Genomic DNA, 57,671 nt, shown 5'->3' on the forward strand with positions numbered 1-57,671 from the left:
GGGATTATGACATGGATATTTTCTTGAATGATCAAGAAGCCAAATGGAACCTTAAGGGCAATGTGAATCCAAATAGACAGACTCTTAGTGCTACCGTTTCTTCAGAAAATAAAGATGCGGAAGTTCCTTTTATTGGACGTAAATATGGTATGCATGTTTCTTTTGATGCTTTAACCTTCCACTTGGATAAAGTATCACGCAAAGGAAAGGATTTCTTACAAGTAGAAGGGGGATGGGAAGCGAAGAATCTTCAGGTATTTCACCGTCGCTTATCTTTAGAGCCGGTATTGTTGCCAGAAGGAATGGCAACAGGAGGTATACTGGTGTCGGAAAATACAGTGGAATTAATTCCTGGTACCCAAGTGAAAGTGAAAGACTTTGTCTTTGAGCCGCATGCTAAATTTAGCCGTAAGCCTAAAAAAGTGTTGAATCTAGCGGTACATACCGGCAAATTTGAAGCACAAAAGTTCTTTGATGCTATTCCAGTAGGACTCTTTGAAACCCTAGATGGAATTCAGGTAGATGGACAAATCCAATACGATATGGATTTTGAAGTAGATTTAGATGATCCCGATAACTTAAAGTTCAGTTCCAAAATCGATGATGCGGACTTAAAAGTGACTAAATGGGGGAAAGCTAATGTTGCAGCATTAAATGCACCATTTGTCTACGAAGCATATGAGGATAGTGTCAAAATGCGTGATATCAACCTAGATCCAAGTAATCCGAATTTCGCTACATTAAATCAAATTGCACCCATTCTAAAGAAGACTGTCCTCAATACCGAAGATCCGTTCTTTTATAAACATAATGGCTTTGAATTGGAAGCTTTTCAATTGTCCTTAGTAACCAATATCAAAGAGAAGAAATTTAAGCGTGGTGCGAGTACCATTTCCATGCAGCTCGTCAAGAATCTTTACCTCAATCGCAACAAGACCATGATGCGTAAATTTGAGGAGATCTTACTTGTTTGGTTGATGGAACAGTCAAAACAAATTAGCAAAGATCGACTTTTTGAAATCTACCTCAATGTCATTGAATGGGGTAAAAACGTATATGGAATTACGGAGGCGAGCAAATACTATTTTGCCAAGAGTCCTTCCCAATTAACCATAGGGGAGAGTCTTTATCTATCCAGCATTATCCCAAGACCAAAAACAGGATTGTCTTCCTTTGATTATACCGGTCATCTAAAACCTTGGTTAATGAAGCATTTCAATACCTATGGTTACATCATGACGAAGATGAACCAATTGCATGATGAGCAAGTTCCTGCAAACTACGGGTTCTATCAAGTAGAATTAGTGCCAAGTCTTCGACCTCCACGTCCAGCGGGGATGGTTGATACCACCTTGAACCATGATGATATCAAGGATATGGCGGACGAGTACGATAAGGAGGAAGAAATCCGAAGAACCCTAATGGAACGTCTATTTGGTAAAGAACCTGAAAAGAAAGAGAATCAGTAATATGAAGAATATCCGAATTGATGATTTGCATTTTGAATTGATGCTTGACTACGAGCAAATCCAAAAAAGGATTCGCCTTATAGGAATTGACATCAACCTACGATATGAAGATAAGCACCCTGTTTTTATTGGTGTTTTGAATGGCTGCTTCATGTTTATGGCCGATCTGATGAAACAGATTCATATCCCTTGTGAGATGTCTTTTGTCAAGTTGGCTTCCTATGCAGGCACTAGCCAGGATAAAGTTCATGAACTGATAGGTGTAGGGATGCCCCTAGAGGGACGCCATGTGGTTATTGTAGAAGATATTGTAGACACCGGAAATTCCTTGGTTCATACTATTGAAGCATTGGAGCAATTAGGTGTAGCCAGCATTTCTGTTGCCACCTTGCTTCTTAAACCAGAATGCCTGCTCTATAGCTTTGATAACATCATGTATGTAGGTTTTGAAATAGAGAAGGAGTTCGTAGTAGGCTACGGATTGGACTACAATGGCCAATGCCGTAACCTCCAAGATATCTATCGCAATATTGATCCACCCGATACTATCGGAATGAGCAGTCTTTAACATGGTCATTGACCATCCCTACAGCCTGCATATAAGCATAGCAAGTCGTAGAGCCAAAGAATTTAAAACCACGTTTCTTTAGATCTTTAGAAATGGCATCTGAAACATCAGTTTGAGTTGGAGCCTCTTTGTAATTCACAATCTCATTGCTGATGATGGAGCCTTCCGGTAAGAAGCCATATAAGTAATTATAAAAACTGCCAAATTCCTTTTGGATATCCATAAAAAGTTTAGCGTTATTGATGCTGCTTTCTATCTTTCCACGATTCCGTATGACACCTGGATCCTGTAAGATGCGTTCTACATCATCAGCGGTGAACTTTGCAATTTTTTGGTAATCAAAATCAGCAAAAGCCTTTCTATAGCCTTCTCTTTTTCGGAGAATTGTAATCCAACTTAAACCTGCCTGAGCCGATTCTAAGATTAAAAATTCAAAGAGTGTAGCATCGTCTTTTACCTGCTTTCCCCATTCTTCGTCGTGGTATTTCTGGTATAATTCGTCCGTTCCGCACCAAGCGCATCTAATAATTTTATCCTTCGCCATTTTTTCGATTTCTAAAGCAATTATTTTGTTCTAACTTTACCGATTCATGAAATATACGATTGCGCTAAGTGTTCTATTGTCTATCATTTGTTGGTTCAGCCAGGCTATGGCGCAGACCACAGTTCCTGCCATTCCAATAGATAGTGCGCAAGTCGTTGATAGTACAGCTATTCGCGATTCCTTAGCACAAGTAGCCCTATTCAATTCCCTTGATCCAGATCTTAAATATAGCGAAATCATTCTTTCTCCAAATAGAAATACCAATCCGGCTAAAGGAATAATCGATAAGGTATGGAAAGCAGGGAAGCATAACTTATTGTTTGGCCTTGAACAGAATCTTGACCTCAATAAAGAAATAACTGTATATCAAGGAGGAATAAAACATCATCGACCGATATGGGTGGTGTTTGTCGTCGCCTTCTTATTTCTAGTCTTAGGAGTTTTAAGAATCATCTTCCCAGTTGAACTTAAGATTATTGTAGATGCCTACTATAAGGAGCGATTGTTACAGCAGGTCAGTAAAGAAGATAATTTAGCGACTTCTTGGCCATATATTTTTCTTTATATAGTTTTTAGTTTTTCTTTGGGACTTTTTGTCTGCGTATTGGTTTCCAGCTTTACCGATCGGAATTATTTAACCTTTGAAAACTTCCTGAAGAACTCTGGTTTTGTAGCCTTACTGTTTATAGCGAAAATATTACTTATACGCTTTGTATCCTTTATATTCCTGTTAGAAAAGATTGTCCGCGAATACATTGCTGTGCTCTATTTAGTGTATTTCAATAGCATGTTTTTCTTGATGCCATTCCTTTTGGCCGTAATTTTTGTTCCTGTAGCTTATTTCCCAGCAATCGCTGTTACCTACATGGTATTGGTGTTTTTGTTGTTCGGATATCGCTTTATTAGGACAGCTTTTCACCTGTTTGGGAATTTCCAGTTTTCTATTTTTTATTTAATTCTATATCTTTGCAGTCTGGAACTAGCACCTATTTTAATATTAGTCAGGGCGCTAAGTAATTAAGACAGTATTTATGCAGATTGATGTAGAAAGAGCAAAAAAAGTAAAGAGCATACTTGTTACTTTACCAAAACCGGAATACGATAAATCTCCCTACTTCACGCTAGCCGAGAAATATAACCTAAAACTCGACTTCAGAGGTTTCATTCATGTCGAAGGCGTTTCCGCAAAGGATGTAAGAAAAGAACGTATTAACTTTGCAGACCATTCGGCCGTGATCTTCACGAGCAAGAATGCTGTGGATCATTTCTTCCGTGTATGTGAAGAGATGCGCTACGAAGTCTCTGCGGAAATGAAATATTTCTGTATTTCAGAGACCATCGCGCTCTACCTGCAGAAATACATCCAATACCGTAAGCGTAAAATCTTCTTTGGTAAACAAACCGCAAAAGATCTTGAAGATGTGTTGAAAAAACATAATAAGGAGAAATTCTTATTCCCGTGTTCGGATGTTGCTAATGAAGAAACCCAAGCTTGGTTAAAAGAGAATGGTTATGACTTTACCCCAGCGGTACTTTTCCGTACTGTAATTTCGGATATTAAGGATTTGAAAGATGTATTTTATGATATCATCGTTTTCTTTAGCCCGACTAGTGTACAGTCATTGTATGAAAACTTCCCTGATTTCGTTCAAAACAACACACGTATTGCCGCTTTTGGATCGAGTACACAACAGGCCTTATTAGAGCATGATCTAATTTTAGATATCCCAGCTCCGACTCCTGTAGCACCTTCAATGACCATGGCAATTGAGCAATACATCAAAATGGTTAACAAATAAGATATCACAAATTATTGTAATACAATACAAAGCAGCGTTGGATGAATAACCAAGGCTGCTTTTTCATTTGCTGTCATAAAATTGACAGAAGTCATTTTTTAAGAATATATTTCTCGTTAATTTGCTGATATTTCGATATTAAATTCACCCACAAAAGGCTTGGGTACATTTATTGTAGAAATATTTTTTATAAGTTTGCATTTATTCAAAAAACGGTAATCTAGTGAAATTAAAACCTGTAAATAGCATCTCTGGCATTGCTCCAAAGGACTTCATTAAGGACTACTTAAATAAAAGTCAACCTGTGATCATCAAGGATTTTATCAGTAAGGATAGCCCTTGTTGGTCTAAGTGGAGCTATGAGTATTTCAAGGAAATAGCGGGGAATGAGCAAGTCGACATCTATGGTCGTGAGGAGGAGTCACAGAACCATGCTGCAAGTCCACCAGTGGGACGAATGAGTTTTGGGGATTACTTAGATATGATCAGAAAGGAACCTACCGAATTACGCCTTTTCTTATTCAATCTGATGAAGATTAGACCAGAATTAAAGAAGGATGTCATCTTTAATGATGTGACAGGTGGAAAAGTCCTTCAATGGCTACCCTATATGTTTTTTGGTGGTGAAGGATCTGCAACACGTAATCACTTTGATATTGATATGTCCCATGTGTTTATTTCCCAATTCCAAGGGAGTAAGCGCATTTGGTTATTCCCGAATAATCAATCCGACTTAATGTATAAGTTGCCTTATAACTTTCATAGCATTGCCAATTTAAAGAAAAGCTCTGTTAATGAATACCCAGGATTAGAATTCTTAGATGGCTACGAAGCAGTAATCCATCCAGGAGAAACCTTATACATGCCAGCAGGATGGTGGCACTACATTCAATACGAAACCGAAGGATATTCCATCTCTGTCCGTGCATTAGCAAATAGTATCTCCGAAAAACTTAAAGGAGCAAGAAACCTATTCGTAACACGCCACTTCGACGATACGATGCGTAAAATCTTTAAGGATAAATGGTTCGATTATAAAATCAATACCGCCAAGAAAAGAGCCAATAAGGCAATGAGGAAATACAAAAAGTAGATATTAGATAACAGATAGAAGACACCAGATTTTGAACAATGACCTAGTCAGGAATTCAAAATCTGGTGTCTTTTGTCTATAGTCTAACAGTCTCTCAAGGAGTTTCAAACCCATACTTATGATACACTGCTTTGGCTTCATCGCTTTTCATAAAGTCTACAAAATCCTTGGCTTCTTGTGCTCGTGGGGCGTTTTTCATCTCCCCGATGATGTAGGTTGCTTTGATGTTGGTCTCTGCAGGAATGACCACCTCCTCCACAGGATGTTTTAGTAATTTCTGGTAAACAACCTCCGAAGTCCAGACAGGTGCTGCGTCTGCTTGACGATATAAGATACGCATGGGGCTTTCACGATGGTGAATCTTGGTTAAGTAAGTACTACCATCATTAACCTTTGTTTCCATGATGGTTTGTTCCAATTCCTTGCCGCCAATCTTATTGTAAACCGATACTATCTGTCTACCGATGCCTTCCCAAGCAGGATTAGGCATCGCCACTTTAACATCTTTTTTTGCTAAGTCTGCAATCTGTTTGATACCTTTTGGATTCCCCTTAGGGACCATAATCGATAACTTATTGTAGGCATATACCTCTGTTCGGGAAAAGTGTTTTGCCATTTCTTCCATTCTGCCTTTTCCAGCAGCATAGACATCCGGTTTATGATCGATACGTAGGTTTCCAATCGTAATGGAACCACCTTCAATCTGCTTTGCGAGAATGCCCGGTGGAAGGGTTTCCACAAATATGCGCTGATATTGCGGATGTTTTTTCTTGAATGCTGCTAAAAGATCATCCATACACATAAACTGGTTGCCGGCAAAGAATACTACCAATTGTGGGTCTACAATGTCACCAAAAAGATCAGGTACATTATCAATTCCCGGAACCGTAAAGTTGACAGCAGCCTCCGGTGGAGTGTTCCATGGTGGATCAAATTTATGATCCTGTGCATTTGCTTGATTCATTACTAAAACAACAAAGCCTATTAAAATTCGTTTGATATATCTTGATTTTCTGTTCATTCTATTTATTTTATGGTTTAACGATTACCCAGCCTTCTGCTGCACGAATTACTAATTCGCCATTTCCACTAGGTACATAGCCTATGAAATCATACAATTGATCTTTTACCAAATTGCGCTCCTGTAGGGAATTATTGCATTGTGCAACGATTACACCCTGATCAATTAGTTTTTTTAAGTCCTTCTCATAAGGAGAGTCTTTCAGCATGACCTCCGTTCCTCCAGAAAAAGTAATTAATTCCAGCTGTAACTTCCCTTTTAACCTGGGGTCATTCAACACATTGTTGATGTTTCGAAAAGCTTTCTTTACGACATCTGGCTGATTGGAATCCAATTGATAAATGGCTTTGTATTGCTTTAAATGCGTAGTAGCACCTGCGAATTCTGCATTTTTCTGAAGATTGTTTTTTACAGGTTTAGTTTGTTGTGCATGCGCACTTAGGCAGAGCATGAATATGCTCAGCATTAAAATGATGTTTTTCATAGTATTAAAAATTAAAAGGACCGTATTTATGTTGTTCCTGTGGAATATTGTCTGCGTATGGTGGGTAAGCAGAGTCTTTTGGTTTTTTGCTTAAGTCTGGATAATCGAGTTCTTTGTTGGCTTTGCTAGGTCTTTGAAAAGAGTTGATATAGGCAGCTACGTCAAAAGCTTCTTCATCGGAGAGGATGGGATTGTCCAATGAAGCCCCTAAAGGCATATTTCCTTTAATAAATTTAGCCGCGGTCAGCATTCTCGCCATCCCTGCACCATCATTGAAAGAATCATCACCCCATAATGGTGGGTAGACATAACCGTCTTGAAGGTTTCCTGCTGTTTTTAATAATCCTTGTCCATCTGCCTGATGGCAGCTGATGCATTGTGCTTTGAATACTTGCTCTCCATGCGTTAAGTCTGCTTTACGCTCAGGTACAGTTAATTTCACAAATCCCTGTCCTTCAATTCTTGGACCTACAGGAACATCCTTACTCAGGTGTTTCATATAGCTCAAGATGGCTATCATTTCCTTAGAATCAAGCGGTAATTTCTTACCATTCATACTACGTTCAAAGCAACCGTTGATTCGCTCTTCCAGACTGGCAACACGACCTTCTCGTCCAGAATAGATCGGGAATAGGGCTGTTAAGCCAATGTAAGGTGCAGCATAGGCCTTTGTCCCTCCATCAAGGTGACAGCTTCCGCATGCTAAATGGTTGCCTGCATAAACTTCCCCAAGCTTATTTCCAGGTCCCAAGTATTTATAAGTCTCTCGAATCAGTTTTTCCCCATAGCTGACCATCTCTCCTTCAGCGCCATCTGGAATAGCAGCCATCTTAAATTGAGAAATATCCATTAAGCCTTGAGTTTGTCCTGTGGAATCTTTCTGGCCTTCCAGGTGGCCAGCAAAGATATGCGTGTTGACTCCCAAAACCTGTGCTAATATCAATATCAATAGGATGACAAAGACAAAAGCGACTATTCGGGTTTGGAAAGCAATCTGCTTGACTTCTTTGTAGACGTTTTGGTTGTTTTGGTTGATGTTTTCCATGTCGCAAACTTAGATTTCCTGCATAACATGCTAAAACGGTAATTAGTTATGCCCTATAACATGAAGTTATCGTAATTTATAATTTCTTGATTTATAAAGCGAATGAATTGTTTTGGTAAGCCAGACAATTCACCATGTAAGTGAACTAAATGCAAGTCCCGTTCAATTTCAAATCCTTCTACATCCACCTTTCGTAACAAACCACTTGCAATTTCTTGCTCAACAGCATGCTTAGAAAGAATCCCGATGCTGTTCGAATATTGAATATATTGTTTTATGGATTCCGAGCTTGACATTTGAACCCGATTGATTAATTCATTGGCATGTATCCCAAATTCCTTGAATCGTTGAAACACGATGTCATTCGTGCCTGATCCATGCTCCCGGAAAATAAATTCTTGTTTTCTTAGGGTATCTATGCATAGGGGAGAGGATTGAAATAAGGGATTGTCTTTTCGAGCCACCCAGATCAACTGATCATCCAGAATCTTCACATATTTTAAGGAAGGATCTTCAGCCATCCCTTCTACGAAACCTAAGGCTATTTTTTTCTCATAAAGCCATCGGTCCACCTGCGCAGTATTGCCAGTAAATAATTTTATCTGCACCATGGGGTGCTCCAATGAAAAGGCAGCGATCCATTTGGGTAATAAATATTGGGCAATGGTCGTACTGGCCCCTATGACCAGATTTCCCCGAACTTGGTTTTTTAACAAGCCTAGTTTATAATCCGCCAGTTCATACTCTTGGATAATCACCTGTACCGAATCCATCAAAGTCCGGCCTGCATCTGTCAATACCAATCGACTCCCATTTCGTAAAAACAAGGCCTGGCCGATAATATTTTCCAACTCTTGTATATGTTTGGATACTGCCGGTTGGCTAATATTAAGCTCTCTTGAAGCTTTTGTAAAGCTTAAGTCGCGAGCCGCTTGATAAAAAACCTTAATTCTGAAATTTACTTCTAACATGAAATGCTCTTTATTCGTCTTCACTTATCGTTTCCGGGACACTGTATTTGTAAAATAGGGTGTAGGGATCTGATGGGTAAACATGTGCATCTGGATTATGTTTGAATGGAATATTCCGATTAAAGAGTTCTTCCAAGGACTCCCGAAGGAAATCAAGAAAATCGTTTTTCATCTCTTCCAAGAAATAATCTGTAAAGACCATACTGCCGCTGTTGTTCCGGAATAGCGTGCCATCCTCTCGCATGCGCCTAGCGACGTATAGGTGCGGCTCTAAGCCCTTTATTCCCGTGACCTGTCCAAATACATAGGCGTAGAATAAAGTTTGCAGGAGCGCCTTATTTTCGGTCTCCTTGGTAAAGACGTTCTCCGGCTTGCTGAACAAGACCTTATCACTGCCCGTCTTGTAATCTACGATACGTATTTTCACCTGTCCATCTTGGTCAACGACCTCATCTACGCGGTCAATAATTCCATAAAGTTTGATCTGCCTTGGCTCCCCATCGATCATAATTTCAAAATCGAGATTATAATCCTTTTCATTCTCCAATTCTACGATTCTGAAGGATTGATAATTCGCAATGTCGTATTCCAGATACATCTGAATGTAGGCAGAAGATATCTTGTGCATGATCCGTTGAAGACTATTCAAGTCCGAATAGGATTTAAAATCCTGTTGATATTGTAAGCCAATTTCTTGAAGTACTAAGCTTTCCACCAATGCAATTTTTTCTTCCAAAACTGCCGTAGGGGTGAAGTCTGCTAAGCCTTTGTAAGGCAAAAGCAGGAGCTCCATGCATCGGTGAATGATGGATCCTAAATTGTTCATTTCAAATTCCTGTGAAATGGAAGGCGGTTCCTTAATCTCTGCAACATATTTCAGGAAGAATTGCAATGGCGATTGCAGATAAGTGGTAAATGCGGAAGCTGATAATAGCTTTTTATTGACGATATAACTGTTGTATAATTTGTCCCAAATCTCGCCTTCTTTTGCAATGATAAGTTCCTTAGGTTGTACTGGAAACAGCAAAGTCTGTTGTTGTACTCTTTTGATGAAGTTAAAGTTGGTCTCAAAAACCAGCTGCTTAATAAAACGACTTTCCTCTCCTGTGCTGCTTTCATCCACAATTCCATTATAAAATAAGTGCATAAAATTGCTGTATTGGAAATGTCGATAAAACAGATAGGCTGATAAGGCGTCTTGATTTTCTAATATAGGAAGACCATATGCTTTGCGAAGGTTATTGGGTAAAAAGGTTGCCGAACTAGAGGTTTTCGGTAGAATTCCCTCATTGGCACCCAACACATAGATATAATCGAAATTTAAACAACGACTTTCTAAAAGTCCCATGATTTGAAGCCCTTTTAAGGGATCCCCCTCGATAGCAGAATTTATCGGTGCAATAGCTTTTTTAACCAATCCTATTTGAAAAGAAATGGAGAAGGTCCCCAGCTTATCAAATCCCAAATACAATTGGTTCAGCACTTTTCGGGTCTCGATTAATAAATCGGATTCAATCAATCGGATTCTCCCTTGCGTAGCCATGGACTCCAATAAGGAGCGAATCATGCGGTTAATACCGGGAATAACGTCATTTTTTAGTGCAATAGGCTTAAAGAAATCGGGTAAGGCAGATTGTGCTACATCGATTTCTGCAACCGGGATTTCAAATAATTGTTTTTCTGATGCTTCTTTTTGTATTCTCTGCTTGGTTTTACCATCCACTTTGGTCATTGGATGAGAAAGAAATGTCTCCAATAATTGATAGGGGATTTTCTCCTTTTTCTGCTGAGAAATCATCATTTGCACCTCGCACCACAAGTCAATCAATCCGTAAATGGGCGATTGAATTAATGGGTAACCTGTCGTGATGTTGACCTCTAAATCTGGTAAACTTTGCAATAAAGGCACCAATAAGCTTTCATCGGCTAGTAAAATAGCGGCTGTCTTTCCATTAGGGATTCCTTGTGGAAAGTCTTGAAGCAAAACATCGTGCAAAGTCTTGGTTTCGCTGTTTTTGCCGAGACATTGGTAGAGCTGTACATCCGTAGTTCTATTGGCTAATACATGTGGTATCTCACCCAAGGCGTTTTCTAGTCCGGTTTGCTGTAAGTTACGCCGGATAAACAATCCTGCCTCTTGAATTTTATCGTCGACATAATGTCCGTCCGCATCAAAGTAGAATAAAGCCAAGCCTTGCTCTTGCCAAGTCTTAAACAATAACGCCTCAGCTCGGTTTAATGCATTGAAACCAACAAAAAGAATCTTCTTGAAAGGCTTAAGGAAATCGCTTTTTTCTGCTTTATCTTCGGCTAGCTCGCGGTATAAGCCTGGGTAATTTATCTGACCTTCTGCCGCTAGCTTCTCTTTTAGGGCATGATATAATTTTGGCAATCGCTTCCAAAGTTTTAGAAAGCGCTGCTGTACTGCTGTATGTCCCTTGGTACTAAAGGATTGCCAGAACAAACGGATAAAATCTTGTTGTTCTGCTGTGAAATGCTGAAAGGCAAGATCGATTTCCGTGGTATCAAACAGTTCCATGTAGATCTGCTCCACCGGTACCAAATCATAATCTATCTGTCCAAAATCTGATAAGATTATCTCCGCAATCGGATAAAACTCTTCCAAAGTTTCGGGTTCATGACCTTCCTCTGCCAACAAGGCATTGTGCAATTCATATAAATAAAAGAATTGGCTCAGGGGAGAGGCCTGTGTTTTTGTACTCGAAAGACTTAAGAATTCCTGAATGGTATAAAATTGAGGAGACCAAATGGCTTGACCATAAACATCTACCAGATGTTTTTTCAAATACGTTATTGGTCGTTTATTATTAAAAACGATGGCCACATCGCTGATGTCCTGGCCAAATTTCGCCTGTATATCTTCTGCTACTAATCGTAAAAAAGCTTTGTCCATGTTTCCTTACCCCCTTAATTTACTTCAACTAATTCCTTGGTCTTTGCATAATACAAATACCCTTTTATTTGCTTATAACCTACATGTTTCAAGGCATCCATGTAAGTGCCCACTTGGTATTTATGCTCGATATAATCACCTTTGGTGAATTTAAAGTCGAGCACAATGGTTTCTCCATCTTTACTGAAAACCTTATCCGGGCGCAAGGTCTTTCCTTCAGAGGTGATGATACTCGCCTCATTCCAGACTTTATAATCACTAGTTAACCAGTTGTGGATCTGTGGATGATGCCAGATCTCATGAATTTCTTGCATCAATTCTCCTCGTTCCTCAGGTACGAGAATTCCCTCTTCAATATATTGATCTACTAACTGAGCAATGTCAGTTTCCTTTTCAGCGGTAGAAATAATCTCATGCGCCAATACCCCGTACCGAGCAGCTTCTTCCATCATCAAAATATTGTTGATGCTCCGATTGGTAGAACGCTCCAATGCACGCTCCAACTCTGCTGACATCGGATAGTTCGACAAAGCAAACTTTAAACCTTCATTTTCAGAGGTTTCGTACCTTTCAGTGACAATTACCTCTTGAATATCTAGCTGACAATCTGTTAGTGGAAAGACTGCTTTCTCATCATCTAAAACTTGATAAACCAAATCGCTGATGTATTCATTCTTGATTTCAAAACTCGGTGCTGCTTCTGGATCTTTCGAATTGCTATTCTTGAATTGTGGCGCTGTAATATAAAGATGCTCTTTTGCCCGTGTAGTCGCTACGTAGAAAGTGTTTAAAGCGTCCATGTAATTGAATAACATCTCTTCAAAATATTGTTGAAAGAAGATGGACTTTCCTAAGCCACTGGTGTATTTGATTGGTATTTTACCTAATGACGCAAATGGCGTATCCTGTACATCAATCCAAAAATCACCATTGGTCATACCATCCAGATTCCAAGAGCAGAATGGAATCATCACCACATCATAGGCTAAGCCTTTGGACTTATGTATGGTTGTCACCTCGATGGCATCAATTTTTCCATTGGAAGGTAATACTGCTTTATCGCCGTCCTCTTCCCAGAACTCCAAGAACTGAATAAGTCCTCGTTCACCCTTACTGGAGAATTGGGTAACCATGTCTTTAAATGCCAACAAGTAGGGAAGGTGCGTTGATGTCGTGCCCAACTGATAGGTTTCAATTAACTTTTCCGTTAAATGGACCAAAGGCATTTTTTGTAATGAATTCCATTGTTCAATGAGCTGAATTGGCAATACCTCCGCTAATTGGTCTATGCGATTCTGCTTAAATTTAAGCCAAACATCGGCTGTGAAATCTGAATTTCCTTGTAGAATCTGGTAGAGGTAACTCATGTTTGCCAAGTGAATGACATGTTTATCCGATTGATAAACCAAAGCACGGAAGGTCTCGATTAATAAACTGATGGCATTGTTCGAAACCAAAGTCAAGGCATCTCCTGAAACGACTTCAAAGTCCATTCCCTGTTCATTCTTGTAGCGCATCAATTCTTGAATCATTAGTTTTGCCTGCGCATTGCTTCTCACCAAAATTCCGATTTGATTTGCCTTATATCTTCCGGTGCCTATCCATTCTCCAATTTTATCACAAAGGTTCTTCACAGACTCTTCGATGACTTGATTCTTTCTGAAGCGTCCATCTCGAACAGGAAGGAAGCTAATTTCAATAGATCCTTGAGGCTTTCCTTCTCCAATAAGATGTGGAGGGATGTTTTGTATGCTGTCTTGGTAGGCTTTCACCAACATCTGATCATTACCGGTATTATGCCACCATTCCGCCATCTCACCAGATAGGCTTTCAAGTACTTTGCTGTTTAGGGCCTCTTGTAATAGGGCTGGAATATGCTCGAACAAGTAGTTGTTCAGCTTGATGATATTTGGCAAGCTGCGATAATTCGTTTGCAAATTACCATGATGAATAAATTCATTTAACGCATCACCTTGCAAATGAAAACTATCACCCACTTGTTGTTCTACCTGTTGCAGTAAAATACGCCAATCGCCATTTCTCCAACGGTAGATGCTCTGTTTCACATCCCCAACAATTAAGTGTTCATGTTGCTTACCTTGCGTATTTGCCAATGCATTTAACAACAATGGGCTGTAGTTTTTCCATTGTATCCTGGAGGTATCCTGAAACTCGTCAAACAGGAAATAATTATAACGATTGCCGATTTTCTCCCAAATGAAGGTAGGGTCACTATTTTCATCGAGTCCGATTTTATTCAATAAAACCTGCGCATCAGAAATCAACTGTGATGAATTCTCCTTACGCCACAAACTCAATAAATCGCTCATTTCCTTTAATAGGCGCAGAAAATACAGGTTATTCTGCACAGCCTGATAAGCTATAAAAGCCGGGAAAATACGCTTGAGCTCCATGATAGCCTCCAATGCGGGTAATACCGCATCCAAGAATTCTGGTCGGTAATCCTTCTGCTGGTCCACAAATATCTTTTCTGGCTCAGCTAAGAGAACCTCAAATTTAGCGAATACTTTCTCGTCCAAATCCGTTATGGAAGTCTTAAAAATATTGGAATTGACCTTACTAGCCGCAATGAATTTATTGCGAGATTTCCCTGATAAATCCGCCTCTTGGATACCTAAGCCTCGGAAAGCTTGTTGAAAATTCTCAATACCTTCACTTAAAGCCTGTAAAAAAGTACTGGTCTTTTCGGCAACTTCTTGGTTTAATAGATTAAAAATCCGGTCACTATCTGCAGATAGCACATAGCCATCAAACTCCTGAAAATTCTCGCTGAATATCAATCCAGCTAAGCTCATGAGCTGATTTCTATAGTTCCAGTTTTCGTTATTGCCAATTTTTTGTTCTGCATAATTGATGATCCATTCCAACAATTCGGGTTTCTCATCCAATAAGTTGTTAAGCATAATGGTGAGATCTCTTTTCACCTTATTGCTGTTCATCTCTATGGCATAACCAGCATCCAGATTTAGCTCATACGTAAAGCTTCGAATAACCTTTTGCGAAAAGCCATCAATGGTGCTCACCGAAAAATGCGCATAATCATGAAGGATTCTACGATAAATCCTTCTGGCTTTTTCTTGCAAACTGATACCATCCAATTGTGGATATTCTTCCAAAAGGAGTTTTCGGTAATCGTCAATCTTTCGGGAATGATCCCCTAAAGCCAAGCCTTGAAGGACCGATAATATCCGTTCCTTCATCTCAGCAGTTGCCTTATTGGTAAAGGTGACCGCGAGGATTTCTCGGTAGTTGCTTTCTTTAGCTAATAATAGGCTTAGGTAATGAACAGTCAAACTAAAAGTCTTTCCTGATCCCGCTGAAGCTTTGACGATTTTTAAAGGTGCTTTATGTGGCATGGATTCACTGCAGATTTATTAGCGATGAATATCGTCAATATCCGCCTAATCATGAAAAAAAATAATATTTTATGTGTTATTAACTTAAACCAACGCTCTCTTCAATTTAAAAACCACTTTCCAACATTTTCCTTTGTTATTCCCAGGTATTTGCTAGTAGTTTTCCTTGTGACTCAAATGGAATTTCATTGGATCTAATATGGATCTTGTTCGGATCTCGTTCGCTTCTAACCGAACGAGATCCGAAGGAGTTCCGAACAAGTTCCGAAGGAGATCCGAAAGAGTGACGAATAAAACCCTTGGGAGAGACGGTTAGACATCAGACAAAAGACGGTTAGAAAACAGACAAAGGACAACAGATTATAGAAAGGAAAATGTAGAAAGTAAAAAGGTAAAAGTGAAAATGGAAAATGGTCAAAGGTGAAAGGGAATTTGCCATTTCCAACTCAGAGCGAAGCGAAGAGTCTCTGTTCCCTCCCCACAAGATCGCGTCATTCTGAGGCTAGCCGAAGAAACTATCCGTCAGAAAATCAGAAATGCTTTAAAGGACCTGTGGAAAGAATATTTTACTGCGGGCGATGCATGCATCGCCCCTACAAACAATCGTGATTTTATTACTCATAGCCGCAATAACCGTAGGGTCGAAGCATGCTTCGACCGCATCTATAAAACCTCATAATGATAAATTATAATGCTTAAAAACAACCAATTGAATCGGCAGTTGTCTTTGAAGATATAGTTTGAAGTTTGCTCAGCTAGCTTCGCAATGACAAAATTTATAGGTTAGAAAGTGAGACTCTTCGCTCTGCTCTGAGTTGTAAATGCAATACTGTAACTGAATATATTTTGATTTCTTAGTCTAATATCTGTTGTCTGACATCTGTTGTCTCAGCACCTCGATCTCCTACTATTTTAATTATCAGATATTTTATCTATCTTTGCGTCCCCTCTTGCATGTAGCACGGGGGATATGTTGAATACATAAAATAACAAAAAAACATGGCAACTAAAATCAGATTGCAGAGACACGGTAAAAAAGGAAAACCTTTTTACCATGTAGTAGTAGCAGATGCACGTGCTCCACGTGATGGTAAGTTCATCGAGCGTATTGGTTCTTACAACCCAAACACTAATCCAGCGACTATCGTATTAGATTTCGAAAAAGCATTAGACTGGATGAACAAAGGTGCACAACCTACTGACACCGCTCGTACTATCCTTTCAGACAAAGGTGTTTTATACAAAAAACACTTGCAAGGTGGTGTGAAAAAAGGTGCTTTCGATGACGCTAAAGCAGAAGAACTTTTCAACAACTGGGTAGAAAGTAAAGATGCGCAAATCGAAGGTAAAAAATCTGGCTTAGCAAAAACTAAAGAAGAAGCTAAAAAAGCTGCTTTAGCTGCTGAGGCAAAGAAAAAAGAAGAGAAAGCTGCTGCTATCGCTGCTAAAAACACTCCTGCTGCTGAAGAAGCTACAGAAGAAGCTAGCGAAGAAACTGCTGAAAACACTGAAGAAACAGAAGGTTAATCCTTTTCAAAAAGTATTCGAAAGAGCCGGTCTATTACAGATCGGCTTTTTTTGTGCCTTATATATTTACACAAAAAAAGAGGTTGCCAATTTTGGCAACCTCTATATAAATAATCTAAAGAATATTATTTAGTTGGGTTCTGAGTCAGCGTTCCTGGATAAGAGTTGATCGCATCTTGTGGGATGTAATAAACAACTCGGTAATCTGTAGGAGCAACCACTTCAGCTTGTGATTGTGGACCTGGATATTTACGTGTTAATGGATCTCCATTACGGAATACATCATAACTACGCTCTGCTTGATAAGCTAATTCCAATTGTCTTTCCTTATCAATATAGGTTTTAGCGTTTGCCGCAGTCATACTTGCATAAGCTCCATTCACAATAGAACGAGTTCTGATTTTGTTCAAATCAACTAGGGATTCCGCATATCGACCTAACTTAGCCAAAGCCTCCGCTCTATTCAAGTAAACTTCACCTAAACGGCTAATCAATGGTGAGTGAAGTTGTGACTCTTCACCTTCTTTAGAACATTTGATGATGTAGAATTGTGGATAAACACGGTTTAATGTAATGAAATAATCCAATACACCATTATATGTTTTACCGTCCTTATAGTTGATCGAATAGGTGCCCTGCGAAGCATTAATAGCAGTCAAGGTATAATTTGCTGAACCTTCTTTCGCTTGGATAATTCCTCCGCTGCGGATTACGGTATCTTGCGCGTAGTTTAACTCACCAGATTTCGGATCTTGTTTGATAAAACGGAATACCTCTGTATAAGCACCAGTTTTTGCATCCTTACGATAGGTTGGTGCAATGAACGCAGCACGTGCATCAACAATCTTGTAGTTGTCTGGTCTCCAGTCATTTCTTCCTGTTTCGTTTAATAGATCAATGTATTTAGCACTTGCATACATTTCTCCCCAGCCCATACCTCCGATATTGGAGTACATACCACCTATTCCGTAGTAATGGTCATAACCAGAGAATTCTGAAGCTACTCTTTTAATAGCAAAAATAGTTTCTTTATTATCTTCTGGCTTGAAGGTGTTGTATCGCATAAATTGATCTCTTGTTAACAACGTGTAACGGTTTGAGTTGATCACTTTGTCTGCGTATTCAACGGATAATCTCGCATATTCAGCATTAGGAGATTCATAAGTGCCACTCATATATAAGTATACACGAGATAATAAGGCTTGAGCAGCTTCTTTAGTACCATAGATTGAAGTTTTTCCTAAAGTCAATAATGATTCTGCTTTCTTTAAATCGGCGATCACCTGCGCATAAGTATCTTTCACTGTTGCACGATCCGGAAGGTTCAAATCTCCGAATACATCATCTGGAGTACCATTTACAATCGGAACACCTAAATTGGTTTCAGGTGATTGGTAATAAGGTCTTCCATAAGCACGCACCAAGTAGAAATACATCATTCCACGGATGAAATAGGCTTCACCTAGTTGATTGTCAGTTGTTGCATCTTTGCTTTCAGGAACCAATTTAATAATATTGGATGCTTGAGCAATAGCTTTGTAACTGGAGTTCCAGAAAGTAGATAAACGACCATTATTTGGTGTTCTTGAATAGGAGATGAATTCGTAAAAAGCATCGGTTGATGAACCACGAATCATCATATTATCTCCGGCATATTCACCTGCACGGTGCATAGGGTCAGACCAAGCCTTTAATTGGGCATAGGCACCAACTAACATGGCATCAGGATTCTGAGATATCTTATCTGAATCCATCGACCCGTATGGTAATCTTTCTATATCACAAGAGCCTAAGAACGCTGAGGCTGCTAATAAAATAAGTAACTTTTTCATAATAATAATTCCTTAGGGATTAAAATGTAACATTAAGGCCAAACATAAACTTGCGAGTTGCCGGATATACGGATGGTCCAGCTGTATTAAGAACAGCACCAGAATCATTAACAGACATCTCTGGATCAACTCCTGAATATTTGGTTAGTGTAAATAAATTCTCTCCTGTTAAAAAGAAACGAACGCTATTTAAATTATACTTAGATAAATCTAATTTATAACCCAAAGATAAAGAGCGCATTCTGAAAAAGTCGTTTTCTTCTAAATAACGTGAAGAAGCTTTGTTACCATTATCCTTGTTGTTGTATTTAGCCACTGGGTGAGTTGCGATATCACCTGGTTTTTCCCAACGTGACCAACCATCTTGTAACTTCATTTGGTTACGGTCAGTGTATGTTCCGTCTGAATCGTATTCTTGTCTGAAGTAATTGTAAGATAAACCACCGATCGAGTAGCCAAAGGTTGCTGATAAATCGAATTGCTTGTACGCTAAATTAGTGCTAATACCACCAAATAAATCTGCTGCTGCTTTCTTCAAGGCTACTTGAGTAGCATCTGCATAGTTAGATGTTACTGTTTTACCAGTCTCATTACCGTTTGCATCTTTTTCAACATGGTACCATTGTGGTTTACCGTCTTCAGGATTAACACCAGCCCATTCTGCCATGTAGTAAGTGTCTACTGGTAATCCTGGGAATAGGATACGTTGTGCAGAACCTGCAATTCCTGCTCCATCACCAATGTAAACTGGACGGATCGACATGTTGCCATTCGCATCTTTTGTAGGATATAGTTTGGTTAACTTGTTTTTGTTATGTCCTAAGTTGATATCAATAGACCATAATAAATCGTCAGTACGAAGGATGTCACCACCGATATTTAATTCAATACCACGGTTGTTCATCTCTCCTACGTTCTTCCATAAAGAGGTTACACCAATTAAGCCTGTAACAGGAACAGCATAAAGGATGTTGTCGGTATCTTTGTTATAGTAGTCAAAAGATGCACGAATACGGTTGTTAAATAAACCAAAATCTAAACCTACACCAGTAGTGTATGTGTTTTCCCAAGATAAATCTGGATTACCAATTACGGAAATTAATGCCCCTGGATTTTCGTTATATCCAGAAGTTGAAGAAACTGAATAAACGCTGTATTGAGGGTAAAGTGATGAAGGTTTATTACCTACCGAACCATAAGCAGCACGTAATTTCAATAAGTTGATTTGATCAAAATTGAACCATGACTCATTGTGGATATTCCAACCTCCAGAAACGGAGAAGAAGTTACCATATTTACCGTTTGTACCAAAGTTGGATGCGCCATCACGACGGAATGATCCCTCAAGAGTATAACGGTTATCGTATTCATAAGTTGCTTTGGATAGTATGGATTGTGTTGCCCATTCGCTGATACCACCTTTAGTACGCTCAGGTTTTGCTACAACATCCAATACTTCAAATCCTGGGATAAATCCTGTTCCATACACATCAAGTGTTTTTAGACGGTAATCGTTGAATTCATAAGCCAAAATTCCACTTAAGCTATGTTTCTCCCAATTCTTGTTGAAACGTAAGATTTGGTTGGTGTATCTTCTGTAGTCTTCTGAACGGTATTCTGCCAAACGACCTTTCACACTTTCTCCAGCACTTGAACTTGGATCATAATAGTACGCTGAAGAATATAAATTCGCACGGTAGTTATTTACTGAGGAGAAAGTTAACCAATCCGTGATTTTAATATCAAAATCAATACCACCCATCAACTCATAGTTGTGGTTGTTTCCGTGATTGAATTGTAAGTCATATAAATAGTTAGTTCCTGCACTATTTACCCAACCTGAATAACGGTGAGGCACAGGTTTTCCATTTTCATCGTATGGGTTATCCCAAGGGAAGTTGGTGTACATCGCTGTAATGGAATATTGTTGGTCATCAGCACCTCTGCGCGCACCAGCCAATGTAGGTCTAATCGTTAACCAATCAAATGGTCTGATGGTATTGTTCAAACGTACATTGTAACGCTTGTAGTCATAACCTTTAACGGCACCCACTTCATTGTAGTAACCAAGGGAAAGCAAAGATTGTAAATTGTCATTACCACCTTGAATAGTTACGTTGTGATTTTGTGTTAAGCCACTTTTGGTTGCTACTTTCCACCAATCAAAATTGGAATTTTTCAATTCCTCATTCCATCTTGGGAAGTTAATTACATTGGCATTTTGGAAAGATGAGTAATAATCGTATAACTCAGCGCCATTCATCATCTCTAAATTTCCGTTGGTTAAGGTATTTACCCCTAATTTACCAGAATAGCTGATGGTCGCTTTTTGAGCTCTAGGAGTTTTTGTAGTAACAACGATTACTCCATTTGCACCTTGCGAACCATAGATAGAAGTTGAAGCCGCATCTTTTAATACGGTTAACCCTACGATATCATCAGGGTTCAAGTCACCTGGGCTTGATCCTACGATAACACCATCGATAACCCATAGTGGACTGGTAGTACCACTTAAGGTCGCTTGACCGCGAATAACCACGCCACCACGTGATCCTGGACGGCCATTTCCTGGTGCTACATAAACCCCCGCAGCTTTACCGTTTAACATGTTCTCAACAGTAGGAGTCGTAATGTCACGAAGCTTCTCGCCTTTTACAGCCTGCATAGCTCCAGTTAAACTTTCTTTCTTCTGTTGGATACCATATCCGACGATCACTACTTCATCAATCTCATCTGTTTTTTCAGATAGTGTGACTGACATACTAGTTCCGCTTACAACACGTTGTAATTCGGTATACCCTAGTGCTTGGAATACCAAAGTTTGACCAGGCTTAGCGTCGATGCTGAACTTTCCAGTTTCATCAGTCGATGTTGCTACGCTAGGATCTTCCTTTACTCGAATGGTAACTCCCGATAAAGGACCATTAGGTCCACTAACTGTCCCTGTTACTTGTTGTTGGTTCGCAACATGAACTAGGGAAGCAGTCCTTCCGATTTCATTAGCCTGAGTGAGAGTAGGGCTAAGAAATGCTAAAAGTAATGCAGAACCGATTGGGTAAATGGCTCTCGCAAACATAGGCGTGTAATTGCTTTTGTACCTCATAACATATAGTAATTGTTAAATTTTTGACTCATAAGAATCATAAATAGATTTATGAAGACCAATATTAATAGAATGTTAATTATTGGAAATAAACTAAATGAACTCAATCGATTGTTCTATTTAACGCAATCGTTTGCTCTTAATTGAATTGTATCATGTGATTTTTTTAGAGAAGCAAGGGTTAAACTTTGAAAACATATTTATGAGGCTATTTATAGAATTATTACCTTTGTAACGAAATACAAGAAAATGAATAAAGATCAGAGTTTCTATATAGGATATGTCAGTAAAACCCGAGGATTAAAGGGTGAAGTTCAGTTATTCTTTGAATTTGAAGATTATACGGAATTAGATTTGGATGTCATTTTCCTAGAGATTGATAAAAAACTGGTACCGTATTTCGTGGAGAATGTAAAACTTCACAATAATAGTACAGCCTATGCATGGTTTGAAGATATAGATCATATAGATAAGGCACAACATTTAGTTCATAAGAAAATGTATTTGCCTATTGAGAAAATGCCGGAACGTGATCCTGATGATTTCAGATATAGTGATTTAATAGGTTATTTGGTGATTGATGAGCACGAAGGAGAATTGGGTGAAATCACACAAGTGCAGGAGATGCCGCAACAATTTATTGCTACCATCAACATGGAAGACAAAGAAGTGATGTTCCCCTTGAATGAAGATTTTATTGTAGGTATCGATCCGGAAGAAAAAGTAGTAGTATTACAATTGCCTGAGGGATTAGTGGATATGTATTTGGAACAATAACCAATAATATTATAAGAATTCAAGCCATTGGATTTAGTTCAATGGCTTTTTTTATGGGTTTTATGGGATAAATTTCAGGATGTATTTCGTCTAATTTTAGAAATTCATTTTGAGATTAACGGATGAATAACGATATTAGCCCTCGCTTATAGAGAAAGGCAGAGGGAATAGACCCGCTGAAGCCTTAGCAACCTGACCCTTGTCAAGGTGCTACATTCTACCCCAAATAAGGGAAAGATAAGCTGAGACCAGTTTTCACTGCGTTTTCTCTAAGCCCTAATTGTATTATATGAAGATTGTAGATCATATCAAGAATGCCAATGGGAAGACCTTGTATTCTTTTGAGTTGTTACCACCAGCAAAGGGTCAGGGGATTCAAAGCATATTTAAAACCATGGATGAATTGATGGAGTTCAAGCCACCATTTATCGATGTTACTTATCACCGCGAAGACTACCTATATAAACAACATACCAATGGCTTGCTAGAACGTGTTTCTTATAGAAAGCGTCCTGGTACAGTGGCTATCTGTGCCGCTATCATGAGTAAATATAAAGTTGATGCTGTACCGCATTTAATCTGTGGTGGTTTTACCAAAGAAGAAACAGAAAATGCCTTGATCGATCTTAATTTCCTAGGTATTGATAATGTTTTGGTATTACGTGGCGATGCACGTAAGGGTGATTCTGACTTTATTCCTACGGAAGGTGGGCATGCTTATGCGATCGATCTATTGGAACAAGTGGCCGATATGAACAAAGGGCAGTACTTACATGAAGATATTGGCAGTTCGGAGAAAACTGACTTCTGTATCGGTGTTGCAGGATATCCAGAGAAACATTTCGAAGCACCAAACTTTAACACGGACTTTAAATGGTTAAAGAAGAAAGTAGCCATGGGTGCTGAATTCATCGTTACGCAGATGTTCTTCAACGTAGAGAAATACAAAGAATTTGTCACCAAATGTAGAGAACACGATATCCATGTCCCTATCATTCCGGGATTAAAGCCTTTAACGACAAAAAATCAATTAATCACCTTGCCGAGGATCTTCCACTTGGATATTCCTGAGGATTTAAGTGATGCGGTTGAAGCTTGTAAAAACAATGCTGAGGTACGTCAAGTAGGTGAAGAGTGGCTAGTACAACAGTGTAAGGAGTTGATAAACTTTGGAGCTCCAGTATTGCACTTCTACACCATGAGTAATCCAGGACCTACTAAAAAAATCGTAGAAAAACTCGTATAACGAACTAACCAACCCTTATATATTACCCTAAAGACGGAATTACTTCCGTCTTTTTCTATTTTCGGCCTACCTAATCATAAAGCTGTTAAATAGTGTTAAGCCATCATATCCTTTCATTTTTCTTGGTTAATTTTATTAGCACAACTAACCACGAATATGAAATACAATAGAATCAACAATCTTTTAGGATGGCTATGCGGTATCATTGCCTTTTTAATCTATTCCTTCACGACAGAGAAATTTAGCAGTTGGTGGGATACAGGAGAATTTATTGCCTCGGCTTATAAATTGGAAATCGTCCATCAGCCGGGAGCTCCATTGTTTCTCATGCTGCAAAATGTGTTTTCTAATTTGGCATTGGGTGATACCTCTAAAATAGCCTATTGGATGAATATAGGTTCTGCGGCATGTAGTGGGTTGACCATTGTGTTCTTGTTTTGGACCATTACAGCAATCGCTAGAAAACTAATCTCAAGAGAAGGAGAACTGGACTTTACACAACAGGTGAAGATATTTGGTGCGGGATTGGTTGGAGCTTTAGCGTATAGCTTTTCCGATACATTCTGGTATTCTGCTGTGGAATCTGAAGTATATGCTATGTCGTCCCTGTGTACAGCCGTTGTATTCTGGTTAGCCTTAAAATGGGAGAGAAGAGCTGATGAACCCGATGCTAATAAATGGTTGTTGGTACTGGCCTATGTGATGGGATTAAGTATTGGTGTACATTTATTGAACTTATTGACTATTCCTGCAATTGCCTTATTGATTTATTTCCGCAAAAGTAAAGCGATTACTTGGACAGGAATTGCCAAGTCCTTAGGTTGGGGCGTGTTGGTCTTAGGCTTTATTCTTTGGGGTGTTATTCAATATTCCGTACGAATAGCTGCTCAATTTGATTTGTTCTTTGTCAATGGAATGGGCTTGCCATTTGGGACTGGCATCATCTTATTTGTTCTGTTGCTTGTTTCAGCAATAGTATTTGGGATTTATTATTCGATCAAGAAAGCTAAGCCAATTCTGAATTTAGCCTTGCTTTCGCTAGCCTTTATCTATCTGGGTTTTGGGTCTTATACCTTTCTTTTGGTCAGATCGCAAACTAATATCACCTTAAATAATAACGCGCCGGATAATGTGTTTTCCTTTCTAGGCTACCTTGCTCGAGAGCAATATCAATCGGAACCTTTATTTAAAGGCCCTAATTTCAACTCGCAAATAGTTGGTGTTAATGAGAATTCTGATTTTAGGAAAGATGAAAAGAACTATGCAGAGATAAAAGGAAGAAGTAGCTATGAATACGATAAGGAAGTCTTATTCCCTCGGGTTTATAGTGAAAAGCATAGCGACTTCTACCGTCAATATTTGGGTTTAGCAGAAGGTGAGACGCCTTCCTTTATCGATAATATGCGTTTCTTTTTTGGGTATCAGTTGGGTCATATGTATAGCCGATACTTCATGTGGAATTTTGTGGGTAGACAGAATGATAGTCCTAGCCAGGGTGAATATAGTTCAGGTAATTGGATTTCTGGTATTTCTTTCTTAGATAATCTACGCCTTCCTGGACAAAATCAACTTAGTGAATTTTTTAAGAATGATCCGAGTAGAAATACTTATTTCTTCTTGCCTTTGCTATTAGGTGTTATAGGTCTAGCTTGGCAATTAAAGAAAAGTAGAAAGGATACCGCTATCGTGGGCTTGTTGTTTTTCTTTACAGGGATAGCTATTGTATTGTATTTGAATCAAAGTCCATTACAACCTCGGGAAAGAGATTATGCTTATGCTGGTTCTTTCTACGTCTTTGCTATCTGGATAGGACTAGGAATGATAGCTGTGACAGATTTCTTACAGCAAAAGATTAAAGTTTCTTCTAAACAGCTGGCAGTGGCTTCAGCTGGACTTTGTATGTTAGCAGGACCTGTTCTTTTAATCAGTCAGAATTGGGATGATCATGATCGTTCAGCACGAACTATGACTCGTGATATGGCATATAATGCCTTGCAGTCTTGTGAGCCTAATGCTATCCTGTTCACTTATGCGGATAATGATACTTTTCCGCTGTGGTACTTGCAAGAGGTGGAAGGAGTGAGAACAGATGTTCGTGTGCTCAACTACGGATACATGCAATCGGAATGGTATGTCAAACAAGCCATGCAAGATTTGAATCAGTCTAAGGCATTACCAATTGGATTTAGTTATGATAAAGTGAAGAAAGGCGTGAGAGAAGTGGTTCGTGTATTGGATATGGGGATTGAAGGGCATGTGGATGTGGATAAAATGTTAGCCGTCATGTTATCGGATGACCCTTCCAATAAAGTGCAGCTTCAAGATGGTAGCTTTGAAAATATATTGCCGAGTAAAAAATTACAGTTGAAGGTTAATAAGGATGCTGTATTGAAGAATAAAGTCGTGCCAAAAGAATGGGAATCCTATGTTCCAGAGTATATGCAATGGGATTATCAGCAGAGCTATGTATCCAGATCGGAGTTGGTGTTGATGTCTATTCTGGCAGAGAATAATTGGGAAAGACCGATCTATTTTACACAGATGAGCCCTAATTCTGTCTTTATGGGAATGGATAAATATATGGCTTCAGAGGGATTACTTTATAAGTTAATGCCAGTAGAGGTAGGGCAAGCAGCTAATGCTCCTTCATTGGTCAATACGGATAAGATTTATTCAAATGCAATGGACAAATACCGTTGGCCAAATATTTCATCCATCAATCATTTGGATACAGATTCGAATACTTTCTTTGAGGGTTGGGCTTATGCTAATGTTTACCAACAAGGAATTAATCAATTGATGGCTCAGAATAAAACCAAGCAAGCACGTGATCTGGCATTGAAAGCTTATGACCTGCAACCAAAGAGAATTAAATCGGCTAAGCTTACTTACCTCAATGCGACGGTAGTTGATACTTTGTATAAAACCCAAGAATTGGAAAAAGCAAAGTCATTGGCTAATAGAAATATCGCCGCACTGGATGAATTGTTAAATCAACAATTACTTATTACCAGTAAAGGGATGCATGGATTTGATGGCTATACCATTCACTTGGGAATGGAAGCTTTGACGCGCTATAAAGCAATTGGTGAAAGTGCTAAGGATGAAGCTTTATTGGCTCAAGTAAATCGAATGGAAGAGCGATATAAACAAGCTTGGATGTAAGTAAGAGTATAATTTAGTGTTATAGAAAATCCCCTTAAGATTATCTCTTAAGGGGATTTCATTTATCATCAGATTTCCTTAGCCTTTCTTAACTTCTTTGGCCCAAGAATCTTTCAATGTTACGGTTCTATTGAAAACCAATTTATCCTCCTTACTCATCTTATTATCTAAGGTGAAATAACCTAAGCGAATAAACTGATATCCTTTACCTAATTCTGCATTGGCTAAATCAGGTTCGATATATGCTTTCTCGATAATCTGTAAGCTATCCGGATTGATGGACTCTTTGAAATCCTCAGCAGCTGCTGGGTTCTCATCTTGGAATAGACGATCATACAAGCGAACCTCCGCTTCTTTAGCATGAGCTACAGAAACCCAGTGAATCGTTCCTTTAACTTTCATTCCAGAGGTGTCCTCACCAGATTTAGAATTCGGAACATAATCACACAATACCTCTGTAACCTGTCCGTTTTCATCCTTATTAAATCCAGTACAAGTTACAATGTAACCATGTTTCAAGCGTACGGATAGACCAGGTCCTAAACGGAAGAATTTCTTAGGCGCATCTTCCATAAAGTCATCGCGTTCAATCCATAATTCCTTAGAGAATGGAATCTTTCTTGTGCCATCATGACCTTCAACTTCTGGGTTATTCTCACCATCCATTTCCTCCACTTGACCTTCAGGGTAGTTGTTAATGATCAATTTAATAGGATCTAACACCGCCATTCTACGCCAAGCTGTTTTATTCAAATCCTCACGGATACAGAATTCCAATAAACTTACATCGATCATGTTTTCACGCTTCTGAATACCGATACGTTCACAGAAGTTACGGATACTCTCAGGTGTATAACCACGACGACGAAGTCCTGAAATGGTAGGCATGCGTGGGTCATCCCAGCTTTCTACAAATTTCTCATTCACCAATTGCAATAGCTTACGCTTACTCATAACCGTGTAAGTCATGTTTAAGCGAGCGAATTCATATTGTTTCGATGGGAAGATCTCCAATTTGTTGATCAACCAATCGTATAATGGTCTGTGAGGAATAAACTCCAATGTACACACCGAGTGGGTAATCTTTTCAATGGAATCAGATTGACCATGTGCAAAATCATACATTGGATAAATACACCATTTATCACCTGTACGGTGGTGATGCGCATGTTTGATACGGTAGATGATCGGATCACGCATGTGCATATTCGGACTTGCTAAGTCGATCTTTGCACGCAATACCTTTTCACCATCCTTATATTTTCCAGCACGCATGTCTTCGAAGATTTGTAAGTTCTCTTCTGTACTACGGCTGCGATATGGCGTTGGAGTACCTGGTTCTGTTGGAGTGCCCTTAGCAGCAGCAATTTCCTCTGCGGTGGAATCATCCACATAAGCCAAGTCATGCTTGATTAAGTCTACCGCGTATTGGTAAAGAGTTTCGAAATAATCTGAGGTGTAAAGCTCCTCAGCCCATTGGAAACCAAGCCATTGAATGTCTTTCTTGATGCTGTCCACATACTCTACATCTTCCGTTACTGGATTTGTATCATCAAAACGTAAGTTGGTCTGTCCGTTGTACTTCTGTGCCAAAGCAAAGTTTAAACAGATTGATTTTGCGTGACCAATATGTAGATAGCCATTTGGTTCCGGTGGGAAACGAGTCAATACACGACCGTCATTCTTCCCATTTCGAAGATCATCTTCAATGATCTCTTCGATAAAATTCAAGGATTTTTCTTCTTCTACCATGTAGCAAAGTTAGCTATTTCATCGATATATTGGATGTACAAGACATGAATACTTGGCTCATTTTATGTATTTTCGAAGTATATTTTACGAATTATGAATTTAAGATTAGCATTACTGGCAATCCTGATAATCCCCTTGTCGCTTTTTGCACAGAAAAAACAAAAACCAAAACTATTGGTCTATGGTTCTGACATAGCTGCTTTTTCTGCTGCAGTGCAGGCTGCGCGTTCCAATGTGCCTACTGTTTGGGTACTTGACCAAGCACAAATTGCACCGGAAATAACAAGTCAGGCTATTAAGATCAACAGTAATCAGAAACTTGATGGTGGTATCTGGATGAATATCTTGATGGAGATCGCTGTTAGTAAAACCAAAAGCGATTCACTAGCACAATTGGTAAAACAAGAGCTTAATCCACGATTGGCTCAAAATGCAATTGATAAAATTATTGCTGAACTCCCTAATCTGACCCTAATTAAAAACCAACAAATCAGTAAGACTAGTCAGAAGAAAAGAGGATGGGATATTCAACTAAATAACCGATTACAATTTTCGGTGCTTTCAGTACTTGATTTCAGTGAAAAAGGAAGTCTTTATGCCCAAGCAGAGAAAGATGACAAATCTTACGCATCTACCGCCATTCAAAAAGCAGCTGATGTTTCATTAGCTTTAGGAAGGACATCTGTAGGCGCAGCAGAACTAGATGGATCTGCACATGTCATCTTACTAAAAGACTTGTTGACTTTTGAAAGGAATAATCTATTGGATGCCGGCTTCTTACGTCATGTCAGCTCAGATCCTAATAATATAGCTTTCCGTGCTGCATATGGACAGGCACTTGGAGCTACTGCAGCATATCTTGCCTTCTTTAAAACAAATAGCAAATCCATTGATATCCGTAAATTACAAGCCGAGCTGATGGCATTTTCAGCAAGACTGACTCCGTATCAGGATGTCTCATCGCAGGATACACATTTTGGATCTATTCAGAAAAATTACTTAACAGGATTCTTTTTAGGCCAGGTTGAAGATGGAAAATATCTCTTTAAAAAGGACGATTTTGTGCGTTTTGACGATGTTAAAGCCGTGATGAATGATATCTATACCCGCAGCCAACTATGGTTCTTAGATAACTTCCGCAATGAAGATTTAACCTGGGGAGATCTGTTCGGCTTAATTAAGTATGTATCCCTAAAAGGAGATGAAGTACAAAAACAAGTCGAAAAAGAATGGAATAGCAAACGTAAATTCCAAGGTGAGTTTAGTTTGAAGAATAAAGTCACTCGCGAACATTTTGCTGTCATGGCGGATTTATATTCCAACTCCTTTAGCAAGACCATTAACCTTGACGGATCATTCGTCAAGTAATTCTAGAATGAATTCTAAAATATTAGCTATTAAAAAAGGCTGCTTTTTTCGAGCAGCCTTTTTTTATTTTCTATTAAAGGTATTTAAAAACCTCACCTAAAGAGTCATTGCTGGTATAAGTATTACCTAAGTCGATCAGTTGTCCTGTACCGATGTTGATAACCATACCGTGGATGGCCAGGTCCGCTCCATTTTTCCAAGCATTTTGAACAATGGAAGTCGAGCACAAATTCCACACCTGCTCCTTAACATTCAATTCTACTAAACGGTCCGCTTTTTTACCTGTATCTTCGATAGCATCGATTTCTTCTGCATGAAGACGGTAAACATCCTTGATGTGGCATAACCAGTTATCAATGATACCATATTGTTGGCTGCTCAATGATGCTGCAACACCACCACAACCGTAGTGACCTGCTACAATAATATGTTTCACCTTTAATACATTGACAGCATAGTCTAAAACAGCTAACATACTCATATCCGAGTGAACACACATGTTCGCAATATTACGGTGCACGAATACCTCACCAGGTTTTCTACCTGTCAATTCATTTGCAGGAACACGGCTATCCGCACATCCTATCCATAAAATCTCTGGGTTTTGTCCATTCGCTAATTGCTCAAAACGTCCAGTGGTGTCCTTCTTTACAAAGTCCATCCAATCTTTGTTCCCGTTTATAATATTGTCAAAGCCGATTTCTAGATCTTTTCTACTCATTTTATTTATGTGATTTTCTGTGTTTTCAATTCTGAGAAACTTTACAAGTTTCCGCATTTATTTAATTCTTTTAAACTACTTTTTTAAGTTTTTGTTTTCTACGACGGTGTTCCTTCTTGAAAGTCACCTCATTTAGCTCAATATCCAAGCCCTTGCTGATCGCATTTTGCTCAAAGTCCTTGATGACATCAATGACGTCCTTATCAATAAATTTACTTCGATGTCCATCAATCAAAATCGTCTTGACATTCTTCGGTAAATTATAAAGCTTCTGTTGAATAGGCGCCTTATTCAAGAAGGTCACTTCTTCTGCCAATGTCAATACAGCTACCGAACTATCATCAGTTTCTTTCGGTTTAATATTGATGTGGTATGCATTGTGCATATTGGCACGTAGGATATAAAAGGTTGCTACCAAGATACCCACACCTACACCCGTCAATAAGTCGGTGAATACAACTACAGCGATGGTGATAAAGAATGGAATAAATTGATCCAATCCTTTACCAAACATTTGTTTGAACAATGCTGGTTTTGCTAATTTATAACCTGTGTGCAATAGGATAGCTGCTAATCCACCATAAGGAATTAAATTGATCATGCTTGGAATAGCCAATACAGCTACCAATAACCATACACCGTGCAACATAGCTGCTTGTCTGGTTTTACCACCAGCATTCGCATTAGCCGATGAACGAACGATTACCGAGGTCATTGGAAGTCCACCAAGGAAACCCGATGCCATATTACCCACACCTTGCGCTACTAATTCTCTGTTGGTTGGAGAATTACGCTTTAAAGGATCGATTTTATCAATCGCCTCAATACTTAATAAGGTTTCCAAGGAAGCGATGATCGCAATGGTAAATGCAACGATCCAAACTTCTTTATTAAGGATTTGGGTAAAATCAGGGAATATAAATAAACCTGTAAAATCAGCAAATGAAGATACAATTGGAATATTTACAAAGTGATCTGGATTTAATGCCAATCCAGTCCCTTGAAAAGCAAAACCTAAACCAACACCCAACAATACCACTACTAATGGTGCAGGCACCTTGTTTAAGCCTTTGATCTTAGGCCAAAAGATTAATACTGCTAAGGAGAGAAAACAGATGATGGTTGCTCCCCAATTGACGCTGGACATGACCGTATTGGTAAATGCAGCAATCCCGCCACCATTATCAAACTCAAAGGCATGTGACTCGTTTAGTCCGAATGCAATAGGAATTTGTTTTAGAATAATGGTAATACCGATTGCGGCAAGCATCCCAAGGATGACCGATGATGGGAAGTAATTCCCGATCATACCGGCCTTAACAATCCCCAAGATCAACTGGATTACCCCAGCGATCACGACCGCCAAAATAAAGGTCTCATATGCACCAAGTTTTTCTATTGATCCCAATACGATGACGGTCAGACCTGCAGCTGGACCACTGACACTTAAGGGAGATCCAGAGATGGAGGCTACCACTATCCCTCCAATAATTCCAGTTAATAAACCGGCAAATAACGGCGCACCTGACGCCATGGCAATACCCAAACATAATGGGAGTGCCACTAAAAAAACTACTATACTAGCAGGAAAATCATATTTTAAGTCTCTTTTTGACAATTTCAAAAAAGCAGACGTACGTGTACCAAACATAAGATGTTTAATTTTTTGTAATTCAATTTTTGATGATAAATAAACTCAATCGTCCCATTAAGACAGGTGTACTACCGGTCAGAACATGACTTCGTCAAAGAATCGAATTAACAGTTAGGAGGGGGTGTTGGTACGGTGGGGTGAAACGCACAAATAGACTTCTCATTACGCAGGTATTGCCTACTTTGAGATGTGCATTCAATGGTTGGATTGTAAGCTAGGAAATCAAATGCATCCGGTTTAAAGATTTTAATACCGGTTTCATGAAGATCTTCATTATTGCTGTTTCCCGCTTTCGAGGTTGTCTCAATTTCTAATTGCATCACTACTTGGAGGACAGTACCTTTATCCAGTACATCCACGAAAATCGGTGTCATGGAAATCAACATCTTCGTGAAGAAGATGAAGAAACACAGCTTAGCTGCCATGATCCGATACGCTTTCGTAAAAAAATGTGCCCTTGCAATCATAAACTGAACAAAAATAAAATTAAATTTCAAAAAAAACGATATTTTGGAATTAAATTGTGAAAAAATTACAAAAGTATGTGTTTTAGTTTGAATTGTTAATAATTCCTTAATCCATAGAACTTGGTAATCTAAGATTGTATTATATTATCTTTATTCCTAATTTCGAGTAAACATAAGTTCTCAACCATATGAAAGAACAATTTATCCAAAAAATCACAACATCATATAGCCCAAAGGGCGCATTTATTCAATTGGGCTCCGGTATTTTAGATGGTGAGATCATCACCGACGCGCGAGTAAACCTCGCGCTGAAGATGATGAACCGCCATGGACTAATCGCCGGTGCAACTGGTACTGGTAAAACCCGTACCCTTCAATTGACTGCCGAGCAGCTTTCTGATGCCGGTGTCCCTGTGTTTATGCTCGATGTAAAAGGGGACTTATCCGGACTTGCTGAACCGGGGAAGACCAACGATGCGCTTATCGAGCGTGGAAATGCCGTAGGTATTCCTTTTCAACCTGCTAGTTTCCCTATCGAATTGTTTTCCCTTAGTGGGAAATTAGGCGCACCTATGCGTGTGACTGTTGAAGATTTTGGACCGGTTTTGTTAGCTCGTATTCTGGATTTAAACGACACACAGGCAGGTGTGCTAAGTGCCATATTCAAATATGCAGACGATAAACAATTACCAATTGTTGACTTTGCCGATTTGAAACGCCTGTTAAGTTATCTTTCCGAAGGTCCTGGTGCCGCAGAGATTAAAGAGGATTATGGCAAGATTAGCTCGGCAAGTGCAAGTACAATCCTTCGTAAGATCGTTGCGATTGAACAACAGGGTTTAGCACACATATTTGGCGAGAAAGAATTTGATATTAATGATCTATTTGGAAAAGTTGACGGCAAAGGTGTCATCACCTTGCTCAATATCTCTGATATTCAGGATCAACCCTTATTATTTTCCACTTTCCTTTTGAGTTTATTGGCGCAATTGTTCAAGAAACTACCGGAGGTAGGGGATTTGGATAAACCAAAATTGGTGTTCTTTTTTGATGAGGCGCATTTGCTGTTCAATGGAGCATCCAAGGCTTTCTTAACACAGATTGAACAGATAGTTCGATTGATCCGTTCCAAGGGAGTGGGGGTGTTTTTCTGTACTCAGGCGGCTTCAGATATCCCTGAATCCGTTTTAGGCCAATTGGGTAACCGCGTACAGCATGCTTTAAGAGCTTTCACACCTAATGACGCTGAAAATTTACGTAAAACTGTAAAGACCTATCCAACATCAGAATTTTACGAGATCGACAAGGTGTTAACATCCTTAGGTATCGGACAAGCATTGGTGACTGTATTGAACGATAAAGGTATCCCTACAGAAGTAGTAGCGACACATTTGGTTCCGGCACGTGCGGTTATGGGACCTTGTCAGCCACAGCTCTATGAGGAACTAGTCCGTAATTCGGAGTTCTATAACAAATACCAAGAGCGGATCGAAAGACGCACAGCTTCCGAGATCCTGGAGGAAAGACAAGGGCAACACGATGCTGAAGAAGCGGCAGAGAAGGCTAAAAAAGAAGCTGAAAAAGCGGCCAAATCCCGTAGTTCTTCCAGTTCCAGACGACAAACTCCATTGGAAGCAGCACAGAGTCAGGCTAGCCGTACTTTAGCACGTGAAGGTGTAAAACTATTGGGTAAAATAGCGAACGGAATTCTTAACGCAATGTTCAAAAAGAGATAACAAGAAAATAGTATATTTGCCCACACGATACTGAAAAATTTAACAAAACATTATATTATGGGAAAACCTACTTTGGTAGTTTTAGCAGCAGGAATGGCTAGCCGTTACGGTTCATTGAAGCAAGTTGATGCCTTTGGTCCACACGGTGAAACAATTATCGACTATTCTATTTATGATGCCATCCGTGCAGGATTTGGTAAAGTAGTTTTTATTATTCGCGAAGAATTCGAGCAAGTGATGCGCGATAAATTTGACGAAAAATTAAAAGGAAAAATTGACGTTGATTATGCTTTCCAAGATTTCAACCTTAAAAAATTTGGTGTTGACAAGGAAATTGAACGTACGAAACCTTGGGGTACTGCTCATGCGGTAATGAGTGCCAAAGACGTAGTTGATGGCCCTTTCTGTGTGATTAATGCTGATGACTTCTACGGTTATGATGCTTTCAAGAAAATGGCTGATTTCTTAACCAATGAGGTAGACGATGCACATATGTCCTTAATGGGTTTTGAAGTAGGTAATACCATGTCTGATTATGGTTATGTGTCAAGAGGTGTTTGTGAAGTGGATGAAAAAGGTCACATGGCTTCTGTTACGGAGCGTACAAACATTTACTATGTGACTGATGAACAAGGAAATCGTAAAATCGTTTACGAGGAAAATGGTGTTCAAAATGATCTACCTGCAGATGCTCGTGTATCGATGAACTTCTGGGGTTTCACGCCTAAGATTTTTGAAGTAGCACAAGCTATGTTCCCTCAATTTGTGGAAGAGAACGGCGATAATCCAAAATCGGAGTTCTTTATTCCTTCTGTTCCTGACCACATGGTTAAAAACGGAATGGCAGCATTTAAAGTGATCCCTACTTCTTCAAAATGGTTCGGTGTAACCTATGTAGAGGACAAACCTATCGTACAAGAAAGCATCTCTAAATTGTTAGCAGATGGTACTTATCCGCAGAAATTATTCTAAGGATTTCTAATCATAAACAAAAGGCTAATACAACCCTTAATTCGGTGGTATTAGCCTTTTCTTTTTACCAAATTTCTAGATCCTGTGGAATTTGAGGGTTATTTAAGACCTTCTTGGGTCAGAATTTTTACTATATTCAATTGTTGAAATCTATTTAATTTACTTGGATGAAAAAAGTCATGGCTTGGGTTCTGTATTGTCTTTTAGGATTGATAATCTTTGCATTGCTGTATTTAGCAGCAGATGCCTTGTTGTCTAGAATATCATTGAATAAGGTCGATCAGTCTTCTGGACAAAAAACGATTGAAGCCTATATTCTATCCAATGGTGTTCATACAGATATTGTCCTGCCCATACGTACTGCTGACCTGGATTGGACCAGCGTATTTCCAATTGAAAATACCAAGGGAAAGGCACAAGACCATCAATTTATATCGATTGGATGGGGAGATAAGGGTTTTTACCTCAATACCCCTGAATGGAAAGATTTAACCGCCAAAACTGCCTTGGTCGCTGCTTTAGGGATAGGAGAAACTGCTTTGCACATCACCTATTACAAGCAGATGGAGAACGATTCACTTTGCCGGAAAATTAACATCGATTCTACTCAGCTAAGCATTCTCCAAAATTATATTATTAACAGCTTGGATAAAGATCAAGATGGCAAACCTATCTATATCCAAACCAATGCACAATATGGTCAAGATGATGCTTTTTATGAAGCGAAAGGAGCCTACAGCATGTTTTATTCCTGCAATACCTGGACTAATGAAGCCCTCAAGAAAGCCCATATGCCTGCTGGATACTGGACTGTTTTTGATAAGGGCATTCTAAGGCATTATTCTTATTAATTGACAAGTATTTTTTACATTATGTAAAAAATACTTGTCATTATGTAAGGTATATCATACATTTGTTTTATTATTAGTAATAATCAATTATAAAACAAATGTTATGAAAAAGATACCCGTATTGCCTAGATACTTTCAGTGGATAGGCTTGATACTGCTTCTGCTGATGATTCCTTATAAGATTTATCAGGATTCCATTTCAGGTATTCGAATAAATACCTTTGTCGTTTACAACGATACGCCACTCCAAGAATCTGGCCTTTTTGAAATCATGGAAGTTGATATAGGCTTTACCTTATTCCTCTTGATTAGCTTATTGGGACTTACCTTTATCGCTTTTGCCAAGACAAAAATAGAGGACGAAATGATTCAGTCTATTCGATTATACAGTTGGAGCTGGGCTATATTAATCATGATTGGTTTAGGTATTCTAATTACTTTATCTATTTACGGGATGACTTTTGTTTCCTTTGCATTACTTTTTGGACATATTCTATTAATATTGTTTATCATTATTTTTAGGATGAATTATTACCGGTTGAATAAGGGAGGGAAGCAGAATGAAGAATAACATTAAGATTTTTCGTGTTATGAAGGGGCTGTCGCAAGAACAGCTAGCCAAGGAGGTCAATGTAAGCCGGCAAACGATTAATGCCTTAGAGGCCGCCAAATACGTGCCTTCTACGGTGCTTGCCCTGAAGCTTGCGCAGGTATTGGAGAAACAAATTGAAGATCTTTTTGAATTAGAAGAAGGAGATTAGTCGTCTTTCTGTGCTATACCAATATAAAAAATGCCCGAATCATGATGATTCGGGCATTTCTATTTTCAGGTGTTGACCTGTTTTATTTTACTTCTTCAAAATCTACATCTTGAACATCATCGGCACCACCTTGGTTACCACCGTTGTTCGCTTGTCCAGCATCACCTTGAGCTTGTTGTTGAGCTCCGGCGCCTTGCTGAGATGCAGCATACATTTCTTCTGAAGCAGCATTCCATGCATTTTGCAATTCTGCAGAAGCTGTATCGATGTCTTCGAAATTCTTAGCGGCGTGCGCTGCTTTCAATTTCTCTAAGCCAGACTCAATTGGTGCTTTCTTATCTGCGGAAATCTTTTCACCGTATTCTTTTAATTGTTTCTCGGTAGAGAAGATTAATGCATCTGCTGTATTTAATTTATCTACTTCTTCTTTTACTTTTTTATCCGCTTCCGCATTTGCTTCTGCTTCTTGTTTCATTTTCTTCACTTCTTCGTCGGATAAACCTGAAGATGCCTCAATACGGATATTTTGCTCTTTACCAGTTGCTTTATCTATAGCAGATACTTTGATAATACCGTTGGCATCAATATCAAATACTACTTCGATTTGAGGGATACCACGTGGTGCTGGTGGAATATCAGTCAATTGGAAACGTCCCAAAGTACGGTTCTGCGAAGCCATTGGACGCTCACCTTGTAATACGTGGATCTCAACGGATGGTTGGTTGTCCGATGCGGTCGAGAATACTTCCGATTTACGAGTAGGGATCGTTGTGTTAGACTCAATTAATTTTGTCATTACACCGCCCATTGTTTCGATACCTAATGAAAGTGGAGTTACGTCTAATAATAATACGTCTTTCACTTCACCAGTTAATACACCACCTTGGATAGCAGCACCTAATGCTACAACCTCATCTGGGTTAACACCTTTAGAAGGATCTTTTCCGAAGAATTTTTTCACCGCTTCAACGATAGCAGGGATACGTGTAGAACCACCTACTAAGATTACTTCATCAATATCTGAAGTGCTAAATCCAGCGTTTTTCAATGCTGTACGACAAGGCTCAATGGTACGCTCGATAAGTGGACCTACTAAGCTCTCGAATTTAGCACGTGATAAATTACGAACTAAGTGCTTAGGACCAGTTGCATCAGCCGTGATATATGGTAAGTTGATCTCAGTTGAAGTGGTGCTCGATAATTCGATTTTCGCTTTCTCTGCAGCTTCTTTCAAACGTTGCAATGCCATCGCGTCTTTCTTCAAGTCGAAACCGTTGTTTTCATCTGCAAATTCTGCTGCTAACCAGTTGATGATTGCATTATCAAAGTCATCACCACCTAAGTGTGTATCACCATCAGTTGCTTTTACTTCAAATACACCATCACCTAATTCTAGAACAGAAACGTCATGAGTACCACCACCACAGTCAAATACCACGATTTTCATGTCTTTGTCTGCTTTTTCTAAACCGTATGCTAATGCTGCAGCAGTCGGCTCGTTGATGATACGCTCAACTTTTAAACCAGCGATCTCACCAGCTTCTTTAGTTGCTTGACGTTGCGCATCATTAAAGTATGCAGGAACGGTAATTACCGCACGTGATACTTCTTGGCCTAAATAATCTTCTGCAGTTTTCTTCATCTTCTGAAGGATCATAGCAGAGATTTCTTGAGGCGTATATTTGCGATCATCAATTTCCACACGTGGAGTATTGTTGTCGCCTTTAACTACTTTGTAAGGTACATGAGAAATCTCATTTTTTGCCTCATCAAAGGTAATACCCATAAAACGTTTAATCGAGTAAACAGTCTTGTGTGGGTTTGTAATTGCTTGACGTTTTGCAGGGTCACCTACTTTACGTTCACCTCCATCTACGAATGCCACGATAGAAGGTGTAGTGCGTTTACCTTCGTTGTTGGCAATCACAACGGGCTCGTTACCTTCCATTACGGCAACACATGAGTTCGTTGTTCCTAAGTCGATTCCTATAATTTTTGACATATCTTGTAATTATCTTATGTTTAACTGTTGTTTAATTCTGTATTGTAATACCTATTCAACAACGCTTATGCCAAATGGTTTTATTGTCATTTGTCAGCCCAAAGTCGGAAATATCTTCCTTCTATTGTCATCGTAATGTGACATTCTGTCATCATTTCCGAATTCTTAATTAAATCCGTATTTTTGTGAAAACAGAAATCTAACATGAATTTTGACGAATACCTGAGTTACTTCGAGGATATTTTAAACAACACCGAAAACCACGAAGCATACTCCAATGACGCTGACTACCTAAACTATACCAAGCTTAATTGGTCGAGAATGAACAGATGGTTGAAGAAGTTTGAACCTTCGGATGACATGAAATCTTGTATTCAAAACATCAAAGATCCGCAACACTGGATTCTTATTACAGAACCTTGGTGTGGTGATGCGGCACATTCCGTAGCGCAGATCTACCAAATCGTAAAAGACAATAGCTTTATCGACTTGGATATTCAATTGCGCGATACAGAGCCTTATCTTATCGATGAGTATTTAACCAATGGTGGCAAATCCATCCCTAAATTGATCATCCGTAATGATGTGGGTCACGATAAAGTGATTTGGGGTCCAAGACCAGCAGTTTTGCAAGACTTATTCACCCAAATGAAAGCCGAAGGAAAACCAACTGATGAGATTAAGGAATTTATCCAACGTTGGTATAATGAAGATAAAGGCGAAGCCATTCAAAAAGACTTGATCGAGTTGTTAAACCAATAAGATCAACCATAAAATCTTTAAAGGCTGTCCAAAATTATTTGGGCAGCCTTTCTTTTTTCCATACGCCGTATTTGGTCTATTAATACCCGATTTTGCATTTCCTTTTTCCTTTCTTTCTGTTGTCTTTTGTCTGTATTCTCCTCGTATTTAACAAGGGTTGAACAGGGGTTTGCTTAGGGTTGGATTCGAGACTGTAACGGATCTCCTTCGGAACTTGTTCGGATCTCCTTCGGATCTCGTTCGGTTCCGACCGAACGAGATCCGAAGGAGATCCCTAGCAGATCCTTAGAAATTCCTTGAGAGTCTCGAAGCTAACTCAAGCTTAATACCTGTTCAACCCAAGGGAATATATAAGTTAACTAGTCCATTATTTTTCTTTAGCGTTAGGGAACAAGATTTTTGTTTGGTAAAATCCTATACGGTCTAAGTCTTATGCCAATCAAAAATGGTAGATTAGGGACTAAAACGTGTTGAAGTGAAAAAGTACGATGCCATCATAGTTGGATCAGGACCTAATGGGTTTGCTGCAGCCATCCGTTTACAACTTGCTGGGCTTTCTACCTTATTGGTCGAAGGCTCCGATAAAGTTGGCGGCGGTATGCGGACTAGCGAATTGACCCTACCTGGCTACCATCATGATGTTTGCTCGGCCGTACATCCCATGTATTTTGGTTCTCCATTTTTTGATGCTTTGCCTTTGGCAGATTATGGCTTAAAATTCGTTGAAGCCAAATACCCTTTGGCGCATCCGCTTGATGATGCTCCTGCGGTGCTATTGCATCGTTCAATGGAAAAAATGGCGGATGTATTGGGTCCAGATTTTTCAAAATATCAAGCCTTACTTTCAGAAGTAGTTTACAAATGGCCATCACTTGCTGCAGATGTTTTTGGTCCATTGCAAGTGCCTCATCATCCTTTGTTGATGGCGGAGTTTGGTTTGAAGGCTTTGGCTTCTTCCAGTTACATTGCCAAGCGTTTTGAACGTATGGAAACTCGTGCATTATGGGCGGGTTTGGTAGCACATGGCATGCAACCTCTGGACAGACTGGGTACTTCTGCAATAGGCTTGGTTTTAGGTGGCATGGCGCATCGATCGGGTTGGCCAATAGCAATAGGGGGCTCCCAAGCAATTGCCGATGCCTTAGCGGATTATTATCAGGATTTGGGAGGTGAGATTCTTTTGAACCATTGGTTGGAAGATGTACGAGATCTTCCACAGCATGAGCTGTTATTCTTGAACATGTCGCCAAAACAGATTCTCCAGGTTAAAGGATTGGAATTGAAACCGGGATATCGGAGGCAATTGGAAAAATACCGTTATGGTATGGGTGTTTTTAAAATTGATTGGGCATTATCGGATCCTACGCCATTTCGCGATCTTGCTTGTCAACAGGCCGCAACAGTACACTTGGGAGGTAGCTTTGAAGAAATCGCCGCATCGGAGTTCGACGCTTTTCAAGGGAGAATGAATGCGAAGCCCTATGTACTCTTTTCACAGCCGAGTGTTTTTGACCCTAGTCGAGCACCAGCTGGAAAACATACGGGATGGGCCTATTGCCATGTTCCGCATGGTTCGGAGCAAGATTGTACAGAATTGATAGAAAGGCAAGTGGAACGTTTTGCGCCAGGTTTTCGTGACACCATCTTGGGACGTCATACCATGAATGCCCAACAAATGGAAAGCTATAACCCCAATTATGTCGGTGGTGATATTTCGGGAGGAATCATGGATCTTGGGCAGATGTTTACTCGTCCCAATCTATCCCTGACTCCTTATCGTACCTCCAACCCGAAAGTTTACATCACGTCCTCTTCAACACCTCCAGGTGGAGGCGTACATGGTATGGGTGGCTACCATGCTGCTCATACAGCATTAAAAGATCATTATTCACCTCTTAAATAAAGCATTTATGGCAAAGATTATCGTGGCTGGTGGAACCGGCAATTTGGGAACAAAGTTGATTGAAGGGTTTTTAGCCAATGGAGATGAAGTTTATGTATTGTCGCGCCAAAAAAAGAGAACGGAAAAGCCGAAGTTGAATTACGTGCTTTGGGATGGGGAGCATATGGACTCCTGGGTTTCTATTTTGGAAGGGGCAGATACCTTGATCAATCTTTCAGGAGCATCTATTAATCGGTTGTTTAATGAAGAAAATAAAAGTTTGCTTCGAGAATCCCGAGTTCGTCCGACCTCTGTACTTGGGAAAGCCATACAACAGGCGAGTAATCCGCCTCGATTATGGATCAATGCTTCGGGAGTTTCCATTTTCAATGGCAAAGAGGAATTGATGGATGAAACAAGTACCGATTTTGGAAATGATTTTTTAGCAAATTTGGCTAAAGATTGGGAGGCTGCCTGTTTGAAATGGAATACACCAAATACCCAAAAAGTGATATTAAGAATTGCACCGGTTTTGATGACAGGATCGGGCATGTTTGCGGAGCTGTATCCATTGGCTAAGTTAGGTTTGGCAGGAACAGTAGGTTCAGGAAAGCAAATGGTCAGCTGGATTCTGCTTGATGATTTCTTGCGATTAATACCTTGGATCATCAATTTAAACGAGCCAGATCCGGTTTACCATGCCTGTAGTCCGAACCCCTTAAGCAATGAAGAATTTATGAAAACCATACGCACGGTGGCTGGATCTCCAATTGGACTGCCACTTCCAAGCTTTATGGCCAAAATAGGAGCCCGTGTAAAAGGCGTTGATCCCACCTTATTATTAGAATCTGTCCCTGTAACAACAAAATTAACCTTGGAAAGAGGCTTTAAGTTTAATTTTCCCTATCTTCAGCCCGCATTACAGCAACTGATTCTTAAATCAACTTAAACTTTTTCATGGCATCTAAAACATTTGAACTCTCGGAAGACTGGGTAGTCGTTATTTTGGGATTGGCAATTATCGCCTTAGCACTATTTGGAGTAATAGTACCGAAGCCCAGCTTTACTTGGTCAGACTCGGAAACACTTCAAAACACAGTCCTCTCTCAGAAAAATCTAATAGCCATGGGGGCTCAATTTGTCGTTGTATATGCGGCAGCTATTTTAGGTGCTATATTGCTGAAAAAGAATTTAAAGGCACTTCTGATCGTCTTTCCCACTGTTTATTTATTAACCTTATTTGCTTTGGTTTTAGCCGGAAATGCGGTGATCAAAGATTATAATCTGGAGGCTGTTATTTTTAGTTTGGCCATCGGTCTAATTATCAGTAATTGTTTCAAATTACCAACTTGGTTCAAAGAAGCCTTGAGTACAGAATTGTATGTGAAGGTAGGATTAGTGCTATTGGGTACTACTGTCATCTTTGGGGATATCTTAAAGGCTGGTTCTTTAGGATTGATACAGGCATTATTGGTGGTTGTATCGGTATGGTATTTTGCCTATTGGGTATGTCGCAAGCTGAAAATTGATAAGGAAATGTCCCTAATGTTGTCCAGTGCGGTGTCTATTTGCGGGGTTTCTGCTGCGATAGCCACTTCTGGCGCCATTAAAGGCGATACGAAAAAGCTTTCTTATGTCATCTCATTAGTCTTGATAACGGCAATTCCGATGATGATTTTCATGCCCTATATAGCGCAATGGCTTAACCTTTCGCAAGAGGTTACCGGAGCTTGGTTAGGGGGAAGTATTGATACCACGGGAGCTGTCGTAGCTTCAGGATCTTTGGTAGGTGAGGAAGCCCTAAAGATTAGTACCATCGTGAAGTTCTCACAGAACGTTCTTTTAGGTATCGCAGCTTTTTTTATCAGTATTTACTGGACTTATTCCAAGTCCGTAGATGATGAAACGAAAAAAGAAAAGCCAACCTTGAAATTGATTTGGGAGAGATTTCCAAAGTTTGTTGTTGGTTTTGTATTTATTTCGTTATTATTCTCATTCGTGGTTTCACCAGAGACGAATGATCAAATTAAGGATAGCTTGAAGAGTCTTCAAGGATTATGGTTTGCTTTGGCATTTACCTCCATTGGTTTAGAGACCAATTTCAAAGATTTGTTTAAGCAAGATAATAAGAAGCCATTGTATGCTTTTATTGTGGCTCAGACCTTCAATATTGTGGTGACATTGATCATTGCCTTGGCACTATTTAATTAAGTCTTGCCGAAAAAAGAAACGTTCAATTTATAACCAACCCATTTCTACGCAGTATTTGATGAGACTACTGCTGTTAATGGTTTGAGTTTTCTTGAGGATGTTTTTTCGGTGAACTCTTACGGTTTGGTCGGATATGCCCAATAATTCAGCGATCTGAATACTGGAATAGCCTTTGGCGACATATTGCAGAATATCAGATTCACGGGTTGTAAGCGGATTATTTGGTTTTTTGCCAATACTTATTTTTTTTGAAAGATTGAATTGGTAAAAACTATTGTTGTTGTTTATTCCAATGACATGAGCTATTAAGCTGTTTTTTTTAGAGATATGGTCAATATTGGTATGAATATTTACAGTTGACACAATTTTACCATGTTCATCAAATAATACGGGTATGGATTGATGGTGAAATAGTTGATACTTACCATTGTTCATTTTCATTCGGAAGCAATAACAGGCCTTTAAGTTTTTGCGATCTTCCGGATCTTGCTTGGCTATTTTCTGGTGGCAGATTTCTTCGGCACGCATAACATAGGGTAGATCGTCAGGATGGATGAGATCAACGATTTCTTGTACATGTACTGGTGTGTTTTCGAGATTATGCATGGATAAACAATTCGCTGCTACATGTTGTACGGATCCATCAGCAACATTAAGAATAAAGTAATAATGGTCACCAATAACGAGCATTTCCGATATCATTTGGATGATAGCGGATTCGTTGATATCTGATTGCTTTTCAGAAAATAGCTGAGGAAATATTTTCCAAATAGGAGCCAGTTGCAGTGATTTATCTTCCATAACCTTGCTTTGTAATCCTTAGTGCCTAATTGTAGGAACGGAGGATTATAGTTTATCAATTTTAGGAATTAAAATCAATTCACAAAATACCTCAATCGAGGTATTTTTCAACTTATTTTGTAAGTTTTATCATAAAAGTCCCCATTCTAAGCATTTCTTAATGAGGACATTGCTACTGTTAGTATTTGTTTTTCTGAGGATGTTTTTTCGATGTGATCGAACGGTGTCTACAGAAATGAAAAGAAGGTCGGCTATCCGCTTGCTAGAGTGTCCATTAGCGATATAGGGTAATATTTCCATTTCGCGTTTGCTTAATTCAATGGTCTTGCTTTTTTCTTCTTGTTCGTAAGGATCAATTTGAATGTATTCTTTTTCTTGATTCAAGGATTGAACCAAGAGTAGTCCACTGTTTTCTTGGGTAATGTGATGGATATCTGTATGTATATTCAACGCATAAGTTAGTTTGTTGTCGTCATCCACCGCAATATGTACTGCTTGATGATGAAATAAGTGGTAGGTACCATCTGCAACCCGCATACGAAAGCAATAGCTGGATTTCCAATTTAAGATGGAGGTAGTATAATCGGTTATGACGCGTTCAATCGATTTCTTTTCGGCTAATTGGACAAACGTCAAGTCATCAGGATGAATTAGATCTATGATTTCATTAAGTTGAATTGGAGGATGCGTTAAGCCATGGATCTGGCTTAGTTGAGCATGGATATTACTGAGTTCATAATTTTTGACATTGATGATGTAGTAATAATATGGACCAACCGTTAAAATATCCGCCAAATATTTCCCTATATCTGGGCATTGACTTGCTAGGTCAGAATCAGACAATAAATTAGGATTAGATTCCCATATATCTGTAAGTAGGTGCTTTTTTTTACCCGAACTGGAGTTCATAGTGTATTTGATGTTAATAATTTGGATTAACAAATGTAGAAAAAAAGCCATGTTTTAACCCTTAATTACTTGTTTATTTATCTTTGATAAAGGTTGTTTTCTAATGTTAATAAATTGACTTATTCTTGGGGCAATGTGAAATATACCCCAATTTGGGTATATGGAGTTTGGAATTATTACTGTTATTTTAAACTTACAAAATCATTGGTAAAAGATTCCTCTTTTTTAGGTGTCCAAAAAGTTTAATCACATGAAATTAGATAGTTTTTTATTTCGTAAGATTTCACAATCCTTTCAAGAATTCAGTAAGTATTCGCAGAAGTCTGTAGGTAAAGCTGAGGCCATGCAAAGAAAGAAGGATTTTGACTTAAATAATTACTTGCGAGTATTTCATGCTTTCGATACTTATTTTTATTCCTTAGCTGATATCAGCACACTGAGCATTGTCGATGCAGGAGGTCCAATAGAACAGTTTACGGGATATACCAAAGAGGAGGTGATCAGGAGAGGCTATTCCTTGATGTTAAGTATTCACCATTTAAAGGATACGATCCGAGCAACTAGGGGAGGGACGAAATACTTTAAATACCTGTATGCTCAAGCTCCTGAAAACCGACCTTATATCAAGGTTAATCGAACACTTGACTTGATTTGTAAGAATGGGAAAACCTTATTTGTCCTGGCTCAAAGTATTCCGGTATTGTTTAATGAGCATATGGAACCGATTTATATGTTGAATATTTATTCTGACATCTCCGATTTGCAACCTTCCAGGCAGTATAGCCATTACCTGATTGATAATAGTGATGCGGAGCATCCCAAGAAAATATCCCTATTTGACAAGAATGATTATAGTGACTGTTTTCAGGCTGCGGTTTCACCTAGTGAGATGCGCGTTCTGGAGTTAGTGGCTCAGGGACATGATTCCAAGCTTATTGCCGATAAACTTTTTATTTCAGAACATACTGTACGGACACATCGGAAGAATATTCTCAAAAAAATGGATTGTAATAATATGACAGAGGTAGTTCGTAAAGCCTTAGTGGAAGGATGGTTATAGCTTGTTTCGAGTTAGGGTTTAGAATGGGGTAAAAAATAAAAAGCCCTGTTTTGAGGCAGGGCTTTAAACAATTTTTTATTTCTTCTAGAAGCAATATTTATTTTCTTCAATAAGCTTCTTAGCGATTCGCTGACGTGCTTCTTTCACATTGAAAGGTTGCGCTTTTGTGAATCGACGTAGACCAACCAACATCATATTCAACTCGTCACCTTCACCGAAAGAATAAAGGGCTTCTTTACCAGCAGCATTTACCTTATCAATAGCACCGTATAAATAGATTTTCGCCATATCAGCAGCATAAGCAGCTTGGTCTCCACCTACGGTATGTTGTAATTTCTCCGCACGTAATACCACTGATTCTGCTACATAAACATAACCGATGATATCAGCGATATTCATTAAGATTTCTTGTTCTTTAGACAGGGACATCATTAATTTCTGAACTGCTGCACCGGCAATCATCAATCCTGCTTTTTTCAAGTTAGCAATGATTTTTTTCTCTGCTGCAAATGGAGTTTCATCTTCCTCACCGAAATCAGGGATAGACATCAATTCAGAGGCAACGGCCTGTGCAGGACCCATTAAATCCAATTCACCTTTCATGGCACGTTTTAGCAACATGTCCACAACTAATAAGCGGTTTACTTCGTTGGTTCCTTCGAAAATACGGTTGATGCGGGAGTCACGGTAAGCTCTTTCCATCGGTGCTTCAGCAGAATAGCCCATACCACCATAGATTTGAACACCCTCATCCACTACATAGTCTAGCATCTCTGAACACCAAACTTTAATGATGGCACATTCAATAGCAAATTGCTCTACTGATTTTAATTTAGCTTTTGCTTCATCCATACCTGATGCAATTAAAGCATCGTAGGCATCATCAATATTTTGTCCAGCACGGTAAGTAGCCGATTCTGTAGCAAATAAACGGGTTGCCATTTCCGCTAACTTATAGCGAATTGCCCCAAATTTGGAGATTGGAAGGTTGAACTGTACACGCTCATTCGCATAGTTAATAGCTGTTGAAAGTACCGAACGCGCAGAACCGATAGTAGCTGCACCTAATTTGATACGACCAATGTTCAAGATGTTTACTGCGATCTTAAAGCCATTCTCACGCTCAGAAAGCATATTCTCTACAGGAACAGGACAGTCATTGAAAAAGATCTGACGGGTAGAAGAACCCTTGATACCCAATTTATGTTCTTCAGGGTTCATGGTGATGCCACCAAAATCTTTCTCAACGATAAATGCTGTAAGGTTTTTATCATCATCAATTTTAGCGAATACGATAAAAACATCTGCAAAACCACCATTGGTGATCCACATTTTCTGACCATTGATCAGGTAGTGTGTTCCTTCAGCATTTAACTTCGCAGAAGTACGTCCAGAATTCGCATCAGAACCGGAGTTAGGCTCTGTTAAACAGTATGCAGCTTTCCATTCACCAGTTGCTAATTTTGGGATGTATTTTGCTTTTTGTTCTGCATTTCCATAATAAAGGATAGGCAGTGTTCCGATACCTGTATGTGCTGAAAGGGCAACGGCAAAGGAGAAACCTCCACCTACTGCATCAGCAACAAGCATAGAAGTGTTAAAGTTCTTGCCGAAACCACCGTACTCCTCTGGGATGGATACACCAAGCATACCTAATTCGCCGGATTTGTCCATTAAGCTCTGCATTAAACCTTCTTCTTGGGCATCGATACGATCTAATTTGTTCAATACCTCGCTATCTAGAAAGTCAACACAGGTTTGGCGAATCATCTTTGCCTCTTCATCAAACTCCTCAGGGATGAAGATGTCTTGATAGGAAGTTTCACGGATGACAAATTCTCCGCCTTTGATTGCATTGTTTTTTACTTCTTCACTCATGATAAATTCTTTTATAAGTGCTAGGCTTTAGCCTAGCTAGATTGTTAATCTGTTTTTTAGTTCTTGGGTAATATTATTTTTTGTTAGTCTGTAGATTTTTATGAATTACAGCAATTCAAATATTCCTGCAGCTCCTTGACCCGTACCCACACACATGGTTACCATGCCGTACTTTTTGTTTTGACGTTTCAATTCGTTCAATACTTGTACTGTCAATTTAGCGCCGGTACATCCCAGTGGGTGTCCTAAGGCAATAGCTCCTCCGTTGACATTGACTTTGTTTTCATCCAATCCCAACTCGCGGATAACCGCCAGCGATTGTGAAGCAAATGCTTCGTTTAATTCAAAAAGATCAATGTCTTCTTTTTTCAATCCTGCTTGTTCCAATGCTTTTGGAATAGCGTAGATTGGTCCAATACCCATAATGCGAGGAGGCACACCTGCTACCGCATAGCTCACCAACTTGGCAATGGGGGTTAGGTTTAGTTCTTTCATTTTCTTTTCAGAAACAACCAATACAAAAGCGGCACCGTCTGAAGTTTGGGAAGAGTTACCAGCGGTAACAGATCCTTTGGCATCAAATACTGGCTTAAGGTTTGCCAATGCTTCCAATGAAGTATCAGCACGAGGGCCTTCATCTGTATCTACCACGTATTCACGGGTAGCGATCTTGCCATCTTTAATGTAATTTTCTTTTACCGTGATAGGTACAATACCATCCTTTAGGTGGCCATTTTTAATAGCGGCAACGGCACGTTGGTTGGATTGCAAAGCAAATTTATCCTGATCTTCTCTGGAGACATTGAATTCTTTGGCTACAGCTTCCGCAGTAAGACCCATTCCCCAATACCAATCTGGATGCTCTTTTGCCACCACTGGATTGGGCACGATCTTCCATCCTCCAAATGGCATTCCGGACATTACTTCGACACCACCAGCGATGATGACATCTGCCATTCCGGTTTTGATCTTAGCCACCGCAGTAGCGATGGTTTCCAATCCAGAAGCACAATAACGATTCACCGTAACGCCAGGTACCTTATCAGTATCCAAACCCATTAGTGAAATGAAACGTGCCATATTTAAACCTTGCTCTGCCTCTGGCATTGCATTCCCGACGATCACGTCGTCTATATCTTCTTTGTTCAGATTCGGCACCGAAGCCATCAAATGCTTAATGACCGAAGATGCTAAATCATCCGCACGCGTAAACCGGAAACCACCTCTAGGTGCCTTTCCAACCGCTGTACGAAAACCTGCTACAATGTATGCTTCCATGTGTGTTTTTTTTTAGATGTGAGACAACAGACAACAGATAATAGATGCCTGCCCCTCTTCTATTTATGATTTCTTATTCGTCTTGATTTCTCTTAATAATTTTTGACGAAAACCATAAATCATTTTTTGTATTTCAATTATTTTAAAAGACACTTCTTGTGACCTTTCAACATCAAGTAGACCTAATCTAGTTGCTATTATTACTTGCGTTAGCAATTCAAAACAAGATCCATTTGCTATTCCTAAAAAATGGATAAATTCCTTGTCAGAATTTCTCCCTGCACCTTCTGCAATATTGGATGCTATAGATACCACGGATCTCTTTATTTGAGATGATAAGCCAAATTTTTCATCGGATGGAAACTCAGTTAAAACTTTGTAGATTTCTGCGGAAAGATCAATGGCTTTATGCCAAACTTTGATCTCTTTGATATTGTGCATTTATTAAATTTTAGCTTTGTGTCTTGAAAAAAATCTGTTATCTGATGTCTGTTGTCTGATGTCTTTTTACCTAGTTTCTCAATGCCTTGCCTGTAGTCAACATATGCTGAATTCTTTCTAGGGTTTTGCGTTCGGTGCAGAGCTCTAGGAAGGCTTTTCTTTCCAGATCCAGGAGGTATTGCTCCGATACGTCTACTGGTTGGGAGATGTCTCCACCGGCCATGACATAACCTAGTTTTTCAGATATTTTCTTGTCGTGTTCCGAGATGTAGTGTCCTGCTTCCATGGATGAGGCACCGACGTATACTAAGCCTAATGCTTGATTGCCTAGGGCTTTGATATCGGTACGTTGGATCGGCTGTACATATCCAGCATCGGCAAGCTCAATGGCTTTAGCTTTTGCATCGGCAAGTAGTCGAGCACGATTCATCGTGATGGCATATTTACCTTGTTGTAGATAACCTAATTCGTAGGCTTCTACAGCTGATGTAGATACTTTTGCTTGTCCAATGGTTAAGAAGCGATCTCTGAAGTAGTTTTGATCAATTTGATCTGGACGGTAATCGTCAGAAGCGCGTAACGCAAATTCCTTAGAACCACCACCACCAGGGATAACACCTACACCAAACTCTACTAATCCCATATAGGTTTCAGCATGTAGCTGTACAAAGTCAGCATGCATAGAGAATTCACAACCACCACCTAAGGTCAGTTGGAAAGGTGCTGCTACAACTGGAATGGCAGAATAACGGATACGCATGGATGTATTTTGGAACATGCGAACCGCCATGTTTAATTCATCGTAGTCTTGCTCCACCGCCATCATGAATATCATGCCGATATTAGCGCCTGCAGAGAAGTTTTTACCATCGTTGGATATAACCAGTCCACGGTATTCTTTTTCCGCTAAATCAATCGCTTTATTGAGTCCTTGGATGACTTCACCACCAATGGTATTCATCTTGGTATGGAATTCAACGTTCAGGATTCCATCGCCTAAGTCGATGATCGATACACCTGAGTTTTTCCAAATCGTTTTATTTTCACGGATATGATCTAAAACAATTAGATCTTCCGTTCCTGGAATAGGTTTGTAGGATTTCGATGCGATATCGTAATAATGGCGAACGCCATTTTCTACTTTATAGAAGCTTTCATTTCCAGCTTCCAACATATCATGAACCCATTGTGCAACTTCGCCGGTTTGACCAGGAAGACGCTTTTCTTCGGATTTGATTTTTTCTAGGGTTTCACGAACGCCTAAGGCATCCCATACTTCAAATGGACCAATTTCCCATCCGAAACCTGCGCGCATAGCGTCATCGATACGGAAGAAATCATCCGTGATTTCTGGTACACGTTTAGAAACATATTCAAACAATGGATAGTGCATGGCGCGGAATAGCTGCCCTGCTTTATCTGTTCCTTGTTCATAAACTTTCATGCGCTTACGGATATCCTCCACAGGTTTGGTAGCCTCAAGTGTACTTGATTTTACTTTCTGTTGCGGTCCGTATTCTAGGGTTTTTAGGTTTAAGGATAGGATTTCAGAACCGCCCTTGGCGTCTTTTACCTTTTCATAGAAACCTTTTTTGGTTTTTTCTCCTAGCCATTTATTTTCCACCATCTTATTGATGAATGTTGGCAATTGGAAAACACCTTTTGCTTCATCATCAGGAGCATTTTGTTCCAATCCTTTGGCTACATTCACTAAGGTATCTAAGCCCACCACATCCGCTGTACGGAAAGTAGCAGATTTAGGGTGACCCATTGCTGGACCGGTATATTTGTCCACTTCCTCCACGGTAAGATCCAGTTGCTCTACCAAATGGGTGATAGCCAACATGGAGTAAACCCCAATACGGTTACCGATAAAGGCTGGTGTATCTTTACATAAAACGACGGTTTTACCCAACATTTTATCACCATAATGCATCAAGAAATCAACTACTTCTTTCTTCGTGTCAGGAGTAGGGATGATTTCTAATAATTGAAGATAGCGCGGTGGATTGAAGAAGTGAGTACCACAGAAATTGGCTTTAAAATCTTCAGAGCGGCCTTCTGTCATCAGGTGAATTGGAATACCTGAGGTATTTGAGGTGATTAAAGTGCCAGCTTTGCGGAATTGTTCTACTTTTTCGAATACGGATTTCTTAATGTCTAGGCGTTCAACAACGACTTCAATTACCCAGTCCACATGAGCAATTTTTTCCATGTCGTCGTCGAAGTTTCCTGTGCTAATACGCTTGGCAAAGGACTTGCTGAATAATGGAGCAGGGTTTGACTTAATCGCTGTATCCAAAGATTGGTTTACGATTCTGTTTCTCACCAATGGACTCTCTAAAGTTAACCCTTTTGCCTGTTCAGCAGGTAAAAGTTCTCTAGGGACGATATCCAATAATAAGACCTCCACACCGATATTAGCAAAGTGGCAAGCAATGCGAGATCCCATTACACCGGATCCCAATACAGCAACTTTCTTAATATTTCTATTCATATCGTATATATTTTCTATGTTAAATTAAGGTTCTACTTGCAGCACCGGAGCATAGTTAGTCGCCAACTCATTGATCTTGACAAGCATCTTGATCATATTGGCTCTCTCCCTTTCAGAAAAGGAATTACTGAGGTACTCGTTGAATTCACGTACGACATCTTTCGCGATCTTTCTCTTCTCTCTACCTAATTCGGTAAGATAGACTTTCACCGATCTTTTATCGGTATCACTGGTCTCTCGGTAAATAAACCCGAGACCTTCGAGATTGTTCAACACACGGGATAAAGAAGTGGTCTTTACGCCGGTAGAGTTCGCAATCTGCGATACAGGTGTGCCGTCACGGTGAATATTGATCAGGATATAACCTGCCGCTTGTGTAAAGCCGTGTTGTGAGGCAATCACATTATACTTGTTGGCAACTGTTTGCCACGCCGTCTTTAAAAAGTAATCAAGGGTATTGTCCTGGCTCATATTTCGGTTATATTACTTATTTATTATGCAAGCATAACAAATTTAATAGATTCGATTGATAAATCAAACTGTTTTGTGATTTTTTGGGAAAACCATGACGATTGTTCATTTAATAGGTTAATCCGTACACAAATTAAGCATTGTGGATAAAATTATCTATTGAATATCATATATTTATGTTTAGGTCTGTGGCTGTTACCCACAGCTTAGAACATTTGGAGCGAATTATCCGTTAACTTTGTATTAAACAAAAACAAACATGGCATTAGTAAATATTCCCAGATTAGATCTTCAGCATTATACCATTGGTGATGAGGCACAAAGAGCACAATTTGTTCAAGATCTAGGTAAAGCCTTCAACGAAACAGGCTTTGTGACCATTGCAAATCATGGTTTATCACCTGAATTGATTGACGATCTATATAAAACTGTAAAGGCATTCTTTAATCTTCCAGAAGATATCAAGCGTAAGTATGAGTTCCCGGAATTAGCTGGTCAACGTGGTTATACTGCCAAAGGACGTGAGAAAGCTAAGGATTCTAAGACTCCAGATTTAAAAGAGTTTTGGCAACGCGGTCAAACGATTATTGATGAGGAATATTCAAAGGCAGATTTTCCAGATAATCCAAAGGTGGATGAACAGCCTCAATTTGATGAGATAACTGGGCAGATCTATAAGAAACTTGAGGAAGCTGGTCGTAATCTATTGAAAGCCATTGCTACTTATCTACAATTGCCAGAGGATTATTTTGAGCCGTTTGTACATAATGGAAATTCCATTTTACGTGCGATACACTACTTTCCGATTGAGAACCCTGAATTGATTTCTGATGATGCGGTCCGTGCTGGTGCTCATGAGGATATCAATCTAATTACTTTATTGATTGGAGCTTCTGCGGATGGCTTAGAGGTGCTAACCAAAGATAATGAGTGGTTCCCGATTAAAGCAAAAGGAGAGGATATCGTAGTGAATGTTGGGGATATGTTGCAGCGCTTGACCAATAATAAGTTGAAATCTACTACCCACCGTGTTGTTAACCCACCGCGTGAGTTGATGAAAACTTCCCGTTATTCGGTTCCATTCTTCTTGCATCCAAAATCAAGCATGAGCTTGGCTTCTTTGGATTCTTGTATTGATGCAGAACATCCGAAAGCGTATGAAGATTATACTGCAGGTCAATATTTGGACGAACGTCTCCGTGAGATTGGATTGAAAATGTAATTCCGTTCTTGGATAAATTATAGCAGTAGAGGCTTTCTCCTTAAATGGAAGAAAGCCTCTACTTTTTTGTTTACTCAAAAAAAGAGCAACAAAAAAAGCTGTACGGTGTGTACAGCTTTTTCATATGGTAACTTTCGATTAGAAAGGTAAATCGTCATCATCGGCACCGCTAGAGCTGATGTCTACTGGCGGCATATCCGCATAACCAGGAGCTTGAGCTGCTTGAGCAGTATTTGCTAATTTAGTAACACGCCATGCAACTAACGAGTTGAAATAGGTAGTTACACCTTCTTTGTTAGTCCAAGGACGACCACGAAGGTTGAAAGACACTTCGATATCATCACCAACTGCTAAATTATCAAATATATTTACGCGATCTTGTGTCGCTTCAAATCGAATATACTCTACGAATTGTGGGTTCTCAGCATAAGCAACAATAATATCTCTCTTTTTGAAAGACTCGGTTACTTGTTGCGTTGCACCTACCTCATGTACTTTTCCTCTAATTTCCATAACAAATTTATTAAACCGTAAAATTAAACATTTTTTGCTTACAGAATAAGTAACTTTGCAGAAATATGGCAGAAGTTTTCAACACACAAAGTAAGGTAATCGTCACTTGCAACCGTCGATTATCACCATTCTTAGAACAGGAAGTCCGCGATTTAGGATTCGATATAAAACGTGCATTCAATACTGGAGTAGAGCTTAAAGCCTCTGTAAATGAGTGTATCAAGCTTAATTTAAATCTTCATACTGCATCCCAAGTTTTATATGAACTAAAGGCTTTTCGTGCAAACAATGCCGATGAGCTTTATAAGAACTTAGTACAGATTCCTTGGGAGGATTTATTGCCTATTGATGGTTACTTTACTGTAACGTCTAATGTGCACAATGAAACCATTACAACTCCTTTATTTGCGAATGTCAAAGTTAAGGATGCTATTGTAGATCGCATTAAGAATAAGAAAGGCATGCGTCCGAATTCAGGACCTGATTTGAATCGTGCGGTGATACATTTACATTGGATGGAAGACAGAGCGGAGATCTTTTTGGATACTTCTGGAGAGACCTTAGCAAAGCACAGCTACCGTAAGCATCCAGGGAAAGCACCTATGTTGGAAGCCTTAGCAGCAGCTACCATATTGGCAACCAAATGGAATGGACGTTCTCCTTTTGTCAATCCGATGTGTGGTTCAGGTACTTTGGCTATCGAGGCCGCTTTGATGGCACAAACTCGTAAACCAGGTTTGCTGCGCATGAATTACTCCTTTATGCATTTCATTGGTTATGATGAGGAAGTATTCTTCAATGAACGCCGTATTTTAAAAGACATCACCGAGAAGACCAATCTTCCAGATATTATTGCCTCCGATATTTCATCCGAAGCAATTGAGATAGCGAAGTTAAATGCTCGCACTGCAGGAGTAGAACATTTAATCAAATTTGAAGTTTGTGATTTTGCAGAGACAACTGTGCCAGTAGGGCAAGGCGTCATCATGTTCAATCCGGAATATGGTGAACGACTAGGTGTTCACAGTAAATTAGAAATGACTTATGCACGCATTGGAGACTTCTTGAAAAAGGAGTGCCAAGGATATCGTGGATATGTATTTACGGGAAATCCAGATTTAGCAAAGAAAATCGGATTACGTGCTTCTCGCCGTTTTGAATTCTTTAATGGTAAATTAGACTGTCGCTTGTTACAATACGAATTATATGAAGGTTCCAAAGACTAACCAACAAGAAGAGATTATCCAAAAAACAGCTGCTTATGTTCAAGAGCAACTAAAGGATGCTGAATCAGGTCACGATTGGTGGCATATCCAAAGGGTATGGAACAATTGTAAATTGATTCTTCAAACTGAAGAAGCGGATGAATTTGTCTGTGAATTGACTGCTCTGTTGCATGATATTGCGGATAGCAAATTTTATGGAGGTGATGAAACCATCGGTCCACGAATGGCTGGGGAGTTTCTTAAGTCCTTGGATGTAGAGCATGAGGTTATCGAGCATGTGCAACAGATCATATTAAATATGTCCTTCAAGGCATCTCTTGGCGAAGTAAGCTTCCATTCTAAAGAGTTAGAAGTCGTACAAGATGCCGATCGTCTGGATGCCATTGGAGCAATTGGTATTGCTCGTGCCTTCAATTATGGCGGTTATAAAAATCGGGAGATCTATAATCCGGATGTACCGTTTCTAGAAAATCAATCGAAAGAAGCCTATAAAAATACGACAGCACCAACGATCAATCATTTTTATGAAAAGTTATTGTTACTGAAAAGTAAGATGAATACCGTGAGTGCTAAGCACATTGCTGCAGGAAGGCATGCCTTTATGGAAGACTTTTTGCAACAATTTTATGGTGAATGGAGAGGCGAACAATAAGTTTAACGATTTCTTAATAATAATTGGGTAATTTAGTGGGACAAGTTTGAAATACATGCTCCGACGAAATATTCAACACCTAATCCTATTCGTTGCAGTCTGTGTCATAGGACAAGTACAATTGCTCTATGCACAAGACCAAGACTCCCTTCAGTTCGTACAGACCAAATGGAACAGCAAGACTATTCAAAAAGGTGTCATCTGGCACCAAGCTCACTTCACTAATCTTTTCAATTCCATCCAAGAAGTTAATTGGGTAGAAGTTGATTTAAAGAAACTAGCTAAGCGAGTTCATATTGCCGGAGAGCCCAAAGTACTCAAGAAAACCAGTCAATTTGCCGAAGAAAACCAAGCCTTGGTAGCCATCAATGCTGGTTTCTTTGATGTGAAAAATGGTGGAGGAGTAGATCTAATAAAGGTTAATGGTCAAGTTATCAACTCTGGAGCACCATCTGCTGCACGTGCTAATGCCGTATTCTCTATCGATGGCAAAAAAGTCCGAATAGAATCCGTATCAGCAGAAACTACTATCAACGCTAAAGCAAAGAGCTTATTGGTCGCTGGACCATTGCTGGTTTCAAATAATACCCGTATTGCTTTACCGAATAGTCCATTCAATTCCAATAGACATCCTCGGTCTGCTGTTGGT

46 protein-coding genes and 1 riboswitch (2 of these 47 only partly in view) are annotated in these 57,671 nt (G+C 39.4%); of the genes, 24 read left to right on the plus strand and 22 right to left on the minus strand.

Annotated elements, in window-relative coordinates; genetic code table 11:
• On the plus strand, window positions 1-1,469 hold the 3' portion of the coding sequence (locus ACP6L2_RS17475; RefSeq protein ID WP_440510532.1) for a transglycosylase domain-containing protein. Its footprint begins 613 nt before the window's first position; 1,469 of the gene's 2,082 nt are visible here — the last part of the coding sequence; its start codon lies beyond the left edge, outside the window; the stop codon is at window positions 1,467-1,469.
• A 1-nt stretch (window position 1,470) separates the two neighbouring features.
• Window positions 1,471-2,037, plus strand: coding sequence for a phosphoribosyltransferase (locus ACP6L2_RS17480; protein ID WP_344675587.1), 567 nt, complete (start codon window positions 1,471-1,473; stop codon window positions 2,035-2,037).
• Here the strand turns inward: ACP6L2_RS17480 and ACP6L2_RS17485 are convergent.
• Complete coding sequence (locus ACP6L2_RS17485) at window positions 2,015-2,581, minus strand: DNA-3-methyladenine glycosylase I (protein ID WP_440510533.1); 567 nt, start codon at window positions 2,579-2,581, stop codon at window positions 2,015-2,017. The genes ACP6L2_RS17480 and ACP6L2_RS17485 overlap by 23 nt on opposite strands.
• A gap of 46 nt (window positions 2,582-2,627) precedes the next feature.
• On the opposite strand from ACP6L2_RS17485, the gene ACP6L2_RS17490 reads away from it, so the two are divergent.
• The 3 genes from ACP6L2_RS17490 to ACP6L2_RS17500 all read left to right on the plus strand — a co-directional run bounded on the left by ACP6L2_RS17490 (window position 2,628) and on the right by ACP6L2_RS17500 (window position 5,473).
• On the plus strand, window positions 2,628-3,602 hold the full coding sequence (locus tag ACP6L2_RS17490) for a DUF4271 domain-containing protein (protein WP_440510534.1): 975 nt from the start codon (window positions 2,628-2,630) through the stop codon (window positions 3,600-3,602).
• Between the two features lie 10 nt (window positions 3,603-3,612).
• Window positions 3,613-4,380 (plus strand): uroporphyrinogen-III synthase, encoded by a 768-nt coding sequence (locus ACP6L2_RS17495; RefSeq protein WP_440510535.1) that lies wholly within the window; start codon window positions 3,613-3,615, stop codon window positions 4,378-4,380.
• A gap of 223 nt (window positions 4,381-4,603) precedes the next feature.
• Window positions 4,604-5,473, plus strand: a complete 870-nt coding sequence (locus ACP6L2_RS17500; RefSeq protein ID WP_440510536.1) for a cupin-like domain-containing protein — start codon at window positions 4,604-4,606, stop codon at window positions 5,471-5,473.
• A 94-nt stretch (window positions 5,474-5,567) separates the two neighbouring features.
• On the opposite strand, the gene ACP6L2_RS17505 is transcribed toward ACP6L2_RS17500, so the two are convergent.
• Genes ACP6L2_RS17505 through ACP6L2_RS17530 form a run of 6 tightly spaced genes read right to left on the minus strand, consistent with a single transcriptional unit; the run spans window position 5,568 to window position 15,285 of the window.
• Window positions 5,568-6,494, minus strand: a complete 927-nt coding sequence (locus ACP6L2_RS17505; RefSeq protein ID WP_440510537.1) for a molybdate ABC transporter substrate-binding protein — start codon at window positions 6,492-6,494, stop codon at window positions 5,568-5,570.
• Between the two features lie 10 nt (window positions 6,495-6,504).
• Window positions 6,505-6,978 (minus strand): DsrE family protein, encoded by a 474-nt coding sequence (locus tag ACP6L2_RS17510; protein WP_440510538.1) that lies wholly within the window; start codon window positions 6,976-6,978, stop codon window positions 6,505-6,507.
• 4 nt (window positions 6,979-6,982) lie between these two features.
• Window positions 6,983-8,023, minus strand: a complete 1,041-nt coding sequence (locus ACP6L2_RS17515) for a c-type cytochrome (protein WP_440510539.1) — start codon at window positions 8,021-8,023, stop codon at window positions 6,983-6,985.
• 53 nt (window positions 8,024-8,076) lie between these two features.
• On the minus strand, window positions 8,077-8,994 hold the full coding sequence (locus ACP6L2_RS17520) for a LysR substrate-binding domain-containing protein (RefSeq protein WP_440510540.1): 918 nt from the start codon (window positions 8,992-8,994) through the stop codon (window positions 8,077-8,079).
• A 10-nt stretch (window positions 8,995-9,004) separates the two neighbouring features.
• Window positions 9,005-11,908, minus strand: a complete 2,904-nt coding sequence (locus ACP6L2_RS17525) for a PD-(D/E)XK nuclease family protein (RefSeq protein ID WP_440510541.1) — start codon at window positions 11,906-11,908, stop codon at window positions 9,005-9,007.
• 14 nt (window positions 11,909-11,922) lie between these two features.
• On the minus strand, window positions 11,923-15,285 hold the full coding sequence (locus ACP6L2_RS17530) for a UvrD-helicase domain-containing protein (RefSeq protein WP_440510542.1): 3,363 nt from the start codon (window positions 15,283-15,285) through the stop codon (window positions 11,923-11,925).
• 999 nt (window positions 15,286-16,284) lie between these two features.
• Between ACP6L2_RS17530 and ACP6L2_RS17535 the strand changes: the two genes are divergently transcribed.
• Window positions 16,285-16,812 carry a 30S ribosomal protein S16 gene (locus ACP6L2_RS17535; RefSeq protein ID WP_440510543.1) on the plus strand — a complete coding sequence of 176 codons (528 nt, stop codon included), beginning with the start codon at window positions 16,285-16,287 and terminating at the stop codon, window positions 16,810-16,812.
• Window positions 16,813-16,937: 125 nt separating this feature from the next.
• Here ACP6L2_RS17535 and ACP6L2_RS17540 read toward each other — a convergent pair whose 3' ends face one another.
• Complete coding sequence (locus ACP6L2_RS17540) at window positions 16,938-18,644, minus strand: RagB/SusD family nutrient uptake outer membrane protein (protein ID WP_440510544.1); 1,707 nt, start codon at window positions 18,642-18,644, stop codon at window positions 16,938-16,940.
• 19 nt (window positions 18,645-18,663) lie between these two features.
• On the minus strand, window positions 18,664-21,747 hold the full coding sequence (locus tag ACP6L2_RS17545) for a SusC/RagA family TonB-linked outer membrane protein (RefSeq protein WP_440510545.1): 3,084 nt from the start codon (window positions 21,745-21,747) through the stop codon (window positions 18,664-18,666).
• A 249-nt stretch (window positions 21,748-21,996) separates the two neighbouring features.
• Between ACP6L2_RS17545 and rimM the strand changes: the two genes are divergently transcribed.
• The 3 genes from rimM (at window position 21,997) to ACP6L2_RS17560 (ending at window position 26,935) form a co-directional block, all read left to right on the plus strand.
• Window positions 21,997-22,524, plus strand: a complete 528-nt coding sequence (rimM, locus tag ACP6L2_RS17550) for a ribosome maturation factor RimM (protein WP_440510546.1) — start codon at window positions 21,997-21,999, stop codon at window positions 22,522-22,524.
• Window positions 22,525-22,667: 143 nt separating this feature from the next.
• A riboswitch (SAM riboswitch) is annotated at window positions 22,668-22,768 on the plus strand.
• Window positions 22,769-22,813: 45 nt separating this feature from the next.
• Window positions 22,814-23,770 carry a methylenetetrahydrofolate reductase [NAD(P)H] gene (gene metF, locus ACP6L2_RS17555; RefSeq protein ID WP_440510547.1) on the plus strand — a complete coding sequence of 319 codons (957 nt, stop codon included), beginning with the start codon at window positions 22,814-22,816 and terminating at the stop codon, window positions 23,768-23,770.
• A gap of 156 nt (window positions 23,771-23,926) precedes the next feature.
• Window positions 23,927-26,935: a glycosyltransferase family 117 protein gene (locus ACP6L2_RS17560; RefSeq protein ID WP_440510548.1), complete on the plus strand. Its 3,009-nt coding sequence runs from the start codon at window positions 23,927-23,929 to the stop codon at window positions 26,933-26,935.
• A gap of 78 nt (window positions 26,936-27,013) precedes the next feature.
• Here the strand turns inward: ACP6L2_RS17560 and ACP6L2_RS17565 are convergent, their stop codons facing one another.
• Window positions 27,014-28,687 (minus strand): glutamine--tRNA ligase/YqeY domain fusion protein, encoded by a 1,674-nt coding sequence (locus ACP6L2_RS17565; protein ID WP_440510549.1) that lies wholly within the window; start codon window positions 28,685-28,687, stop codon window positions 27,014-27,016.
• A 93-nt stretch (window positions 28,688-28,780) separates the two neighbouring features.
• Between ACP6L2_RS17565 and ACP6L2_RS17570 the strand changes: the two genes are divergently transcribed.
• Entirely contained in the window at window positions 28,781-30,055 is a 1,275-nt protein-coding gene (locus ACP6L2_RS17570) for an FAD-dependent oxidoreductase (protein ID WP_440510550.1), read from the plus strand.
• Between the two features lie 73 nt (window positions 30,056-30,128).
• On the opposite strand, the gene ACP6L2_RS17575 is transcribed toward ACP6L2_RS17570, so the two are convergent.
• The 3 genes from ACP6L2_RS17575 to ACP6L2_RS17585 form a co-directional block, all read right to left on the minus strand.
• Entirely contained in the window at window positions 30,129-30,776 is a 648-nt protein-coding gene (locus tag ACP6L2_RS17575; RefSeq protein WP_440510551.1) for a carbonic anhydrase, read from the minus strand.
• 70 nt (window positions 30,777-30,846) lie between these two features.
• Entirely contained in the window at window positions 30,847-32,427 is a 1,581-nt protein-coding gene (locus ACP6L2_RS17580; protein WP_440510552.1) for a SulP family inorganic anion transporter, read from the minus strand.
• Between the two features lie 107 nt (window positions 32,428-32,534).
• Window positions 32,535-32,855, minus strand: a complete 321-nt coding sequence (locus ACP6L2_RS17585; RefSeq protein WP_344675566.1) for a hypothetical protein — start codon at window positions 32,853-32,855, stop codon at window positions 32,535-32,537.
• Window positions 32,856-33,085: 230 nt separating this feature from the next.
• Here ACP6L2_RS17585 and ACP6L2_RS17590 point away from each other — a divergent pair, with 230 nt between their 5' ends.
• The 5 genes from ACP6L2_RS17590 to ACP6L2_RS17610 all read left to right on the plus strand — a co-directional run bounded on the left by ACP6L2_RS17590 (window position 33,086) and on the right by ACP6L2_RS17610 (window position 37,217).
• Window positions 33,086-34,633 (plus strand): helicase HerA-like domain-containing protein, encoded by a 1,548-nt coding sequence (locus tag ACP6L2_RS17590; RefSeq protein ID WP_440510553.1) that lies wholly within the window; start codon window positions 33,086-33,088, stop codon window positions 34,631-34,633.
• Between the two features lie 57 nt (window positions 34,634-34,690).
• A complete protein-coding gene (locus tag ACP6L2_RS17595) occupies window positions 34,691-35,605 on the plus strand; it encodes a sugar phosphate nucleotidyltransferase (protein WP_440510554.1) in 915 nt (304 codons plus the stop codon).
• Window positions 35,606-35,772: 167 nt separating this feature from the next.
• Entirely contained in the window at window positions 35,773-36,456 is a 684-nt protein-coding gene (locus ACP6L2_RS17600) for a TIGR02117 family protein (protein WP_440510555.1), read from the plus strand.
• Window positions 36,457-36,559: 103 nt separating this feature from the next.
• The gene (locus ACP6L2_RS17605) at window positions 36,560-37,027 is read left to right on the plus strand and encodes a hypothetical protein (protein WP_440510556.1); all 468 of its coding nucleotides are present in this window, start codon (window positions 36,560-36,562) and stop codon (window positions 37,025-37,027) included.
• The gene (locus ACP6L2_RS17610; RefSeq protein WP_440510557.1) at window positions 37,017-37,217 is read left to right on the plus strand and encodes a helix-turn-helix transcriptional regulator; all 201 of its coding nucleotides are present in this window, start codon (window positions 37,017-37,019) and stop codon (window positions 37,215-37,217) included. The genes ACP6L2_RS17605 and ACP6L2_RS17610 overlap by 11 nt, the downstream gene beginning before the upstream one ends.
• A gap of 82 nt (window positions 37,218-37,299) precedes the next feature.
• On the opposite strand, the gene dnaK is transcribed toward ACP6L2_RS17610, so the two are convergent.
• Window positions 37,300-39,219 (minus strand): molecular chaperone DnaK, encoded by a 1,920-nt coding sequence (dnaK, locus tag ACP6L2_RS17615; RefSeq protein ID WP_440510558.1) that lies wholly within the window; start codon window positions 39,217-39,219, stop codon window positions 37,300-37,302.
• A 204-nt stretch (window positions 39,220-39,423) separates the two neighbouring features.
• Between dnaK and ACP6L2_RS17620 the strand changes: the two genes are divergently transcribed.
• The 4 genes from ACP6L2_RS17620 (at window position 39,424) to ACP6L2_RS17635 (ending at window position 44,074) form a co-directional block, all read left to right on the plus strand.
• Complete coding sequence (locus tag ACP6L2_RS17620; protein WP_440510559.1) at window positions 39,424-39,981, plus strand: thioredoxin family protein; 558 nt, start codon at window positions 39,424-39,426, stop codon at window positions 39,979-39,981.
• 475 nt (window positions 39,982-40,456) lie between these two features.
• Complete coding sequence (locus ACP6L2_RS17625; RefSeq protein ID WP_440510560.1) at window positions 40,457-41,884, plus strand: phytoene desaturase family protein; 1,428 nt, start codon at window positions 40,457-40,459, stop codon at window positions 41,882-41,884.
• A 7-nt stretch (window positions 41,885-41,891) separates the two neighbouring features.
• Entirely contained in the window at window positions 41,892-42,812 is a 921-nt protein-coding gene (locus ACP6L2_RS17630) for a TIGR01777 family oxidoreductase (RefSeq protein ID WP_440510561.1), read from the plus strand.
• An 8-nt stretch (window positions 42,813-42,820) separates the two neighbouring features.
• The gene (locus tag ACP6L2_RS17635; RefSeq protein WP_440510562.1) at window positions 42,821-44,074 is read left to right on the plus strand and encodes a YeiH family protein; all 1,254 of its coding nucleotides are present in this window, start codon (window positions 42,821-42,823) and stop codon (window positions 44,072-44,074) included.
• A 27-nt stretch (window positions 44,075-44,101) separates the two neighbouring features.
• Here ACP6L2_RS17635 and ACP6L2_RS17640 read toward each other — a convergent pair whose 3' ends face one another.
• Both ACP6L2_RS17640 and ACP6L2_RS17645 read right to left on the minus strand, forming a co-directional pair.
• Window positions 44,102-44,875 (minus strand): LuxR C-terminal-related transcriptional regulator, encoded by a 774-nt coding sequence (locus ACP6L2_RS17640; RefSeq protein ID WP_440510563.1) that lies wholly within the window; start codon window positions 44,873-44,875, stop codon window positions 44,102-44,104.
• Window positions 44,876-45,004: 129 nt separating this feature from the next.
• Window positions 45,005-45,835 (minus strand): helix-turn-helix domain-containing protein, encoded by an 831-nt coding sequence (locus tag ACP6L2_RS17645; RefSeq protein WP_440510564.1) that lies wholly within the window; start codon window positions 45,833-45,835, stop codon window positions 45,005-45,007.
• A 199-nt stretch (window positions 45,836-46,034) separates the two neighbouring features.
• On the opposite strand from ACP6L2_RS17645, the gene ACP6L2_RS17650 reads away from it, so the two are divergent.
• Entirely contained in the window at window positions 46,035-46,844 is an 810-nt protein-coding gene (locus ACP6L2_RS17650; protein WP_440510565.1) for a LuxR C-terminal-related transcriptional regulator, read from the plus strand.
• A gap of 84 nt (window positions 46,845-46,928) precedes the next feature.
• On the opposite strand, the gene ACP6L2_RS17655 is transcribed toward ACP6L2_RS17650, so the two are convergent.
• The 5 genes from ACP6L2_RS17655 to ACP6L2_RS17675 form a co-directional block, all read right to left on the minus strand.
• Window positions 46,929-48,722 carry an acyl-CoA dehydrogenase family protein gene (locus ACP6L2_RS17655; protein WP_440510566.1) on the minus strand — a complete coding sequence of 598 codons (1,794 nt, stop codon included), beginning with the start codon at window positions 48,720-48,722 and terminating at the stop codon, window positions 46,929-46,931.
• 105 nt (window positions 48,723-48,827) lie between these two features.
• Window positions 48,828-50,000, minus strand: a complete 1,173-nt coding sequence (locus ACP6L2_RS17660; protein WP_440510567.1) for an acetyl-CoA C-acyltransferase — start codon at window positions 49,998-50,000, stop codon at window positions 48,828-48,830.
• 63 nt (window positions 50,001-50,063) lie between these two features.
• A complete protein-coding gene (locus ACP6L2_RS17665; RefSeq protein ID WP_440510568.1) occupies window positions 50,064-50,441 on the minus strand; it encodes a four helix bundle protein in 378 nt (125 codons plus the stop codon).
• A 70-nt stretch (window positions 50,442-50,511) separates the two neighbouring features.
• Window positions 50,512-52,938: a 3-hydroxyacyl-CoA dehydrogenase NAD-binding domain-containing protein gene (locus tag ACP6L2_RS17670; protein ID WP_440510569.1), complete on the minus strand. Its 2,427-nt coding sequence runs from the start codon at window positions 52,936-52,938 to the stop codon at window positions 50,512-50,514.
• A gap of 24 nt (window positions 52,939-52,962) precedes the next feature.
• Window positions 52,963-53,409, minus strand: coding sequence for a MarR family winged helix-turn-helix transcriptional regulator (locus tag ACP6L2_RS17675; protein WP_440510570.1), 447 nt, complete (start codon window positions 53,407-53,409; stop codon window positions 52,963-52,965).
• Between the two features lie 259 nt (window positions 53,410-53,668).
• Between ACP6L2_RS17675 and ACP6L2_RS17680 the strand changes: the two genes are divergently transcribed.
• Window positions 53,669-54,631, plus strand: a complete 963-nt coding sequence (locus ACP6L2_RS17680) for an isopenicillin N synthase family dioxygenase (protein ID WP_440510571.1) — start codon at window positions 53,669-53,671, stop codon at window positions 54,629-54,631.
• 138 nt (window positions 54,632-54,769) lie between these two features.
• On the opposite strand, the gene ACP6L2_RS17685 is transcribed toward ACP6L2_RS17680, so the two are convergent.
• Window positions 54,770-55,144, minus strand: a complete 375-nt coding sequence (locus ACP6L2_RS17685; protein ID WP_440510572.1) for a DUF3127 domain-containing protein — start codon at window positions 55,142-55,144, stop codon at window positions 54,770-54,772.
• Window positions 55,145-55,209: 65 nt separating this feature from the next.
• On the opposite strand from ACP6L2_RS17685, the gene ACP6L2_RS17690 reads away from it, so the two are divergent.
• The 3 genes in view from ACP6L2_RS17690 to ACP6L2_RS17700 are tightly spaced (at most 55 nt apart) and all read left to right on the plus strand, a layout consistent with a single transcriptional unit that may run on beyond the window.
• Entirely contained in the window at window positions 55,210-56,370 is a 1,161-nt protein-coding gene (locus ACP6L2_RS17690) for a THUMP domain-containing class I SAM-dependent RNA methyltransferase (protein WP_440510573.1), read from the plus strand.
• The gene (locus ACP6L2_RS17695; RefSeq protein WP_440510574.1) at window positions 56,351-57,022 is read left to right on the plus strand and encodes an HD domain-containing protein; all 672 of its coding nucleotides are present in this window, start codon (window positions 56,351-56,353) and stop codon (window positions 57,020-57,022) included. Before ACP6L2_RS17690 ends, ACP6L2_RS17695 begins: the two co-directional genes overlap by 20 nt.
• A gap of 55 nt (window positions 57,023-57,077) precedes the next feature.
• Window positions 57,078-57,671: the 5' portion of a phosphodiester glycosidase family protein gene (locus ACP6L2_RS17700; RefSeq protein WP_440510575.1), read on the plus strand. Its footprint extends 261 nt past the window's final position; the window shows 594 of its 855 coding nt (coding positions 1-594); its start codon is at window positions 57,078-57,080; its stop codon lies off the right edge, out of view.

Origin of the sequence: Sphingobacterium lactis, assembly GCF_051951495.1 — a bacterium.
GTDB lineage: Bacteria > Bacteroidota > Bacteroidia > Sphingobacteriales > Sphingobacteriaceae > Sphingobacterium > Sphingobacterium lactis_A.

What these genes read in the sequence shown, in the direction of transcription:
- ACP6L2_RS17480 (WP_344675587.1), top strand. Translation starts at nt 1,471, where the DNA reads ATGAAGAATATCCGAATTGATGATTTGCATTTTGAATTGATGCTTGAC.
- ACP6L2_RS17485 (WP_440510533.1), bottom strand. Translation starts at nt 2,581, where the DNA reads ATGGCGAAGGATAAAATTATTAGATGCGCTTGGTGCGGAACGGACGAA.
- ACP6L2_RS17490 (WP_440510534.1), top strand. Translation starts at nt 2,628, where the DNA reads ATGAAATATACGATTGCGCTAAGTGTTCTATTGTCTATCATTTGTTGG.
- ACP6L2_RS17495 (WP_440510535.1), top strand. Translation starts at nt 3,613, where the DNA reads ATGCAGATTGATGTAGAAAGAGCAAAAAAAGTAAAGAGCATACTTGTT.
- ACP6L2_RS17505 (WP_440510537.1), bottom strand. Translation starts at nt 6,494, where the DNA reads ATGAACAGAAAATCAAGATATATCAAACGAATTTTAATAGGCTTTGTT.
- ACP6L2_RS17510 (WP_440510538.1), bottom strand. Translation starts at nt 6,978, where the DNA reads ATGAAAAACATCATTTTAATGCTGAGCATATTCATGCTCTGCCTAAGT.
- ACP6L2_RS17515 (WP_440510539.1), bottom strand. Translation starts at nt 8,023, where the DNA reads ATGGAAAACATCAACCAAAACAACCAAAACGTCTACAAAGAAGTCAAG.
- ACP6L2_RS17520 (WP_440510540.1), bottom strand. Translation starts at nt 8,994, where the DNA reads ATGTTAGAAGTAAATTTCAGAATTAAGGTTTTTTATCAAGCGGCTCGC.
- ACP6L2_RS17525 (WP_440510541.1), bottom strand. Translation starts at nt 11,908, where the DNA reads ATGGACAAAGCTTTTTTACGATTAGTAGCAGAAGATATACAGGCGAAA.
- ACP6L2_RS17530 (WP_440510542.1), bottom strand. Translation starts at nt 15,285, where the DNA reads ATGCCACATAAAGCACCTTTAAAAATCGTCAAAGCTTCAGCGGGATCA.
- ACP6L2_RS17535 (WP_440510543.1), top strand. Translation starts at nt 16,285, where the DNA reads ATGGCAACTAAAATCAGATTGCAGAGACACGGTAAAAAAGGAAAACCT.
- ACP6L2_RS17540 (WP_440510544.1), bottom strand. Translation starts at nt 18,644, where the DNA reads ATGAAAAAGTTACTTATTTTATTAGCAGCCTCAGCGTTCTTAGGCTCT.
- ACP6L2_RS17545 (WP_440510545.1), bottom strand. Translation starts at nt 21,747, where the DNA reads ATGAGGTACAAAAGCAATTACACGCCTATGTTTGCGAGAGCCATTTAC.
- rimM (WP_440510546.1), top strand. Translation starts at nt 21,997, where the DNA reads ATGAATAAAGATCAGAGTTTCTATATAGGATATGTCAGTAAAACCCGA.
- metF (WP_440510547.1), top strand. Translation starts at nt 22,814, where the DNA reads ATGAAGATTGTAGATCATATCAAGAATGCCAATGGGAAGACCTTGTAT.
- ACP6L2_RS17560 (WP_440510548.1), top strand. Translation starts at nt 23,927, where the DNA reads ATGAAATACAATAGAATCAACAATCTTTTAGGATGGCTATGCGGTATC.
- ACP6L2_RS17565 (WP_440510549.1), bottom strand. Translation starts at nt 28,687, where the DNA reads ATGGTAGAAGAAGAAAAATCCTTGAATTTTATCGAAGAGATCATTGAA.
- ACP6L2_RS17570 (WP_440510550.1), top strand. Translation starts at nt 28,781, where the DNA reads ATGAATTTAAGATTAGCATTACTGGCAATCCTGATAATCCCCTTGTCG.
- ACP6L2_RS17575 (WP_440510551.1), bottom strand. Translation starts at nt 30,776, where the DNA reads ATGAGTAGAAAAGATCTAGAAATCGGCTTTGACAATATTATAAACGGG.
- ACP6L2_RS17580 (WP_440510552.1), bottom strand. Translation starts at nt 32,427, where the DNA reads ATGTTTGGTACACGTACGTCTGCTTTTTTGAAATTGTCAAAAAGAGAC.
- ACP6L2_RS17585 (WP_344675566.1), bottom strand. Translation starts at nt 32,855, where the DNA reads ATGGCAGCTAAGCTGTGTTTCTTCATCTTCTTCACGAAGATGTTGATT.
- ACP6L2_RS17590 (WP_440510553.1), top strand. Translation starts at nt 33,086, where the DNA reads ATGAAAGAACAATTTATCCAAAAAATCACAACATCATATAGCCCAAAG.
- ACP6L2_RS17595 (WP_440510554.1), top strand. Translation starts at nt 34,691, where the DNA reads ATGGGAAAACCTACTTTGGTAGTTTTAGCAGCAGGAATGGCTAGCCGT.
- ACP6L2_RS17600 (WP_440510555.1), top strand. Translation starts at nt 35,773, where the DNA reads ATGAAAAAAGTCATGGCTTGGGTTCTGTATTGTCTTTTAGGATTGATA.
- ACP6L2_RS17605 (WP_440510556.1), top strand. Translation starts at nt 36,560, where the DNA reads ATGAAAAAGATACCCGTATTGCCTAGATACTTTCAGTGGATAGGCTTG.
- ACP6L2_RS17610 (WP_440510557.1), top strand. Translation starts at nt 37,017, where the DNA reads ATGAAGAATAACATTAAGATTTTTCGTGTTATGAAGGGGCTGTCGCAA.
- dnaK (WP_440510558.1), bottom strand. Translation starts at nt 39,219, where the DNA reads ATGTCAAAAATTATAGGAATCGACTTAGGAACAACGAACTCATGTGTT.
- ACP6L2_RS17620 (WP_440510559.1), top strand. Translation starts at nt 39,424, where the DNA reads ATGAATTTTGACGAATACCTGAGTTACTTCGAGGATATTTTAAACAAC.
- ACP6L2_RS17630 (WP_440510561.1), top strand. Translation starts at nt 41,892, where the DNA reads ATGGCAAAGATTATCGTGGCTGGTGGAACCGGCAATTTGGGAACAAAG.
- ACP6L2_RS17635 (WP_440510562.1), top strand. Translation starts at nt 42,821, where the DNA reads ATGGCATCTAAAACATTTGAACTCTCGGAAGACTGGGTAGTCGTTATT.
- ACP6L2_RS17640 (WP_440510563.1), bottom strand. Translation starts at nt 44,875, where the DNA reads ATGGAAGATAAATCACTGCAACTGGCTCCTATTTGGAAAATATTTCCT.
- ACP6L2_RS17645 (WP_440510564.1), bottom strand. Translation starts at nt 45,835, where the DNA reads ATGGCTTTTTTTCTACATTTGTTAATCCAAATTATTAACATCAAATAC.
- ACP6L2_RS17650 (WP_440510565.1), top strand. Translation starts at nt 46,035, where the DNA reads ATGAAATTAGATAGTTTTTTATTTCGTAAGATTTCACAATCCTTTCAA.
- ACP6L2_RS17655 (WP_440510566.1), bottom strand. Translation starts at nt 48,722, where the DNA reads ATGAGTGAAGAAGTAAAAAACAATGCAATCAAAGGCGGAGAATTTGTC.
- ACP6L2_RS17660 (WP_440510567.1), bottom strand. Translation starts at nt 50,000, where the DNA reads ATGGAAGCATACATTGTAGCAGGTTTTCGTACAGCGGTTGGAAAGGCA.
- ACP6L2_RS17665 (WP_440510568.1), bottom strand. Translation starts at nt 50,441, where the DNA reads ATGCACAATATCAAAGAGATCAAAGTTTGGCATAAAGCCATTGATCTT.
- ACP6L2_RS17670 (WP_440510569.1), bottom strand. Translation starts at nt 52,938, where the DNA reads ATGAATAGAAATATTAAGAAAGTTGCTGTATTGGGATCCGGTGTAATG.
- ACP6L2_RS17675 (WP_440510570.1), bottom strand. Translation starts at nt 53,409, where the DNA reads ATGAGCCAGGACAATACCCTTGATTACTTTTTAAAGACGGCGTGGCAA.
- ACP6L2_RS17680 (WP_440510571.1), top strand. Translation starts at nt 53,669, where the DNA reads ATGGCATTAGTAAATATTCCCAGATTAGATCTTCAGCATTATACCATT.
- ACP6L2_RS17685 (WP_440510572.1), bottom strand. Translation starts at nt 55,144, where the DNA reads ATGGAAATTAGAGGAAAAGTACATGAGGTAGGTGCAACGCAACAAGTA.
- ACP6L2_RS17690 (WP_440510573.1), top strand. Translation starts at nt 55,210, where the DNA reads ATGGCAGAAGTTTTCAACACACAAAGTAAGGTAATCGTCACTTGCAAC.
- ACP6L2_RS17695 (WP_440510574.1), top strand. Translation starts at nt 56,351, where the DNA reads ATGAAGGTTCCAAAGACTAACCAACAAGAAGAGATTATCCAAAAAACA.